Source organism: Streptomyces sp. NPDC048191 (assembly GCF_040652655.1).
Classification (GTDB): Bacteria; Actinomycetota; Actinomycetes; order Streptomycetales; family Streptomycetaceae; genus Streptomyces.
This window is the reverse complement of the sequence record NZ_JBEZMO010000025.1, coordinates 57,672-115,342: the sequence shown is the minus strand read 5'-3', so window position 1 is coordinate 115,342 and position 57,671 is coordinate 57,672. Positions and strand designations below refer to the sequence as shown.

Annotated in this window: 30 protein-coding genes (2 of these 30 cut by a window edge); 20 read left to right on the top strand and 10 right to left on the bottom strand. The window is 71.4% G+C overall.

Going from position 1 to position 57,671, the window contains the following annotated elements:
- The 7 genes from AB0D93_RS31395 to fusA all read left to right on the top strand — a co-directional run.
- Positions 1–8,421: the 3' portion of a type I polyketide synthase gene (locus tag AB0D93_RS31395; protein WP_362126593.1), read on the top strand. Its footprint begins 7,896 nt before the window's first position; only the last 8,421 of its 16,317 coding nucleotides appear in the window; its start codon lies beyond the left edge, outside the window; its stop codon occupies positions 8,419–8,421.
- 2 nt (positions 8,422–8,423) lie between these two features.
- Positions 8,424–13,910 (top strand): type I polyketide synthase, encoded by a 5,487-nt coding sequence (locus AB0D93_RS31390; RefSeq protein WP_362126590.1) that lies wholly within the window; start codon positions 8,424–8,426, stop codon positions 13,908–13,910.
- A complete protein-coding gene (locus AB0D93_RS31385) occupies positions 13,907–15,430 on the top strand; it encodes an FAD-dependent monooxygenase (RefSeq protein ID WP_362126587.1) in 1,524 nt (507 codons plus the stop codon). The genes AB0D93_RS31390 and AB0D93_RS31385 overlap by 4 nt, the downstream gene beginning before the upstream one ends.
- 11 nt (positions 15,431–15,441) lie before the next feature.
- Positions 15,442–16,686, top strand: coding sequence for a cytochrome P450 (locus AB0D93_RS31380; protein ID WP_362126584.1), 1,245 nt, complete (start codon positions 15,442–15,444; stop codon positions 16,684–16,686).
- 85 nt (positions 16,687–16,771) lie between these two features.
- The gene (locus AB0D93_RS31375) at positions 16,772–18,004 is read left to right on the top strand and encodes a cytochrome P450 (RefSeq protein ID WP_362126581.1); all 1,233 of its coding nucleotides are present in this window, start codon (positions 16,772–16,774) and stop codon (positions 18,002–18,004) included.
- Positions 18,005–18,107: 103 nt separating this feature from the next.
- Positions 18,108–19,115 carry a nucleotidyl transferase AbiEii/AbiGii toxin family protein gene (locus tag AB0D93_RS31370; protein WP_362126578.1) on the top strand — a complete coding sequence of 336 codons (1,008 nt, stop codon included), beginning with the start codon at positions 18,108–18,110 and terminating at the stop codon, positions 19,113–19,115.
- Between the two features lie 318 nt (positions 19,116–19,433).
- Positions 19,434–21,491 (top strand): elongation factor G, encoded by a 2,058-nt coding sequence (gene fusA, locus AB0D93_RS31365; protein ID WP_362126575.1) that lies wholly within the window; start codon positions 19,434–19,436, stop codon positions 21,489–21,491.
- 689 nt (positions 21,492–22,180) lie between these two features.
- Here fusA and AB0D93_RS31360 read toward each other — a convergent pair.
- Positions 22,181–23,476, bottom strand: a complete 1,296-nt coding sequence (locus tag AB0D93_RS31360; RefSeq protein WP_362126572.1) for an ROK family transcriptional regulator — start codon at positions 23,474–23,476, stop codon at positions 22,181–22,183.
- A gap of 190 nt (positions 23,477–23,666) precedes the next feature.
- Here AB0D93_RS31360 and AB0D93_RS31355 point away from each other — a divergent pair, with 190 nt between their 5' ends.
- The 6 genes from AB0D93_RS31355 (at position 23,667) to AB0D93_RS31330 (ending at position 32,076) form a co-directional block, all read left to right on the top strand.
- Entirely contained in the window at positions 23,667–24,983 is a 1,317-nt protein-coding gene (locus AB0D93_RS31355; protein WP_362126569.1) for a sugar ABC transporter substrate-binding protein, read from the top strand.
- 8 nt (positions 24,984–24,991) lie between these two features.
- The gene (locus AB0D93_RS31350) at positions 24,992–25,981 is read left to right on the top strand and encodes a sugar ABC transporter permease (RefSeq protein ID WP_362126605.1); all 990 of its coding nucleotides are present in this window, start codon (positions 24,992–24,994) and stop codon (positions 25,979–25,981) included.
- Positions 25,982–26,015: 34 nt separating this feature from the next.
- Positions 26,016–26,855 (top strand): carbohydrate ABC transporter permease, encoded by an 840-nt coding sequence (locus tag AB0D93_RS31345; RefSeq protein WP_362126602.1) that lies wholly within the window; start codon positions 26,016–26,018, stop codon positions 26,853–26,855.
- Positions 26,856–26,884: 29 nt separating this feature from the next.
- Positions 26,885–28,249, top strand: coding sequence for a GH1 family beta-glucosidase (locus AB0D93_RS31340; RefSeq protein WP_362126566.1), 1,365 nt, complete (start codon positions 26,885–26,887; stop codon positions 28,247–28,249).
- Positions 28,250–28,374: 125 nt separating this feature from the next.
- Positions 28,375–30,264 (top strand): discoidin domain-containing protein, encoded by a 1,890-nt coding sequence (locus AB0D93_RS31335; protein ID WP_362126564.1) that lies wholly within the window; start codon positions 28,375–28,377, stop codon positions 30,262–30,264.
- 153 nt (positions 30,265–30,417) lie between these two features.
- Complete coding sequence (locus tag AB0D93_RS31330) at positions 30,418–32,076, top strand: N-6 DNA methylase (protein WP_362126561.1); 1,659 nt, start codon at positions 30,418–30,420, stop codon at positions 32,074–32,076.
- A 30-nt stretch (positions 32,077–32,106) separates the two neighbouring features.
- On the opposite strand, the gene AB0D93_RS31325 is transcribed toward AB0D93_RS31330, so the two are convergent.
- The 3 genes from AB0D93_RS31325 to AB0D93_RS31315 are packed head-to-tail and all read right to left on the bottom strand — an operon-like array spanning position 32,107 to position 37,308.
- Complete coding sequence (locus AB0D93_RS31325; protein WP_362126558.1) at positions 32,107–34,242, bottom strand: UvrD-helicase domain-containing protein; 2,136 nt, start codon at positions 34,240–34,242, stop codon at positions 32,107–32,109.
- Positions 34,243–34,282: 40 nt separating this feature from the next.
- Positions 34,283–35,494, bottom strand: a complete 1,212-nt coding sequence (locus AB0D93_RS31320; protein WP_362126555.1) for a restriction endonuclease — start codon at positions 35,492–35,494, stop codon at positions 34,283–34,285.
- Positions 35,491–37,308 carry a DUF4357 domain-containing protein gene (locus AB0D93_RS31315; RefSeq protein WP_362126552.1) on the bottom strand — a complete coding sequence of 606 codons (1,818 nt, stop codon included), beginning with the start codon at positions 37,306–37,308 and terminating at the stop codon, positions 35,491–35,493. The genes AB0D93_RS31320 and AB0D93_RS31315 overlap by 4 nt, the downstream gene beginning before the upstream one ends.
- A 238-nt stretch (positions 37,309–37,546) precedes the next feature.
- Here AB0D93_RS31315 and AB0D93_RS31310 point away from each other — a divergent pair, with 238 nt between their 5' ends.
- A complete protein-coding gene (locus tag AB0D93_RS31310) occupies positions 37,547–37,945 on the top strand; it encodes an EVE domain-containing protein (protein ID WP_362126549.1) in 399 nt (132 codons plus the stop codon).
- Between the two features lie 89 nt (positions 37,946–38,034).
- Positions 38,035–38,538, top strand: a complete 504-nt coding sequence (locus tag AB0D93_RS31305) for a hypothetical protein (RefSeq protein ID WP_362126546.1) — start codon at positions 38,035–38,037, stop codon at positions 38,536–38,538.
- A 65-nt stretch (positions 38,539–38,603) separates the two neighbouring features.
- On the opposite strand, the gene AB0D93_RS31300 is transcribed toward AB0D93_RS31305, so the two are convergent.
- The gene (locus tag AB0D93_RS31300) at positions 38,604–39,509 is read right to left on the bottom strand and encodes a YceI family protein (protein ID WP_362126543.1); all 906 of its coding nucleotides are present in this window, start codon (positions 39,507–39,509) and stop codon (positions 38,604–38,606) included.
- Between the two features lie 290 nt (positions 39,510–39,799).
- Positions 39,800–40,180, bottom strand: coding sequence for an ATP-binding protein (locus AB0D93_RS31295; protein ID WP_362126540.1), 381 nt, complete (start codon positions 40,178–40,180; stop codon positions 39,800–39,802).
- A gap of 640 nt (positions 40,181–40,820) precedes the next feature.
- On the opposite strand from AB0D93_RS31295, the gene AB0D93_RS31290 reads away from it, so the two are divergent.
- From AB0D93_RS31290 to AB0D93_RS31270, 5 genes are all read left to right on the top strand, one after another.
- Positions 40,821–41,120: a hypothetical protein gene (locus AB0D93_RS31290; RefSeq protein WP_362126537.1), complete on the top strand. Its 300-nt coding sequence runs from the start codon at positions 40,821–40,823 to the stop codon at positions 41,118–41,120.
- 881 nt (positions 41,121–42,001) lie between these two features.
- Positions 42,002–42,307 (top strand): DUF3293 domain-containing protein, encoded by a 306-nt coding sequence (locus AB0D93_RS31285; RefSeq protein WP_362126534.1) that lies wholly within the window; start codon positions 42,002–42,004, stop codon positions 42,305–42,307.
- 4 nt (positions 42,308–42,311) lie between these two features.
- On the top strand, positions 42,312–42,521 hold the full coding sequence (locus AB0D93_RS31280; RefSeq protein WP_362126531.1) for a hypothetical protein: 210 nt from the start codon (positions 42,312–42,314) through the stop codon (positions 42,519–42,521).
- Positions 42,522–42,647: 126 nt separating this feature from the next.
- Positions 42,648–43,511 carry a helix-turn-helix transcriptional regulator gene (locus tag AB0D93_RS31275; RefSeq protein ID WP_362126528.1) on the top strand — a complete coding sequence of 288 codons (864 nt, stop codon included), beginning with the start codon at positions 42,648–42,650 and terminating at the stop codon, positions 43,509–43,511.
- Entirely contained in the window at positions 43,508–43,693 is a 186-nt protein-coding gene (locus AB0D93_RS31270) for a DUF397 domain-containing protein (protein WP_362126526.1), read from the top strand. Before AB0D93_RS31275 ends, AB0D93_RS31270 begins: the two co-directional genes overlap by 4 nt.
- A 113-nt stretch (positions 43,694–43,806) precedes the next feature.
- On the opposite strand, the gene AB0D93_RS31265 is transcribed toward AB0D93_RS31270, so the two are convergent.
- The 4 genes from AB0D93_RS31265 to AB0D93_RS31250 form a co-directional block, all read right to left on the bottom strand.
- Positions 43,807–45,057 carry a hypothetical protein gene (locus tag AB0D93_RS31265; RefSeq protein WP_362126523.1) on the bottom strand — a complete coding sequence of 417 codons (1,251 nt, stop codon included), beginning with the start codon at positions 45,055–45,057 and terminating at the stop codon, positions 43,807–43,809.
- Between the two features lie 67 nt (positions 45,058–45,124).
- Positions 45,125–49,162 carry an N-6 DNA methylase gene (locus AB0D93_RS31260; RefSeq protein ID WP_362126520.1) on the bottom strand — a complete coding sequence of 1,346 codons (4,038 nt, stop codon included), beginning with the start codon at positions 49,160–49,162 and terminating at the stop codon, positions 45,125–45,127.
- On the bottom strand, positions 49,162–52,125 hold the full coding sequence (locus AB0D93_RS31255) for a helicase-related protein (RefSeq protein WP_362126517.1): 2,964 nt from the start codon (positions 52,123–52,125) through the stop codon (positions 49,162–49,164). The genes AB0D93_RS31260 and AB0D93_RS31255 overlap by 1 nt, the downstream gene beginning before the upstream one ends.
- Before the next feature lie 48 nt (positions 52,126–52,173).
- Positions 52,174–57,671 carry the 3' portion of a protein kinase gene (locus tag AB0D93_RS31250; RefSeq protein ID WP_362126514.1) on the bottom strand. It continues 796 nt past the right edge of the window, so only the last 5,498 of its 6,294 coding nucleotides appear in the window; its start codon lies beyond the right edge, outside the window; the stop codon is at positions 52,174–52,176.

Genomic DNA, 57,671 nt, shown 5'->3' with positions numbered 1-57,671 from the left:
CCTGCCGGACGGACCGACTCGACGGCCACGTCGGCCGACCCACCCGCCGGGCCGGTCGGTCTGCGGGGCGGGCTGGGCGCTCTCGCCGCGGGCGCGCCCGACGCCGGCGTGGTGACCGGCTTCGCCGCCGACGCCGGGAAACTGGCCTTCCTGTTCCCGGGCCAGGGCTCCCAGCGCCTCGGTGCCGGCCGGGCACTGGCCGCCGAGTTCCCCGCCTACGCCGCCGCGTTCGACGCGGTATGCGCGGAACTCGACCGCCACCTGCCCCGGCCGCTGCGTGCGGTGCTGTTCGCGGCCGAGGGCAGTCCCGAGGCCGAACTGCTCGACCGCACCGACTTCACCCAGGCCGCGCTGTTCGCCGTAGAGGTCGCGCTGGTCCGGCTCGCGGAGAGCTGGGGCCTGCGACCGGACCTGGTGGCCGGCCACTCGGTCGGTGAGATCGTCGCCGCGCACGTCGCCGGTGCGCTGACCCTGCCCGACGCCGCCACGCTGGTCACCGCACGCGGCAGGCTGATGGCGCGGGCCACCGCCGGCGGTGCGATGGTCGCCGTCCAGGCCACCGAGGCCGAACTGGCCCCGGCACTGGCCGAGTACGCCGGGCGGGTACGGCTGGCCGCCGTCAACGGCCCGAACTCGGTGGTGGTGTCCGGCGACGCCGACGCGGTCGCGGAGATCGGCGCACACTGGCGCGGACGGGGCCGCCGTACCCGGCAGTTGCGGGTCACCATGGCCCCGCACTCCCCGCACGTGGACGGCATCCTGGACGCCTACCGGGAGGTCGTCACCGGCATCCCCTTCACCGCACCGCGGTTGCCGGTCGTGTCCACGGTGACCGGGGCACCGCTGTCGGAGCGGGAGATCACCGACCCGGAGCACTGGGTGGCCAACGTCCGGGACGGCGTGCGGTTCCTGCCCGCCGTGCGCGCCCTCGCCGAGGCCGGGGCCACCGCGTTCGTCGAGATCGGCCCGGCCGCCGCGCTGACCGCGATGGCCCGTGACTGCCTGCCCGGCACCGAAGCCGCCGCCTCACCGACCGTCCTGCCGACCCTGCGCGACGGCCGGGACGAGGTCCCGGCCCTGCTGGACACGCTGACCCGGCTGCACGTGCACGGCATCTCGCCGGACTGGGCCGCGGTCACCGAAGGCCGCGCACCGGTACCGGTTCCGCTGCCCACCTACCCGTTCCAGCACCGGCGGTTCTGGATGACCGGCGAGACGGCCGCCGACGCCGGAGCGGCCGGCCTCGGCCTGGTCGGGCACCCGCTGCTCGGCGCGGCCGTCACGCTGGCCGACGGCGCCGGGGTGCTGTTCACCGGGCGGCTGTCCGCCACCAGCCAGCCCTGGCTGGCCGACCACGTGGTGGCCGGTCGGATCGTGCTGCCCGGCACCGCGTTCGTCGAGCTCGTCGCCCGCGCCGGGGACGAAGTGGGCTGCGGCCGGATCGCCGAACTGACCCTGCACGCACCGTTGGTGCAGACCGAACGGGGCAGCACCGCACTGCAACTGGTGCTCGGCGCGCCCGACCCGCAGGGCCGCCGCGCGGTGACCCTGTACTCCCGCGCCGACGCCGGCACCACCGACGAGCCGTGGACCCGGCACGCCACCGGCACCGTCGAACCTCCGGTCGACGCCGCGCCGCCGCCGCTGGGCGACTGGCCCCCGGCCGAGGCGGACGAGAGCGAACTGGACGACCTGTACGAGCTGTTGGCCGACCGCGGCCTGGCCTACGGACCGGTGTTCCGCGGGCTGCGCGCGGCCTGGCGGCGGGACACCCCCACCGGCACCGAGGTGTTCGCCGAGGTGGAACTGCCCGCCCCGGCCGAACCCGGCGGGTTCGGGGTGCACCCGGCGCTGCTGGACGCCGCGTTGCACGCGCTGGCCACCGACCCGGGGACGAGCACGGCCACCCTGCCGTTCGCCTGGACCGGGGTGACCGTACGGCAGCCCGCCGCCGAGACCCTGCGGGTGCGGCTCACCCCGGTCGACGGCGGCTTCGCGATCGCCGCGTACGACGGCTACGGCACCCCGGTACTCACCGTGGACGGCCTGGCCCTGCGCCCGGTCCCCGACGGACTGCGCGCGGCGCAGGCCGGCACGGACGCGCTGTACACGGTCGACTGGACGCCGGTACGTACCGGCACGGAGGGGCCCACGCCCGCTGCACCGCGTACCGGGGCGGAGGAATCCACCCCCGCCGAGCCGCGCACCGGCGCCGAGGGACCCGCCCCCGCAGAACTCGGCGCGGACCTCGACCTCGCCGCGGTGACCGACCCGGGGGAGTGGCTGCTGGCCGCCTTGCCCGCCGCCGAGGACGAACCGGCCGGGATCGCCAACGTCACCCACCGGGTGCTGGCCCTGCTGCGCGGGTTCCTCGCCGAGGAACGGTTCGCCGCCACCACCCTGGTGCTTCGTACCTCCGGCGCCACCGACGGCACCGTTCTGGCCGCCTCCGCCGTCTGGGGCCTGGCCCGCTCGGCCCAGTCGGAGAACCCGGACCGGATCGTGCTGCTGGACACCGACGGCAGCGTGCCCGACCCGGTCGCCCTGGCCACGGGTGAACCCCAACTGGCCGTCCGTGACGGCTCGGTGCTCGTGCCCCGGCTGGTCCGCGGCACCGCCGGTGAGCCCGCGGTCTGGCACCCCGGGGGCACCGTGCTGATCACCGGCGGCACCGGTGCGCTCGGCTCGGTGCTGTCCCGGCACCTGGCCGCCGAGCACGGCGTACGGAACCTGCTGCTCGCCGGCCGCCGGGGTCCCGACACACCGGGTGCCGCCGAACTGGTCGCCGACCTCGCGGAACTCGGCGCCACCGCCGAGGTGGTGGCCTGCGACGTGGCCGACCGGGACGCACTGGCCGTATTGCTGGCCGGCATCCCCGAGGAGTGCCCGCTGACCGCCGTCGTACACGCCGCCGGGGTGCTGGACGACGGGATGCTCGCCGCGCAGACCCCGGAGCGTGTCGACCGGGTGCTGCGGCCCAAGGCGGACGCCGCGCTGCACCTGGACGAGCTGACCCGTGGACAGGACCTCGCCGCGTTCGTGCTGTTCTCCTCGGCCGCCGGCATCCTGGGCAGCCCCGGGCAGAGCAACTACGCCGCCGCCAACGCGGTGCTGGACGGCCTGGCCGCCCGACGCCGCGCGGCGGGCCTGCCCGCCGTGTCGCTGGCCTGGGGCCTGTGGGCCGCGGGCATGGGGGACACCGCGGACGGCGCCGCCCGGCAGCGCGTCGAACGACTCGGCGTGCTGCCGCTGGAACCGGCCGAGGGCATGCGGCTGTTCGACGCCGCCGTCGCGGGCGGGACCGCACTGGCCGTCCCGGTCCGGCTCAACCTCGCCGCGCTGCGCGAACAGGCCCGCACCGTACCGCCCGCCCCGGTCCTGCGTGGCCTGGTCCGCGTCCCGGCGCGTCGCGCCACCGGCACCGGTGCGCTGCGGGCCGCGTTCGCCGGGCTCGACGAGGCCGCCCGCGGCAGGCTGGTGCGCGACACGGTGCGTACGGCGGTGGCCGCCACCCTCGGCCACGGCAACGCGGCCGACCTGGGCGACCGGCGCGCCTTCACCGACCTCGGCTTCGACTCGCTGACCTCGGTGGAACTGCGCAACCGGCTGGCGGCCGGCACCGGACTGGCGTTGCCCGCCACGCTGGCCTTCGACCACCCGAGCATCGCCGCCACCGCCGAGTACCTGCTGAGCAGGCTCACCGCGGCCGCCGCCCCGGCGCGCACCGCACCCCGCCGTACCGGCCCGGCCGACGAGCCGATCGCCATCGTCGGCATGGCCTGCCGCTACCCGGGCGGGGTGCGCTCCCCGGAGGACCTTTGGCGGCTGGTGGCCGGCGACGGCGACGGCATCTCGCCCTTCCCCACCGACCGGGGCTGGGACACCGAACGGCTCTACGACCCCGACCCCGACCGCGCCGGGCGCACCTACCTGACCAAGGGCGGCTTCCTGCACGACGCGGCCGAGTTCGACGCCGGCCTGTTCGGCATCTCCCCGCGCGAGGCGCTGGCCATGGACCCGCAGCAGCGGCTGCTGCTGGAGACCTCCTGGGAGGCACTGGAACGCACCGGCATCGACCCGCTGTCCCTGCGGGACACCGACACCGGCGTGTTCGTCGGCGTGATGTACCACGACTACGCCACCCGGCTGCCCAGCACCCCGCAGGACGTGGAGGGCTACCTCGGCGCGGGCACCGCGGGCAGCGTCGCCTCCGGCCGGGTCGCCTACACCTTCGGCCTGCAGGGCCCGGCGGTCACCGTGGACACCGCCTGTTCCTCCTCCCTGGTCACCCTGCACCTGGCGGCACAGGCGCTGCGCGCGGGGGAGTGCTCGCTGGCGCTGGCCGGCGGCGCCACCGTGATGTCCACCCCCGGCACCTTCGTCGAGTTCTCCCGGCAGCGCGGCCTGGCCGCCGACGGCCGGGTGAAGGCGTTCGCCGCGGACGCGGACGGCACCGTCTGGTCCGAGGGCGTCGGCCTGCTGGTGGTGGAGCGGCTGTCCGACGCGCGCCGCAACGGCCACCGGATCCTCGGCGTGCTGCGCGGCTCGGCGGTGAACCAGGACGGCGCCTCCAACGGGCTCACCGCGCCCAACGGCCCCTCGCAGGAACGGGTGATCCGCAGCGCGCTGGCCGCCGCCCACCTGTCCCCGTCGGACGTGGACCTGGTGGAGGCGCACGGCACCGGCACCGCTCTGGGCGACCCGATCGAGGCGCAGGCGCTGCTGGAGACCTACGGCGCCGACCGCGACCGGCCGTTGTGGCTCGGATCGGTCAAGTCGAACATCGGGCACACCCAGGCGGCCGCCGGGGTCGCCGGGGTGATCAAGGTCGTACAGGCGATGCGGTACGGCCTGCTGCCGCGCACCCTGCACGTCGACGAACCGACCCCGCACGTGGACTGGTCGGCCGGGGAGGTACGGCTGCTGACCGAGGCACGGCCCTGGCCGGAGCGCGACCGGCCGCGCCGGGCCGCGGTGTCCTCGTTCGGCATCAGCGGCACCAACGCCCACGTCATCATCGAACAGGCCCCGCAGACCCCGGTCCCGCGACCGGCGCCCCGGCGGGTGGTGCCGGTGCCGCTGTCCGGCGACACCGAGGCCGCGCTGCGCGCCCAGGCGGGCCGGCTGCGCACCTGGCTGACCGCCGAGCCGGACGCCCGGCCGGTCGAGGTGGCCGCCGCCCTGGCCACCGGGCGTTCCGCGCTGACCCACCGCGCCGTGGTGGTCGCGGCCGACCGCGAGGACGTGCTCTCCGGGCTGGCCGCGCTGGCCGTCGGCGAGGAGGCGGCCGGTCTGGTGCGTGGGGTCGCCGACGTGGAGGGTCGCACGGTGTTCGTGTTTCCCGGTCAGGGTGCGCAGTGGGCGGGGATGGGGGTGGAGCTGCTGGAGTCCTCGCCGGTGTTCGCGGCGTGGATGGCGGAGTGTGCTTCGGTGTTGGGTGAGTTCGTGGACTGGTCGTTGTCGGGTGTGTTGCGGGGGGAGGGTGGTCAGCCGTCGTTGGACCGGGTGGATGTGGTGCAGCCGGTGTCCTTCGCGGTGATGGTGTCGTTGGCGGCGTTGTGGCGGTCGTTCGGGGTGGAGCCCGATGCGGTGGTGGGTCACTCGCAGGGGGAGATCGCGGCGGCCTGCGTGGCGGGAGCGCTCTCCCTGCGCGACGCCGCGAAGGTGGTCTGCGTACGCAGCAGGCTGATCGCCGAGGAACTGACCGGACACGGCGGGATGGCGTCCCTGGCGCTGCCCGCCGACGAGGTGACCGCCCTGCTGCCCGCCGGTGGCGAGGTGACCGTCGCCGCGGTCAACGGCTCCGCCTCCACCGTCGTCTCCGGCGACCCGGCGGCCCTCGACCGGCTGCTGGCCGACTGCGACGGGCGCGGGGTACGGGCCCGCCGGATCGCGGTGGACTACGCCTCGCACTCCCCGCAGGTGGAACGCATCGAGACACGGCTGGTCGAGGCCCTCGCCGGGGTGCGGGCGCGGGCGGCGAACGTGCCCGTGTTCTCCACGGTCACCGCCGACTGGGCCGGCCCAGCCGAACTGGACGCCGGGTACTGGTACCGCAACGTGCGCCGGACGGTTCGCTTCGAGGACGCGGTGCGCGCCCTGGCCGAGCAGGGCCACCGCGGGTTCGTCGAGGTCAGCCCGCACCCCGTGCTGACGCCCGGCATCGACGAGACGCTGGACGGGGTGAGCGTCGTGGGCTCGCTGCGCCGTGGCGAGGGCGGCCTCGACCGCTTCCTGCTGTCCGTCGCCGAGGCGCAGGTCGCCGGGCTGCCGGTGCGGCTGACCGCCGCCTTCGACGATGTGCGGCCCGCCCCGGTGGACCTGCCCACGTACGCGTTCCAGCGGCAGCGCTACTGGCTGTCCGCCCCGGAGCACACCGGCACCGATGCGGCGGACGGCGCCTTCTGGGCGGCCGTGGACCCGGGTGACCCCAAGGCGCTGGCCGACCTGCTCGGCGTCCCGGCCGAACCGCTCGCCGAGGTGCTGCCCGCACTGGCCGCCTGGCGGGCCGCGCAGGACGCGGCCACCGCCGCCGACGGCCGGCGCTACACGATCGGCTGGCGACCGGTCGAGGCGACCGAGGCGGTGCTCGGCGGCACCTGGCTGGTGGTCGGCCCGGACGGGCAGGCCCTGACCGAGGACTGCGCCGCAGCGCTCACCCGCGCCGGTGCCGAGGTCCGCGTGCTCGGCCCGGACGCCGTACCGGCGGAGGCGGGCACGGCGTCCGGGGTCGTCTCCCTGCTCGGCCTGGCCGAGGGCCCGCACCCCGAGCACCCCGCCGTACCCGCCGGACTGGCCGCCACCCTGGACCTGGTGCGCGCCCTGGCCGGCATCGGCACCCCGCTGTGGCTGGTCACCACCGGGGCGGTCGCCGCCACCCCGGCCGACCGGGTGCCGCACCCCGAACAGGCCATGCTGTGGGGCCTGGGCCGCACCCTCGCGCTGGAACACCCGAAACTCCTCGGCGGCATCGTCGACCTGCCCGAGGACCCGGGCCGCGCGCTCGACCGGCTGGCCGCACTGCTGGCCGGCACCGAGGACCAGGCCGCCGTACGCGACACCGGGGTACTCGTGCCGCGCCTCGCGCGCGCCCCGCTGAGCGGGCGCACCCCGGCCCGGCCGTGGCAGCCCACCGGCACCGTGCTGGTCACCGACGGCCTCGGCCCGATGGGCCTGCCGGTGGCCCGCTGGCTGGCCGGCAACGGCGCGCAGGCGCTGCTGCTGACCACCGACGACCCGACCGCCACCGCACCGGACGACCTCGGCGTCCCGGTCACCGTCAGCACCTGCGACCCGGCCGACGAGACCGCGCTCGCCGAACTCCTCGCCGCCGTCCCGGCGAGGACGCCGCTGACCGCGGTCGTACACACCGCGGGCACACTGCGCTCCGGTCCGCTGGCCGGCACCGACCTCGCCGAGGTCGCCGCCACCCTCGACACCAAGGTGCGCGGCGCGGCCAACCTGGACCGGCTCACCGGCGGGCTCGACGCGTTCGTGGTGTTCTCCTCCGTCGCGGCCACCTGGGGCGGCAGCGAACAGGGCGCGTTCGCTTCGGCCAACGCCTACCTCGACGCGCTCGCGCAGCAGCGGCACGCCCGCGGGCTGCCCGCCACCGCCATCGCCTGGGGCCCGTGGGAGGGCGCCGGGCTCGGCGCGGCGGACGCCGGCACCGAGGCCCGGCGCCGCGAACAGCTGCGCCGCCGCGGCGTGCTGGCCCTGCCCCCGCAGGAGGCGCTCGCGGCGCTGGCCGACGCGGTGCGGCACGCCGACACCACCGTGACCGTGGCCGACGTGGACTGGGCCGGCTTCGCGCCCGCGTTCACCGCCGCCCGGCCCAGTCCGCTGCTGGGCGAACTGCCCGAGGTACGCGACGGTCTCGCCACCGTCACCGGTCAACCGGCGGCGGCCGTACCGGAGTTGGCCGCCCGCCTCGGCTCGCTGCCCGAGGCCGACCAGCAGCGTGAACTCGTCGAGCTGGTGCGCCGGGAGGTCGCCGTCGTGCTGGGCCACGACGACCCGGACGCGCTGCCCACCGGGCGGCCGTTCACCGACCTCGGATTCGACTCGCTGTCCGCGGTCAACCTGCGCAACCGGCTCGGCGCGGCCACCGGTGTACGGCTCTCGGCCGGCGCGGTGTTCGACCATCCCACCCCCGCCGGACTCGCCGATCACCTGCGCAAGCAGCTGGTGGTATCGACGGCGGCCGCCGTCGGCTCGCTGGACGAGGAACTCGACCGGCTGGCCGGGGTCTTGGCGGAGGTGTCCGGCGAGGACGACCGGCGGCGGGCGCTCGCCCGGCTGCGGGGACTGGTCAGCCGGCTCGGCCCGCGCCCGGACGGTGACCGCGCGTCGGTCACCGAGCAGCTCGGGGCCGCCAGCGACGAAGAGATCTTCCGGTTCATCGACTCGGAGTTGAGCTGATCATGAGTGACGTCGACCGTCTCCGCGACTACCTGCGCAAGGTCACCGTCGACCTGCACGAGACCCGGCAGCGGTTGCGCGCGTACGAGCAGCGCGACGCCGAGCCGGTGGCCGTCGTCGGCATGGCCTGCCGCTTCCCCGGCGGCATCGCCTCGCCCGAGGACCTGTGGGAGGTGGTGGCCGCCGGGCGCGACGTGATGTCCGCCTTCCCCACCAACCGGGGCTGGCCCCTGGACCGCATCCACGACCCCGATCCCGACCGGCCCGGCACCACCTACGTCAAGGAGGGCGGGTTCCTGCACGACGTGGCCGACTTCGACGCCCCGTTCTTCGGCATCTCGCCGCGCGAGGCGCTGGCCATGGACCCCCAGCAGCGGCTGCTGCTGGAGACCTCCTGGGAGGCGCTGGAGCACGCCGGCATCGACCCGCTGTCGCTGCGCGGCAGCCGGACCGGCGTGTTCGTCGGCAGCGGCGCGCAGGACTACGGGATGCTCGCCGCGCAGGCCGCCGAGGACCTGGAGGGCTACCTGCTGACCGGCAACGCGATCAGCGTGCTGTCCGGGCGGCTGTCCTACACCCTGGGCCTGGAGGGCCCCGCGCTGTCCGTGGACACCGCCTGCTCGGCCTCGCTGGTCGCCCTGCACCTGGCCCGCCAGTCGCTGGCGCGCGGCGAGTGCTCGCTGGCGCTGGCCGGAGGGGCGTCCGTGCTGTCCACCCCGGCCGGCTTCGTGGAGCTGTCCCGGCAGCGCGGACTCGCCCCCGACGGCCGCGCCAAGGCGTTCGCCGAGGCCGCCGACGGCACCGCCTGGTCCGAGGGCGCCGGGGTGCTGGTCGTGGAGCGGCTGTCCGACGCGCGCCGCAACGGCCACCGCGTGCTGGCCGTGGTGCGCGGCTCCGCCGTCAACCAGGACGGCGCGTCCAACGGGCTCACCGCGCCCAACGGGCCCGCGCAGGAACGGGTCATCCGCGCCGCGCTGGCCGACGCGGGCCTCGCCGCCGCCGATGTCGACGCGGTCGAGGCACACGGCACCGGCACGGCGCTGGGCGACCCGATCGAGGCCAACGCACTGCTGGCCACGTACGGCCGCAACCGGCCGCCCGGCCGTCCGCTGTGGCTCGGTTCACTGAAGTCCAACCTGGGCCACGCCGGCGCGGCCGCCGGGGTCGCCGGCGTGATCAAGACGGTGATGGCGCTGCGCGGCGACCATCTGCCGCGCACCCTGCACGTGGACGCGCCCACCTCCGAGGCGGACTTCTCCTCCGGCACGGTGGCGCTCCTGACAGAGCCGCAACCGTGGCCGCAGACCGGCCGCCCGCGCCGCGCCGGGGTGTCGGCGTTCGGCATCAGCGGCACCAACGCCCACGTACTGCTGGAGCAGGCCGACGAGTTCGCCCCGTCCGAGCCGGACCAGGACGCCGACGCCGACGCCCGGTCCCCCTCACCCGGTGCGACGGCCGCAGCGGGTACGGCCGCCCCGGCCGGTGCGGCCGCCACGGCTGCCTCGGCGGGTGCGAGGGGCGCGGCGGCCGCGGGTGCCGCGACCGGCCCGGTGCCCCTGGCGCTGTCCGGTCGTACCCGTGAAGCGCTCCACGCCCAGGCCGAGCGGCTGCTGCCCCTGGTACGGCGTGGTACCCCGCTGCCCGACCTCGCCGCGGCCCTGCTGCGCTCCCGCTCGGCCTTCGAACACCGCGCCGTGGTCGTCGCCGGCGACACGGACACCGCCGTCGAGGGTCTGCGCGCCCTGGCCGAGGGCCGGCCGCACGACGCCGTTTCCAGCGCCACCGCCGCGCCGACCGACCGGGTGGTGTTCGTGTTCCCGGGCCAGGGCTCGCAGTGGGCGGGCATGGCCGCCGAACTACTGGACTCCGCCCCGGTGTTCGCCACGCACCTGGCCGCGTGCGACACCGCGGCCCGCGCCTTCGTGGACTGGTCCATCACCGACGTGCTGCGCGGTGCGCCCGGCGCGCCCGACATGGAGCGCATCGAGATCCTGCAACCGGTGCTGTTCGCCGTGATGGTGTCGCTCGCCGAACTGTGGCGCTCCTACGGCCTCACCCCGGCCGCGGTGGTCGGCAGCAGCCAGGGCGAGATCGCCGCCGCCTGCGCCGCGGGCGCGTTGTCCCTGCACGACGCGCTGAAGATCGTGGTGCTGCGCAGCCAGTTGTTCGCCGACGAACTGCGCGGCAACGGCGCGGTGGTGTCGGTGGCCGCCTCCGAGCAGCAGGTGCGCGCCCGGCTGGCCGCCCAGGGCGACGCGCTGCACATCGGCGGCGTCAACGGCCCGGGCGCGGTCACCGTGGTGGGCGCCCTGGACGGACTGGAGCGGTTCGTCGCCGAGGCGACCGCCGACGGGGTGCGCGCCCGTCTGGTCGGCTCCACCGTCGCCTCGCACTGCGACCAGGTCGACCCGCTGCGCGAGCGCATCCTGGACATGTTCGCCGACGTACGGCCCACCGCCACCGAGGTGCCGTTCTGTTCCACCGTCACCGGCGCCTTCACCGACACCGCCACCCTGGGCGCGCGGTACTGGTTCGACAACGCCCGCCGCCCGGTGGCCTTCGACCCGGCCGTGCGCACCCTGCTGGCCGCCGGGTTCCGGTTCTTCGTCGAGGTCAGCCCGCACCCGGTGCTGGTCACCGCGGTGCAGGAGATCGCCGAGGACGCCGGGACCGACGCCGCCGTGGTCGGTTCGCTGCGCCGCGACCAGGGCGGCCCGGACCGGTTCCTGCGCTCGGTGGCCGACGCGCACACCCGCGGCGCCCCGGTCGGCCTCGGCGCCGCCCTGGCCGGCCGGGACACCGCCTGGGTGGACCTGCCCACCTACCCCTTCCAGCGGCAGCGCTACTGGCCCGAGCCCGACCCCACCGCCCGGCCCGCGACGGCGGATCCGGTGGAGTCCGCCTTCTGGGACGCCGTGGAGAACGCCGACCTGGCCGGCCTCACCGGCACCCTGGAGCTGGACGCCGAACCCCTGGCCGCCGTGCTGCCCGCGCTGTCGGCCTGGCGGCGGCGCCGTCGCGAGCAGTCCGTCGTGGACTCCTGGCGCTACGCCCTGGACTGGCGCGCGGTGTCCGACCCGGCGAGCGCCCGTCTGTCCGGCGACTGGCTGGTCGCCGTGCCACCCGGGTACACCGGCCCGGAACCCGAGGCGCTGGCCCGGCACGGCGCCCGGGTGGTCCGGGTCGAGGTCACCGCCGACCCGCCGGACCCGGAGACCCTCGGGACCGCGCTGGCCGGAGTGCGACCCACCGGTGTGCTCGCCCTGCTGGGCCGGCCGGCCGCCGTCCTCCTCGTCCGCGCCCTGGTCGAACTGGGCGTGGCGGCCCCGCTCTGGTTCACCACCACGGAAACGGTGGCACTGGACGCCGATCCGGCCGGTGACCCGGACCAGGCGGCGCTGTGGGGGCTGGCCCCGACCGTGTCCCTGGAACACCCCGCCCTCACCGGCGGCATCGTCGACCTGCCCGCCCGGCCCGACGAACGGGCGCTGACCCGCTGGTGCGCGGCACTGTCCGGGCGTACCGGCGAGGAACAGCTCGCCGTCCGCCCCGCCGGGCTGTTCGCCCGCCGCCTGGTGCGCAGCCCCCTGACCGCGCCCGCCGGCGCCGCCTGGCGGCCCACCGGCACCACCCTGGTCACCGGCGCGGACACCGCCGTGGGCGCGGCCGTGGCCCGCTTCCTGGCCGCCGCCGGTGCCCCCGCGCTGCTGCTGACCGTCGACCCGGGTGGCACCGTGGCCGAGGACACCACCGCCGGGCTGCGCGAGCCGGGCACCGAGGTGCGCACCGCCGCCTGCGACCTGACGAACCGTGAGGACGTGGCCGCGCTGCTCGCCGGGCAGCCGCTCACCGCCGTGGTGCACACCGCCGTACCGCTGACCGAGGCACCACTGACCAGCCTCGACGCCGCCGAGCCGAACCCCGGTGTCACCGCCGCGTGGCATCTGCACGAACTGACCCGGGACACCCCGCTCACCGCGTTCGTGCTGTTCTCCTCCGTGTCCGGCACCTTCGGCGGCGTCGGCCAGGCCGGCTACGCCGCGGCCACCGCCGCGCTGGACGCGCTGGCCGAACACCGGGCCGCGGCCGGGCTGCCCGCCCTGTCGGTCGCCTGGGCGCCCTGGGCCGACCCGGCCGACACCACCGGCGTGGCGGCCACCCGCCGGGAACGGCTGGCGAGCCGTGGCATCGCGGTGCTGGACGAGCAGCGCGCCCTCGCCGCGCTGGGCGACGCGCTCACCGCCGGGGACACCCGCCTGCTGCTGGCCGACGTGGACTGGCCGCGGTTCCGCGCCGCGTACACCTTCACCGGCCCGCGCCCGCTGATCGCCGAGTTCACCCCCGACCGCGGCCGCCGCGAGGCCGGCGGCCCGGCCGGCCCGGACGCCGGCGAACTGGCCGCGCTGCCCGCCGCCGAACGGTTCGGCGCGCTGCTGGCCGCGGTCACCGGGCAGGCCGCGGCCGTCCTCGGTTTCCCGGACGGCTCCGCGATCGAGCCGGCCCGCCGGTTCCTGGAACACGGTTTCGACTCGCTGACCACCCTCGAACTGCGCAACCGGCTCTCCGCGGCCACCGGAGTACGGCTGACCGCGGCCACCCTGTTCGAGCACGACACCCCCGAGGCGCTGGCCCGGCACCTCGAGGCCGAACTCGGTCCCGGCCCCGCCGCCACCGGCGCGGCCGGACCCGGTTCCCTGGCCGGCCTGTGCCAACAGGCGGTCGAAGCGGGGAAGACCGCGGAGTTCGTCGAACTGCTCGGTGTCGCCGCCAAGTTGCGCACCACCTTCGGCTCCGCCGAGGAGGCGGGTGCGCTGCCCGAACCGGTGGAACTGACCGCGCACGACGAGGGCCCGGTACTGGTCTGCCTGCCCACCGTGCTGGCCACCTCCGGCCCGCACCAGTACGCCCGGTTCGCCGCCGCACTGCGTGACCGGCGCGCGGTCTCGGCCCTCGCCCTGCCCGGCTACCTCGACGGCGAGCCGCTGCCCGCCGACCGGTCCGCCGCGATCGAGGCCGTCACCCGCCAGGTGCGGGCGGCGGCGGGGGAGCGGCCGGTGGTGCTGGTCGGCTACTCCTCGGGCGGTCTGCTGGCCGACGGCGTCGCCGCCCGGCTGGCCGCGCAGGGCCGCCCGGCCGCCGGACTGGTGCTCATCGACACCTTCGTCTTCGGCCCCGAACTGGCCACCTCCGGCACCGCGTTGTTCGAGCAGATGCTCGCGCGGCTCGTCGGCGGCGGCGCGGTCACCGACGCCCGGCTCACCGCGATGGGCGGCTATCTGCGGCTGCTCACCGACTGGGAACCCCTCGACTCCGCGACGCCGGTGCTGGTGGCCCGTACCACCGAGCCACTCGCCGGGTTCGGCCGCCCGCCGGCCGGCTGGGCGTACCCGCACGACGAGGTGGAGGTGGCCGGCGACCACTTCACCGTCCTCGAAGAGCACGCCGGGCGTACGGCCCAGGCGGTGCACGAGTGGTTGGAGAAGCGATGACGCAACGACGTACCACCGTCCTGGTCGTCGGCGCGGGCCCGTGCGGCCTGGCCATGGCCGCGCAGCTGAGCCGGCTCGGCGTCCAGGTCGCCGTGGTGGACGCGGCGGACCAGCCTCACACCGGCTCCCGGGCGATCCTGCTGTGGCCGCCGGTGCGGGAGGTGCTCGGCGAACTCGGCCTGGCCGAGCGCGCCGCCCGGGACAGCGTCCGTCCCGCGGCCCTCCACTACCACCTGGGCTCCGGCCGCAGCGTGCGGGTGCCGCTGGCCGACGTCAACGCCCCGCTGGTGCTGCCCCAGGAGCGCACCGGGCGGCTGCTGGCCGAGGCGCTGGCCGACCGCGGCGTCGAAGTCGAGTGGGGGACCCGGGTCACCGGGGTCGTCCAGGGCGAACACACGGTGACCGTCACCGCGAGCCGTGCGGACGGCGGTACCACCGAGATCACGGCCGACTGGGTGGTGGGCGCGGACGGCCTGCACAGCCGGGTGCGCGCCCAGCTGGGCATCGACTTCTCCGGGGCCCGGTTCCCGGCCACCTTCCTGCTCGCCGAGGGACGCATCGCCGGGGGGCACGGCACCGGCGGGATCAGCACCGACGAGATCCACTACTTCCTCGCCGGCACCGGCGTGGCGCTGATCGCCCCGCTGCCCGGCGGCGAGTTCCGCCTCTCCGGCGCGGTCCCGGAGGGCACCGAGGCCACCGCCGAGCACGCCCAGGCCCTGCTGGACGAGCGCGGCCCCGGCGGGCTCCGGTTCACCGAGGTGCGCACCGTGACGCTGTTCTCCAGCGACGAACGGGTGGCCGGCGCGCTGCGCTCCGGCCGCTGCTTCCTCGTCGGCGACGCCGCGCACGTGCACAGCCCGATCGGCGGCCAGGGACTCAACCTGGGGATCCCGGACACCCGCAACCTGGCCTGGAAGCTCGCCGGCGTGGTGCGGGGCCGGCTGCACGAGTCGGTCCTGGACACCTACGACCCGGAGCGGCGCGCCGCGATCGCACAGACCCTCGAGGCCACCGGCCGGATGGCCCGGCAGGCCGTGGTCGGCCCGGTGGGCCGCCGGGTCCGCGACCTCACCTGGCGGTTGCTGGACGCCTCCGGCGTGCTCGCCCGCGGCTACGCGCCGATGCTGGCCGGCTGGCGCAGCCGCTACCCGGACGTCCTGTTCGGCGCCCCGGCCGACGGCACCCCTCGCTCCCGGCCGCGCCCCGGAACCCGGGACCCCCGGTGGACCCCGAGGCCGTCCGACGAGCCGGCCGGCCGGTTCCAGCTGATCACCTACGGCGGCCCGGGCACCCAACTGTCACTCGCGGCCGCCGACTTGGCCGAACGGCTGCCCGAACTGGTCGCGCACTTCCCGCTGGACGGCCGCAGACAGCGGTTCGTGCTGCTGCGCCCGGACGGCTACGTGGCCGCCTCCGGTGCCGCCGACCGGTTCCCCGGCGTCGCCGCGAGGCTCACCGCGCTGGCCCCGACCACGTCTGGCCACGACCGCTCGGTGACGGCCGGGCACCAACGATGAGAGGACACGACATGCCGAACCCCGACGCCGAAGTGGCCACCGGCTGTCCCGTGCACGCCGACGCCGCGCCGGGCCCCCGCCCGTGGACGCCCGGGCTGCCCGAGCCCCGCCCGGTGGAGCAACTGCTGCTGCCCGACGGCAACCCGGTCTGGATGGTCACCCGGTACGAGGACGCGCTCGCCGCGCTGAACAACCGCAAGCTGAGCAAGAACCTCGACAACGCGCTGCCCGAACTGTGGCCCTCACTGGGCTACGACGGGCGCAAGTCCATCCTCAACCAGCACATGAACCTCGCCGACCCGCCCGAGCACACCCGGCTGCGCAGGCTGGTGTCCAAGGCGTTCACCCCGCGCCGGGTGGCCGACCTCGGCGAGCGGATCCAGCAGATCACCGACGAACTGCTCGACGCGGTCGCCGAGGCGGGCACCGCCGACCTGAAGGACTCGTTCATCTCGCCGCTGATCTCGACGGTGCTCTACGAGATGCTCGGCGTGCCGCTGGCCGACCGCGACGAGTTCGAGCGCAACACGTACATTTTCGTCGGCCTGGGCAACTCCTCCAGCCCACAGGAGGTCGTCGCCTCGGTCGGCTGGTTCGAGGAGTACCTGACCAACCTCACCGCGCGGCGCCGCGCCGACCCCGGCCCGGACCTCATCTCCGGTCTGGTGCAGGCCAACGAGGACGGCGACGCCCTCGCCGACCTGGAGATCCGCTCCACGGTCATGCTGCTACTCCTCGCCGGCGCGGAGACCACCATCAACCTGCTCTCCAACGGCATCCTGGCGTTGCTGCGCAACCCCGGGCAGCTGGCCGAGGTCAAGCGCGACCCCGAGGCGCTCGGCCCGGCCATCGAGGAACTGCTGCGGCTCACCAGCCCGGTGTTCACCGTGGTGTACCGCTTCGCCACCGAGGACATGGTGCTGGGCGGCGCGCGGATCCGGGCGGGCGAGCACGTGATGATCTCGCTCGCCGCGGCCAACCACGACGCCGGCCAGTTCGGCGACCCCGAGGCCCTGGACATCCACCGCGACGCCTCCAAGCACCTGGCGCTGGGCCACGGCACGCACTTCTGCATCGGCGCCCCGCTGGCCAGGCTCAAGGCCCGTATCGCGCTGCGCACCCTGTTCGACCGGTTCGACGACCTCCGACTGGCGGTCCCCGCCGAGAAGTTGACCTGGACGCCCAGTCTGGTGGCCAACAGCCTGGACCACCTGCCGGTGACCTTCACCGCGACCACGCCGGTCACGGCGGGCTGACACCCCGCACCCCCGCCCCCCTGCACCGAGACGAGACTCTTCCGCGCGGCGACCGCCGTCCCGCGCGGGGTTGGGAACGGACGCCATGACCGAAGCACCCCTGCTCGACCCGGGCTTCATCGCCCAGCTGCTGCCCTTCGACCCGTTCGACCCGGCCTTCCTGGCCGACCCGTACCCGATCTACGCGCAGGTCCGCGAGAAGGGCCCGGTGACCCGTACCCCGCTGGGGCTGTGGGCGGTGACCGGGCACGAGGCCTGCTCGGCCGTGCTGCGCGACCAGCGCTTCGGCTGGGGCGACGGCGCCACCGTCGCCGACCACTTCCGCACCGACGCCGACGGCTCGGTGGTCCGGCCGTTCATCTTCGCCGACCCGCCCGAGCACACCCGGATCCGTGCCCTGGTCGGCAAGGCGTTCGCCGCGCGCCAGGTGGACCGGATGCGCGCCGTCGCGGAGCAGGTCGTGCGCGAGCTGATCGAGACCGCCCGCGCCGAGGCAGGCGACGGCCCCGTGGACCTGATGCGGGCGGTGGCGCACCCGCTGCCCGGCCGGATGCAGAACGCGCTGCTGGACGTCCCGGCCGAACACGCCGCCCGGTTCGACGAGTTGTCCGCCGACATCGCCCGCGGCCTGGACCCGAGCTTCCTGCTCACTCCCGAGGAGGTCGCCAAGCGGGACCACGCCCGCGCCGAGCTGTACCGGTACATCGGCGAACTGGCCGAGCGGCGCCGGGCCGAGCCGGGCACCGACCTGATCAGCGAGCTGGTCGCCGCCGAGGAGGGCGGCCGGACGCTGACCCCGCAGGAGCTGGAGGTCACCTGCACGCTGCTGCTCTCGGCCGGGTACGCCACCACGGTCAACCTGATCGGCAACGGCATGTTCGCGTTGCTCAACCACCCCGCCCAGCGCGACTGGCTGCGCGCCCACCCGGACCAGGTGCCCGCCGCGGTGGAGGAGATGCTGCGCTTCGACGCGCCGGTGCAGATGATCTCCCGGGTCGCCCTGGCCGAGGCCGAGATCGCCGGGCACACCGTCCAGCCGGGCGAGCAGGTCATGCTGATGATCGGCGCGGCCAGCCACGACCCGGCGGTCTACGACGACCCCGACGAGCTCAGGCTGGACCGGCCGGCCGGCCGCAACCTGGGCTTCGGCCTGGGCATCCACTTCTGTGTCGGCGCGCCGCTGGCCCGGCTCACCGCACAGGCCGCGGTGTCCGCCCTGGCCGCGCTGGACCTGGAGCCGGTGACCTCGGCCCCGGCCCGGGTGCCCAACATCATCATGCGCGGCCTGGCCGAACTGCCCGTCCGTATCACTGGCTGAGGCACACCGTGACCCCATGGCCTCGGCCATGGGGTTCTTCCCGCCCCGCAGCCGGCTTCCGCGCCACGCACCGTTGTCAGCGGCGGCCGCTACGGTCTGCCCCGTGAACGCAGACCGACCCGCCGGCGGATCCGGCGCACCGGCGCGCCGCCGGCGCGCCGCGCTGGACCACGTCCTCCGACTGGTCGCCGACGCCCCGTGGAGCGGCACCCTGGTCCTGCGCGGCAGCATGGTCATGCCGGCCTGGGTGGGGACCGCCGCGCGCGAACCCGCCGACCTCGACTGGGTCGTGCTGGAGGACACCGTCACCGTCGACCCCCGGGACCCGTATCCGTACGTCGACCGGATCGACCTCGTACAGCAGTGGCCGGAGGCCGCGGACGGCGCGGCACGGTACGAGATGTGGACGTACGAGGAGTTCGACACGGGCGGCCGGCGCCCGCTGCTCGCGCCCGAGGGGCTGCACTGGCTGCCCGAGGAGGACGCGGCGCAGGAGAGCGCGCCCCCGTACCTCGACCTGCTCGACCGCCTGGCCCGGCACCCGCAGGCCGCCCCCGGGCTGTTCCTCGACGCGGAGAAGGCACGCGTCGACGGCACCTGGAGCTACGCCGAGTACGACACGCCGGGGGTACGTCTGCTCATCCCCTGGCACGCGGAGGGCGCGCCGTCCGGCGAGGTGGGCCTGGACTTCGCCCGCGACGAGCGGCTGCCCGAACCCCCGGTGTGGACCCTGGTACCGCGCGGCGACGGCGGACCGCCCACACCGGTGCGCACCGCGAGCCGGGAGCTCTCCCTGGCCTGGAAACTGCTGTGGCTGCACACCGACAGCCGGGACGCCGGCCGCGCCCGGGGCAAGGACCTGTACGACGCGGTCCTCCTCGCCGAGGCCGAGGGCACCCGGCTCCCGGCGCGCCTGCTGCGGAAGGTCTTCGACCGGGCGGCTGCCGCCGGACACCCGCATGCCGCCCTCGATCCGGCCGCGGTGCTCCGCTGGGACGTGGACTGGGCCGCGTTCCAGGAACAGTACCCGGCCGTCCGGGGAAGGGCGCAGGACTGGCTGTGCCGGCTAGCCGGGGCGCTGGCAGCGCTCGCCGAAGGGCACCCCGCCTGACGGCGTGGCGGAAAATGACGTGCCCCGGCCGCCTCCCTCTCGTACCGTCGTCCCGTACCGAGCGCCGCCACGACCGTACGGCGGCGCCCGTCGTCCGACACAGAGGGGAGCCCGGCCGTGCGCGCACGCACCGCTGTCGTCGCTCCCCGCTCCCGGTACGAGGTGATCCTCGTGTCCCGGTGGTGCCGGTGCCCGCTGCGCGGCCGGCACCGGACGCCCGTGACATCCCGCTGACCTGGGACGCACGGGAAATCGCGCTGCCCATTTCCCCGATACAGGCCTCGACGTCAGGCCTGTTCCCCAGAAAGGCCCCGGGCCGTGCGCACCGACCTCACCACCCTCGCCGCCGTCCGCAACCTCGGCATCCTCGCCCACGTCGACGCGGGCAAGACCACCGTCACCGAGCGGATCCTGTACGCGACGGGCACCACCCACAAGCGGGGCGAAGTCCACGACGGCACCACCGTCACCGACTTCGACCCACAGGAACGCGACCGCGGCATCACCATCTTCGCCGCCGCCGTCAGCTGCGCCTGGGACGGTCACCGCATCAACCTCATCGACACCCCCGGCCATGTCGACTTCGCCGACGAGGTCGAGCGCTCGCTGCGCGTCCTCGACGGGGCGGTCGCCGTGTTCGACGCCGTCGCCGGGGTCGAGCCGCAGAGCGAGTCGGTGTGGCGGCAGGCGGACCGGCACGGGGTGCCCAGGATCGCCTTCGTCAACAAGATGGACCGCGCGGGCGCCGACCTCGACCGGGCCGTCGACTCGATCCGCGACCGGCTCCATCCGGCCCCGCTCGTCGTCCAGATGCCGATCGGCGCCGAGGACGGCTTCACCGGCGTGCTGGACCTGGTCCGGATGCACGCCCTGACCTGGGCCGACGGCGAGGACACCGCGGTTCGGGGGCCGGTGCCCGAGGAGTTGGTGGCCGAGGCGGTACGACGGCGCCGGGCGCTGGAGGAGACGGTGGCGGAGCTGCACCCGGCCGCCCTGGAGGAGTTCTGCGACCGGGAGTCCCTGTCCGCCGACACCCTCGCCGCGAGCCTGCGCGACCTCACCCGCACCGGGGACGGCGTGGTCGTCCTGTGCGGCTCCGCCTACCGCAACCGCGGTCTCGAACCGCTGCTGGACGCGGTCGTGGCCTATCTGCCCTCGCCACTGGACGTCCCCGCCGTGCGCGGCGTCCACGAGGGCACCGGGCAGGAGCGGGCCGCCGACCCCGAAGTGCCGTTCGCGGGGCTCGTGTTCAAGGTGAGCGCGAGCGCCACCGGGCGGCTGGCCTTCGTGCGCGTGTACGCGGGCACCGTCGAGAAGGGAGACACCGTGTGGGACCCGGGAACCGGGCGCGCCGAACGCGTGGCGCGCATCCTGCGGGTCATGGCGGACCGGCACGTCCGGCTCGACCGGGCGGTCGCCGGTGACATCGTCGCACTCGCCGGCGTGAAGTCGGCACGGCCCGGCTCCACCCTGTGCGACCCCGGCGCGCCGCTTCTGCTGGAGCCGCCCGTGGCCGCCGAGCCCGTGGTGTCCGTGGCGGTCGAGGCCCGGCGCGCCACGGACACCGGCCGGCTGGCGACGGCGCTGGCCCGGCTGGCCGAGGAGGACCCCTCGCTGGTGGTGCGCACGGACGCCGAGACCGGGCAGACCGTGCTGTCCGGGATGGGCGAACTGCACCTGGAGGTCGCGGTGGAGAAGATCCGCCGGGGGGGCGGACCGGAGGTCGCCGTGGGCCGGCCACGGGTCGCCCACCGTGAGACGGTCGTCGACGGCGTGACCGGGTTCGTCCACCGGCACGTCAAACAGGACGGCGGGGCCGGGCGGTTCGCCCATGTCGTGCTCGACGTGGAACCGCTCGGACCCGAAACCGGCGCCACCGGCTTCGAGTTCCGCTCCGCCGTGGTCGGCGGGCGGGTGCCGCAGGAGTACGTGCGCGCGGTGGAGGCCGGGTGCCGGGACGCGCTCGCCGAGGGCCCGCTGGACGGGCACCCGGTGACCGGCCTGCGGGTCACGCTCACCGACGGCTCCACCCACGTGAAGGACTCCTCCGACACGGCCTTCCGCACCGCCGGCCGGCTCGGGCTCCGCGCGGCCCTGCGCGCCTGCACGCTCGCCGTGCTGGAGCCGGTCGCCGAGGTCACGGTCACCGTGCCGGAGGACGCCGTCGGGTCGGTCCTCGGCGACCTGGCCGCCCGCCGCGGCCGCGTCACCGGCTCCGAGACCCGGGCCGGCGCGGCCGCGCTGACCGCGACCGTGCCGCTGGCCGAGCTGTTCGGCTACGCGACCCGGTTGCGCGGCCGCACCCAGGGCCGAGGCACCTTCACGACCCGCCCCGCCGGCTACGCCCCGGCGCCGCGACCGGTGACGGTCCGGTAGCGAGCGGATCCCGCACCGCCCGGCCGACGCGCCGGGCGGTGCGGGCCCGCAGCCCACGCCGCGGCAGGATCCGGTGCCCCGGCGTTCGCGCCGAGTCCGCCAGGAACGGACGGTGTACGGGCGGGACATGAAGACACCGGACGGCGTGACGGCTGCAGCCGAGCCGCGCACCCCAGTGCAGCCCGGCCGTATCCACCGGCCGTGCGGGCCGTATTCGCCTGCGGTGAGGGTGTGTCCGTGGGGGGTGGTACCGCTTGCGGGCCGGGTGTGTCCGTGGGGCCGTATCACCTGTGGGCCCGGGTGTGTACGCGGGGCCGTATCACCTGTGGGCCCGGGTGTGTACGCGGGGCCGTATCACCTGCGGGGCGGGGTGTGTTGGCGATGGGGCTGGATCCGCCTGTGGCGCGGCCCCGTCTGCCGGCCGTGGGGCCGGCTCCGCCCGCCGTGCGGTCGGCTTCGCCCGCCGTGCGGTCGGCTCTGCCCGCCGTGCGGTCGGCTCTGCCCGTCGTGGGGACCGTGGCTGCCGGACACGGCTGTATTCGCTGGCCATGGGGCGGTATTCGCTCGCCAAGCCGCCCTGTCCACCCGCCAAGGGTCGTACTTGCTCACAACGCGGCCGTACCCGCTCACCGCGCGGGCATTATGACCCTCCCCACCGGACCTTCCGCGGCCACCCGAGCGGCAGGTCCTCACCCTCGGAGCAGCCTCCCCTCCACCGCCGCGTGCCAGGCCGGTGTCGGTGGCTCCTGCGGTGCCGGGCGCGGGCGGTGGCCGCCGGCGGCGAAGAACGCGGCGAGGGGAAGGATCGCCGCGCCCACGGTCACCGCGTCCGGGCCGAGCCGGCCCAGTTCGATGCGGACCCGGCCCGCGGGATGGCGCAGGGCCCGGGCCAGGGTGTGGGCGCGCACCTCGTCCCAGAAGGCGCCGCCCAGTTGGAGACCGGCCCAGCCGCCGACCAGGACCCGCTCCGGCTGGAAGAGGTTGATCAGGTCGGACAGGCCCGCACCGAGGTACTCGGCGGTCTCGGCGAGCACGGCCGCGGCCACCGCGTCCGGTGCCCGGCCGTCGCCGGGGCCGGCCGCGGCCAGCAACTCGCTCAGCGCCGCCTCCTCACCCGCCCCGGCCGACGGCCGCCCGCCCGCCTCCCGCCACCGCGCCACCAGTGCCTCCGCTCCGGCGTACGCCTCCAGGCAGCCGAGGGCACCGCACCGGCACCGACGCCCTGCGACCCGTACCGTCAGGTGCCCCCACTCCACCGCCCGGCCCTGCGCCGCTTCCTCGGTGACCACGCAGGCGCCGACTCCCGACCCGAACAGCACCACCACGGCGTTGCGCGCCCCGCGCCCCGCGCCGAACCACATCTCCGCCTGGCCGAGCGCCTTGGCGCCGTTGTCGATGAAGTACGGGACGTACGGGGGGAGCTGACCGGTCCGCCGCAGCAGCCACTCCAGCGGCACGGCGTCCCAGCCGATCGTCTGCCCGTGGACGACGGCGCCCGCCCGCCCGGCGTCCTCGATGATGCCGGGAACGCCGACACCGACGCCGAGCAGGTCGCCCGGGGAGCGGCCCGCTGTGCGCAGCACCGCGCCGACCCCGTCCGCCACATGGCCGACGACGGCATCGACGTCGTACCCGCGCGGACCCAACGGCCGCTCGACGCGGGCGAGTTCGGTGAACGCGAGGTCGAACAGCTCCACCCGCACCCGGGTCTCGCCGATGTCGACGCCGACGAGGTACCCGCTGTCCGGGCGCACCTGCAGCAGCCGGCGGGGCCGCCCCGCGTCCGAGCCGACGCTCCCCGCCTCCTCGACCAGGCCGTCGGCCAGCAGTTCGCCCACCACGTTGCTGACGGACCCAGAACTCAGCCCGGTCGCCGGGCCCAGCGCGTGCCGGCTCATCGGCCCATCGACATACAACCGTTGCAGAACGGCGCCCCGGCTCTCCCGTCGCAGGTCACGCACCGTACGGCCGCCCAGCGCTGCCACCTGGCCTCCCCATTCATCCCGAATTTGCCGCCCACCGGACCGTTTGCCGCTGCCGGATCCCTTGACGAGCGTTTCTCTTGAGGTTTAACTCACGTCCTAAATTAAGCCATGAGGGGCTTCGAGGAGCGAAGGGGTGCCGGCCCCCCGAGCCGCCTCGGGTCTCGACTCCCGGAAAGGGACACCAGGAGCCATGCGCAGCATCCGAGCCGCGGCCACAGGCGCCGTCACCCTGTCTCTCGTCCTCGCGGCCACGGCCTGCGGAGGCGGCTCGTCCAGCGGCGGGGGGTCCAACGACTCGCCGAAGACGCTGACGTACTGGGCCTCCAACCAGGGCGCCAGCATCGCCGTCGACAAGCAGGTCCTCCAGCCCGAACTCGACAAGTTCCAGAAGCAGACCGGGATCAAGGTGAAGCTGGAGGTCGTGCCCTGGTCCGACCTGCTCAACCGGATCCTCACCGCGACCACCTCCGGTCAGGGCCCGGACGTGCTGAACATCGGCAACACCTGGAGCGCCTCCCTGCAGGCGACCGGCGCGCTGCTGCCGTGGGACGCCAAGAACTTCGCCAAGATCGGCGGCAAGGAACGGTTCGTCGACTCCGCGCTCGGCTCGACCGGCACGCCGGGCAAGGACCCGGCCGCGGTCCCGCTGTACTCGATGGCGTACGCCCTCTACTACAACAAGAAGATCTTCGCCGACGCCGGGATATCCAAGCCCCCGGCCACCTGGGACGAGCTGGTCGCCGACGGCAAGAAGATCCAGGCCAAGGGCAAGTCCGCGCTCGGCGCCGAGGGCTCGAACCTGTCGGAGAACATCCACCACGTCTTCGTCTTCGCCAAGCAGCACGGCGCCGACTTCTTCACCGCCGACGGCAAGCCCGACTTCACCAGCCCCAAGGTGGTCGACGCGGTGAAGAGCTACGTCGACCTGATGGCCAAGGACAAGGTCATCCCCACCGGCGACGCCGAGTACGCGCAGAACCAGTCCGTCAGCGACTTCGCCAAGGGCAAGCAGGCGATGCTGCTGTGGCAGTCCGCCGCCGCCAACCTCAAGTCCCAGGGCATGAGCGACGACGCCTACGGCATCGCGCCCGTCCCGGTCGTCTCCGGCACTCCCGGCACCGGCACGCAGGTCGACTCGATGGTCGCCGGCATCAACCTCGCCGTCTTCAAGAACACCCACAACCTCGACGGCGCCACGAAGTTCGTGAAGTTCATGACCTCCGACGACGAGCAGAAGGTCCTCAACAAGGCCTACAGCTCCATCCCGCCGGTCAAGGCCGCGCAGCAGGACGCCGCGTTCAGCGCCCCCGCCACCGCGGTACTCAAGAACACCCTCGCCACCAGCGCGGCCGCCCTGCCGCAGGTCGCGTCCGAGTCGCAGTTCGAGACGGCGGTCGGTACGGCCGTCAAGAACCTGTTCGCCGACGCGGCCGCCGGGCGCGCCGTGACCGCCGACTCGGTCAAGGCCGCGCTGCAGAAGGCCCAGCAGCAGATGCCGGCGGCGTGAGCGCGAAGATGACCACCACCGCCTTCAAGGAGCCGGTGGCGCAGGAGTCGTCCGGTGCGGCAGCGCGCGAACCCCGCCGCCGCACCGGGCGGCTGCGCCGCGTCTCCCTGCCCTACCTGCTGCTCCTGCCCGCCCTGCTCCTCGAACTCCTCGTCCACCTGGTGCCGATGGTCATCGGCATCGTGATGAGCTTCAAGGAGCTCACCCAGTTCTACATCCGCGACTGGTCCACCGCCCCCTGGTCCGGCCTCGGCAACTACAAGGTGTCGGTGGACTTCAACGCGCCCGTCGGGGACGCACTGCTGCACTCCTTCTTCGTCACCGTCGGCTTCACCCTGCTGTCGGTCGCCCTGTGCTGGCTGATCGGCACCGCCGCCGCGATCTTCATGCAGGACACCTTCCGCGGCCGCGGCCTGCTCCGGGCACTGTTCCTGGTCCCGTACGCGCTGCCCGTCTACGCGGCCGTGATCACCTGGGTGTTCATGTTCCAGCACGACAACGGCCTGGTGAACCACGTCCTGCACGACCAGCTGCACTTCACCGACAAGCCGTCCTTCTGGCTGATCGGCGACAACAGCTTCTACGCGCTGCTCACCGTGTCGGTGTGGAAGGGCTGGCCGTTCGCCTTCCTCATCGTGATGGCCGGACTCCAGAACATCCCGCGGGAACTGTACGAGGCCGCCGCGCTCGACGGAGCCGGGATGTGGCAGCAGATCCGGCGCATCACCCTGCCCTCGCTGCGCCCGGTCAACCAGGTCCTGGTCCTGGTGCTGTTCCTGTGGACGTTCAACGACTTCAACACGCCGTACGTGCTGTTCGGCAGGTCCGCCCCCGAGGCCGCCGACCTCATCTCGGTCCACATCTATCAGGCGTCCTTCGTCACCTGGAACTTCGGAACCGGTTCCGCCATGTCGGTCCTGCTGCTGCTCTTCCTGCTCGTCGTCACGAGCGTGTACCTCCTGTTCACCTCGCGCGGACGGAGGGCCGCCGATGTCTAGCCCGCCCCTCACCCCGCCGGCCCGCAACTCGCCGATGGCACCCCCGCGTTCGTTCCTGTGGTCGAGGCGTGTCTTCCTCACCCTGCTCACCGGCTTCGTGCTGATCCCGGTGTACGTCATGGTCTCCAGCTCGCTGAAACCGCTTGCGGACGTCACCGGCAAGTTCCGCTGGCTGCCCAGCGGCCTCACCGTCCGCCCGTACATCGACATCTGGTCCACCGTCCCGCTCGCGAAGTACTTCATGAACTCGCTGATCGTGGCGGGCGCGGCGACGGTCTGCTCGGTGGTCATCGCGGTGTTCGCCGCCTACGCCGTAAGCCGTTACGAGTTCCGCGGCAAACGGGTCTTCACGGTGACCGTGCTGTCGACACAGATGCTCCCGGGCATCCTCTTCCTCCTCCCGCTGTTCCTGATCTACGTCAACATCGGCAACGCCACCGGCATCGCCCTGTTCGGCTCCCGCGGCGGCCTGATCCTCACCTACCTGACCTTCTCCCTCCCCTTCTCGATCTGGATGCTGATCGGTTACTTCGACTCGGTGCCGCGCGACCTGGACGAGGCGGCCCTGGTCGACGGCTGCGGCCCGCTCGGGGCGCTGCTCAGGATCGTCGTACCGGCCGCGATCCCCGGCATCGTCGCCGTCGCCGTCTACGCCTTCATGACCGCGTGGGGAGAGGTGCTCTTCGCCTCGGTCATGACCAACGACACCACCCGCACCCTCGCCGTCGGCCTCCAGGGCTACTCCACCCTCAACGACGTCTACTGGAACCAGATCATGGCCGCCTCGCTGGTCGTCAGCGTGCCCGTTGTGGCCGGCTTCCTGCTGCTGCAGCGCTATCTCGTCGCCGGTCTGACGGCAGGTGCCGTCAAGTGACCGGCTCCTCCCATCCCGAAGGGACTTCCGTGTCCGAACGCATCGACCTGGCCGCACTCCCGCACGACTTCCTGTGGGGCACGGCCACCGCGGCGTACCAGATCGAGGGGGCCGTCGCGGAGGACGGCCGTACGCCCTCGATCTGGGACACCTTCTCGCACACCCCGGGGAAGGTCGCGAACGGCGACACCGGCGACGTCGCCTGCGACCACTACCACCGCTGGCGCGAGGACATCGCCCTGATGCGGCAACTCGGCGTCAACGCCTACCGGTTGTCGGTCGCCTGGCCGCGTGTGCTGCCCGGCGGCACCGGACCGGTGAACCCCGGTGGCCTCGCCTTCTACGACGAGCTGGTGGACGCCCTGCTGGAGGCCGGGATCACCCCCTCCGTCACCCTCTACCACTGGGACCTGCCGCAGGTGCTCCAGGACCGCGGCGGCTGGCCCGAGCGGGACACCGCCTTCGCGCTCGCCGAGTACGCCTCGGCCGTGGCCGCCCGCCTCGGCGACCGCGTCAAGCACTGGGCGACCCTGAACGAGCCGAGCTGCTCGGCCTGGATCGGCCACCTGGAGGGCAAGATGGCCCCGGGCTGGACGGACCTGACCGCCGCCGTACGCGCATCCTGCCACCTCCTCCTCGGCCACGGCCTGGCCACCCAGGCGATCCGCGCCGCAGCGCCCGACGCCCGGGTCGGCATCGTCAACAACCTCTCCACCGTGCACGCGGCCACCGACCGCCCCGAGGACATCGCCGCCGCCCACCGCCACGACGGCCATGTCAACCGCTGGTGGCTCGACCCGGTGCACGGCCGCGGCTTCCCGGCCGACATGGTCGAGACCTACGGCGTCGAACTCCCGCTTCGAACAGGCGACTTGGAGACAATCGCCACTCCGCTGGACTGGCTCGGCCTGAACTACTACTTCCCCGCGTACGTCGCCGACGCCCCCGACGCCCCGGCGCCGTACGTCCGCGCGGTGCGCCGCGAGGGCGTTCCCCGTACCGGCATGGACTGGGAGGTCGACGCGAGCGGCATCGAGACCCTGCTGCTGCGGCTCGCCGAGGAGTACGGCGCCCGGAAGATCTACGTCACCGAAAACGGTTCCGCCTTCCCCGACGTGGTCCGCCCCGACGGCAGCATCGACGACCCCGAGCGCCAGGACTACCTCGAAGCCCACCTCGCCGCATGCGCCTCGGCCGCCCGCAAGGGAGCCCCGCTGGCCGGCTACTTCGCCTGGTCCCTGCTGGACAACTTCGAGTGGGCGTACGGCTACGACAAGCGCTTCGGCCTGGTCCACGTCGACTACCGCACCCAGGTGCGCACGATCAAGGGCAGCGGACACCGGTACGCGGACATCGTCCGCGGCCACCGCGGCCAGGCACGCCGGGCCGCCTGAGCCGGGCCCGGCCGGCCGGTGGGCACGGGATGGGAGCCCGCGCCCACCGGCCTCCACCACCTGCGCGTCCGTCATGTACGTGACAGCGATCAGCGCGTGCACCTCCACCCCACAAGGAGATTCACATGCAATCCCGTCGCGTCCCCCGCACCCTGCCGGCCGCCCTGGCCGCCACGGCCCTGCTGTGCAGCGGCCTGTGCAGCGGCCCCCTCCGGGCCACCCCCGCCACGGCGGCCTCCGCCGCCGTCGGCTGGGACACCGACCGCGCGGCCACCGCCTACGCCGCGAACCCGGCCGCGGTAACCGCTTCCGGCAGCGAGAACGCCGGCACCGTCCCCGGCCTCGCCTTCGACGCAAACGGTTCCACCCGCTGGTCCAGCAACTTCGCCGACGACGCCTGGATCGAGACCGACCTCGGCGCCACGATCCGCATCGACCGCGTCGTCCTGGACTGGGAGGCCGCCTACGGCAAGCGCTACGTCCTGGAGGTATCGGACAACGGCACCGACTGGACGCCGTTCTACACCGAGACGGCGGGCACCGGCGGCTCGGTCACCGCGCACACGTACCCGCAGGAGGTGGTGGGCCGCTACGTCCGGATGCGTGGCATCCAGCGCGCCACGCCGTACGGCTACTCGCTCTACTCGTTCAAGGTCTACGGCGGCGAACCGGCGCCCGCGTCCACCACCCGGACGAACCTCGCCCTGAACCACCCGGCCTACTCCAACCACTACCAGGACGCTGGCACTTCACCCTCCTACGTCACCGATGGCGGCTGGCCCGCCGACCTCAAGGACGACGCCACCCGCTGGGCCAGTGACTGGAACGCCGACCGCTGGGTCACCGTGGACCTCGGTGCGAAGTCCACGATCGACACGGTCGACCTGTACTGGCAGGCGGCGTACGCCGTCGACTACCAGCTCCAGGTCTCCGACGACAACCGCACCTGGCGCACCGTCCACGAACCCTCAGCCGCCGACATCGCCGCCCGCCGCGCCGACGTCCAGTCCCCGTCCGACGCCACCGGCCTGCACGACAGCATCACCCTGCCCACGCCCGTGACCGGCCGCTACGTCCGCATGCTGGGCCAGGAACGCCGCTCCTTCTACAACCCGGCGCCGTACACCGCCCAGTTTGGCTACTCCCTCTACGAGTTCCAGGTCTGGGGCACCGGCGGCAGCGCCTCCGCCGCCTACCCGGCCCTGCCCGCCGACCAGACCGGCACCTACCGCACCACGTTCTTCGACGACTTCACCGGCAGCGCGCTCGACCGCTCGAAATGGCGGGTGGTCCGCACCGGCACGGACATGGGCCCGGTCAACGGCGAATCCCAGGCGTACGACGACTCGCCGGACAACATCCGCGTCGCGAGCGGCGAGTTGCTCCTGCACGCGAAGTACTGCAAGGGCTGCACCCAGGCCGGCGGCGGAACCTACGACTTCACCTCGGGCCGCATCGACACCCACACCCACGTCGACTTCACCTACGGCAGGGTCAGCGCCCGCATGAAACTGCCGCTGGGAGACGGTTTCTGGCCGGCGTTCTGGCTGCTGGGCAGCAATGTCGACGACCCTTCCGTCTCCTGGCCCGCCTCCGGCGAGACCGACATCATGGAGAACATCGGCTACCCCGACTGGACCAGCACCCCCCTGCACGGCCCCGGCTACTCGGCGGACGGCAACATCGGCGAACGCCAGGCGTACGCGGCCGGCGGCACGGCGGACCAGTGGCACACCTACGCCGTCGAATGGACCCCGACGGCGATGCGCTTCTACGTGGACGACCGCCTGGTCCAGGAGACCACCCGCAACGTCCTGGAGTCCACCCGAGGCCAATGGGTCTACGACCACGACCAGTACGTGATCCTCAACCTGGCCCTGGGCGGCGCCTACCCGGCGGGCTGGAACAAGGTCACCAGTCCTTACTGGGGCCTGCCGCAGTCGAGCGTGGACAAGATCGCCGGTGGGGGAGTGCAGGCGGAGGCGGACTGGGTGAAGGTGGAGCAGAAGGGCTGACGGTGGCTTGTGAGGCGGGTGTGCCTCGATGGGCAGGTCGGCTCCCTCCGTCACACTTCGTAAATCGATTCTGCTACGGTGTGTCTCGTTGACCTTGTCAACAACAGCATCCGTCGTTGTCTCCCAGGCAATGGGCTGTGTACGGTTGCGGCCATGGCAGACACACCCGCGGCACCGGCAGGGTCCCTGGTCACCGGCTCCGAGATCGCCCGGATCGCAGGCGTCACCCGTGCCGCGGTCTCCAACTGGAGACGGCGGTACGACGACTTTCCCGTGCCTGTCGGCGGAGGAGTGAACAGCCCGCTCTTCGACCTCGCCGAGGTGCAGGCCTGGCTGGACCGGCAGCGCAAGGGGCAGCACGTCTCACAGGAGGTCCAGCTGTGGCAGACGCTGCGGGGAGCCTACGGCGACGACATGATCGGCGGTGTCGCCGATGTGGCTCGGCTGCTCGCCGACGCCGCGGGGAAGGTGCCTGATGCGTTGCCGGCAGATGCCGTGCGCCTGGCGCGAGCCCTGGCCGAAGGCGGAACCGAGGGCGAGGTCGTGAACGCCCTCGCAGAGCGCTTCACCGATTCCGTGCGCCGGGCCGGATCGGATCAGGTCACCTCGCCGCGCATCGTCCGGGCCGTGCGGCACTTCGCCGGTGAGGTGGCGCCCGATGCCACCCTCTTCGACCCGGCCTGCGGTATCGGCACCCTACTGCTCGGTGTCGGACCTCAGCACGGGCCGAGGCGATGCGGCCAGGAATCGGAGGAGCGCAGCGCGCGCTTCGCTCAATTGCGGGCCGAACTCACGGATCGTGCCGGGGTCGACATCGTCGTCGGGGACTCCCTGCGGAGCGACCAGTGGACGGGGCTGGAAGCCGATCTCGTGGTGAGCGATCCGCCGGTGGGTGACTCCGACTGGGGCCGTGAGGACCTGCTGCTGGACTCGCGCTGGGAGTTCGGCACGCCTTCCCGGGCCGAGAGCGAGCTTGCGTGGCTCCAGCACGCCTATGCGCACACAGCGCCCGGCGGCCGGGTTCTCATGGTCATGCCCGCCTCGGTCGCCTACCGCAAAGCAGGCCGCCGCATCCGCGCCGAACTCGTACGGCGAGGGATCCTGACCCAGATCACCGCCCTCCCGCCGGGTGTCGCGGCATCGCACGCACTCCCCGTGCACCTGTGGCACTTGCGCAGGCCGCGCTCCCTGGGCGACGCGGCCACCAGTGTCCGTATGGTCGACCTGACGGCGAACGATCCGGACGGCTCACTGGAGGCGCAACCCGACCAGGTGGCGGAGGTGTCTCTGATCGAGTTGCTCGACGACGCCGTCGACCTCACCCCAGGGCGCCGCGTCGCCGAGTCGCACCGCGACTACGTGGCGGAATACCAAGCCCTGAAAGAGGAGCTGACCCGACAGCTGGGTCTGCTGGCCGAGCTGCTGCCCGCGTTGACCTCGGGCGCCGGCGCCAGTGCTCTGGACGGGCCGTCCGTCAGCGTCGCCGACCTCGCGCGCGCCGGACTGGTCAGGTACGGCGATCTTGAACCCGTCTCGGTCAGCGACCAGCTCGACACCGACTTCCTCCAGGGGTTCCTGCGCAGTTCGGCGAACACCCGCCGATCCACGAGTACCAGCGGCACGTTCCGACTCGACGGCAAGGGCGCCCGGATCCCGCAGATGGACATCGCCGAACAACGCCGGTACGGGGCCGCGTTCCGTGCACTGCAGGAATTCGAGGAACTCGCCAAGCGGGTGGCGGAGTTGAGCAAGCAGGCGTCCGCTCTGGCGCGGGACGGTCTGGGAAGCGGGGCGTTGGGCCCCACGGACTAGCGGCTGAAACGTTCGCTCCCAGGCCCCAGGTCAGCTTTTTTGCGGCACGAACGGACTGGCCGCCCCGCTCCATGACACCGCCAGCGCCTCCCGCGCCCGCGTGCACGCCACGAAGAGCAGGCACCGTTCGCGCAGCAGGTCCGAGTCGTGCTGCAGCGCGTCCACCGAGGCCGGTGTGACCTCGCGTGCGAAGGGCACCGCACTCGCCGTCACGCCGAGGACGGCCGCGCAGCGGAATTCCAGCCCCTTCATGGCGTGCATGGTGGCCAGCCGCACACCGTCCACATCCGGTCTCGGATGGTCCTTGACCCTGACCACCGGCACGCCGGCCGCGACCAGTTTGTCGTAGGCCTTGTCGAGCAGCACGTTGAAGCGTGCGCATACGCCGATCTCGGAAGGCCGGATGCCCTGACTGATCCAGCCCTGGACGCGTTCGACGAGCGAGGCCACCTCTGCATGCTCCGAGCCGTAGCCGTCCACATGCGGCCTGCGGCCGTGCAGGAGCGACCGGTAGCCCGCCAGGGTCTCGCTGCCCTCACCGCCCAGATCGTCCACCGACACCGGGGTGAGGATCTGTGTCGACCAGGCCAGGATCTCCTCCGTGCTGCGGTAGTTGATCCGCAGCCGATGGGTTCGGCCGGTCACCGATATGCCCAGGGAACCGAGCGAGACCTTGGAGTCGTAGATCCGCTGGTGCGGGTCGCCCGTGATGAACAGGTCGTCACTGCCGGATGCCACCGCGCGGCGCAGTACCCGCCACTGGGCAGGGTGCAGGTCCTGCGCCTCGTCGACCACGACGTGGTCGTACGTCGGCGCCGAGGCGGCCAGCAGATCGGCCGCACGCGCGCACACCTTGAGGTGTGTGGTGGCCTTCCGCTCACGGAGCAGGGACTCGAACAGCTCGACCCCCGACCACAGTTGCTCCCGCCGCGCCGGCGACAGCGCACTGCCACGACCACGCCGTGAGGCGGCGCGGTAGGCGTCGATCGTGCGCAGATCCTGGGCGAGGACCACGTGCCGGTACTCCTGGGCCAGGAACTGCTCCGTCCAGGGCAGCCCGAGCTGCCTCACCACCTTCTGCCACAACTGCCGTTCGTCCCGGTCGTTGACAGGGGCGAGGACCTTGCCGTCGTGGCGCGTCACCACGCCGTGCGCGTAAGCGTTGACCGTGGTCACGTCCACCCGGTCGAGCAGCGACGGGTCCCCGTCCAGCAGTACGGCCAGGTTCTCGCGCAGCGCGGCGGCGAGGGCATTGGTGTAGGTGGTCAGCAGCACCCGGGTGTCGGCCGAGCGTGTGAGGAGATGCTTGACGCGGTGCAGGGCCGCGACCGTCTTGCCCGTTCCCGGGCCACCGGTCACCTGTACCGGACCGCCGTACGACACACGGTAGGCGACCCGCCGCTGCGAGGGGTGCAGGAAGACGCGCCAGGCCGCGAACGGCTTCTCCAGGATGTCCGCGAGTTCCTGCGGGCCGGTGACCAACGTGATGCGGCTCGTCGTGTTGGCGATGGCGACGGCCAGGCTCTCATCAGGGTCCGGTCCCGCGTCGACGGGCCTGCGTACGGCGACCACGTCCCGGTACACCTCGTCGGGACTGAACCCTTCGGCGAGATACTGGAGCACCTCGCACTGGTCCTCCGGCAGGAGCGTCTCGAAGGCCTGGAGCTGGGGCTTGTCGACGATGGTCCGCACCGCGCGCAGCACTTGGTCGTCGATGCCGAGTTCGCCCAGCACCTTGTCCGAGTACTTGGCGAACAGCAGCGAGTCGGCGCCGGCAGCCGCCTTCTCCAGGGCCGGTGTCAGCTGCTCGATGGCGACGACGTTGCGCACTTCGAGGCCGCGGGTGGCGGAGTTGGTGGTGTACAGCCGTTTGGCCGCCCAGACATAGGCGTCGTCGTGCGGCACGACGTTGACCAGCAGAAACACATCGCTGCCGTCGTCGGGAGCCAGCACGACGCCCCGCCAGAAGTCATTGACGCGGATGGTGCGCATCCGTGGATCGCGCGCCTTGTCGACGGACTCCAGGTGCAGCCCCTTGTCCGCGTACAGCTCGGCCACGGTCAGCCGCTGGAACTTCTCCATGGCCTTGCGCACGCCGGCTTTGACGGGCTTCTCCAGGACGTCGTAGCTCTCCCAGAAACTGCTGGCGAACGCGAGCTGTGGCACGTGCTGCTCTCCCACCCCTGAACGGACCCCTCCGCGTCGATCATACGCGCAGGTCGGGAAGCATCCGCAGGGCCACGGCGGCGATGTCCGCGAGCAGTCGGGCGGGCTGCTGGTCCAGGTCGAGTGCGTGTTGGTGAATGAGAATGCCGGCGTGCCGCACCCGGTGCGCGGCGTGGGAGGCGTTGCCCTTCGCGTACACCAGGTGGCCCTCCCGCAGCCCCAGGGCCGTGCAGTAGGCCAGCATCTGGTACAGGTCGGCATCGGGGAAGCCGCCGCGCTGCTCCGCCTTGTACTTGGCGTCCACCACGGCGGCCGGAACCCCGTCAGCGCCGTACAGCACGAAGTCGGGACGCATACGGACCGCGGCGGCCTCGTCGAGGTGGTGAACGTCCTGAAGACGCGAGGTGAGTCCCGCGCCGTGCAGGGCCTCCCGCAGTGCGACCGTCACGAAGTCCTCGAAGAGTTTGTTCATGTCGAACAGGAACCCGTCGATGCGGAGCCCGCCGGGGGCGTGTTCCGCGGACGCGTTCTCCAGGACGACACGCGCGAGGCGCAGGGCCGTGTGGTAGCGGGCGTTGAGCCGCGTGGGCCGCCAGACGGGGAGAGGCTGTCCACGCACGACCACGGTCACGTCGGCCAGCCGCCCCCGCTGGTGCAGCAGCCTGCGGCGCACGTCGCCCGGTACGCCGGGCAGCCGCAGCAGGCGTTCGACCGCCGCCCGCAGCAGACGGTTCTCCGCGATGTCGGCGGTGAACTCGTCGTACGTCACCTCCACCGGCAAGGTGGCGCCGAAGCGACGCCGGATTTGCTCGGCCTCACGGATCCGGCCGCGGACGACGAGGGCGGACTCCTCCGTGGTCCGGTATCCCTGCAACAGACCCTGGCGCAGGGCCCGGTCCACCTGCCGCTCCACGGTGTGTGCCAGCGCGGGCAGCAGATCCCGGTGCTCGGCCACCTCGACTTCGCCCTCCCGCCAGGCACCCTGCGGATCGAGGCTGTAGCCGAGTAGGAAGAAGAGCCGGGCGACGGGGACCTTGGGGACGACCCTCACGGTGAACGCCTCGTCCGTGCCCGGCACCCCGACTGCCACCGAGCCCACCTTGCTTCCGGCCCGCAACGACCAACGCCCCGGAGCGTATGGATCGGGCGCCGCCGCAAGGATGCCCCCGGCGGCCAGTGCGCGGCCGACCGCGTCCGGCAGGGCGAGGCTGACCGCCGGCGCGTGCTCGACGATCTCGACGACCGGCGTCACCCGAGCGACTCCCGCAGTGCGGCCAGTCCGTACCGCCTCTCGACGTCCACACCCTCGCCGTAGTGATGCTCCTCCAGAAGAGGCAGGATCTTGGTCCGCCAGGTCCGCTCCAGACCGCCGTCCCGGTATACGCCCTTCTTCATCAGGTACGAGGGCCCGATCCGGAAGTCCGGATCGTCGATACGCGAGTTGAGCGCGTCGAGGAGATCAGCGGGCTGGGCGTCCTTGTCCTCTCTGGTCAGCCACCGGCGCAGCAACCCGCTCGTGGGCTCGATGCGCGGTGACAGCTCCACGAACGCGAACCGCCGCCGCATGGCCGCGTCGACGAGCGCGATGGACCGGTCCGCCGTGTTCATCGTGCCGATCACGAACAGGTTCGGCGGCAGCGCGAAGTCATCGCCCGAGTAGGTGAGCCGGACCGACTTGTTCCTGTACTCCAGCAGGAAGTACAGCTCGCCGAACACCTTGGCCAGGTTGGCGCGGTTGATCTCGTCGATGATCAGGAAGTGTGGGATGTGCCGGTTGCCCTCGCGGGAGGCGAGGTCGGCGAGTTCCCGCAGCGGGCCGGCAGTGAGCCGGAACGCCACCTCCCTGCTCTGCGGATCCTCCTGGGGCCGGAAGCCCTCGAAGAAGTCCTCATAGGCGTAGGAGGGATGGAACTGCACGAGCTTGACCTGCTCGGGGCCGCCGCCGAAGAACTCGGCGAGTTTCAGGGCGAGGTAGGTCTTTCCGGTGCCGGGAGGGCCGTAGAACACCAACTGGCGTTCGTCCCACAGCAGCTCGTGCACCTCTTGCAGCCATGCCACGTCGTGCACAAGGAGGTCGGCGGCCAGTGCCTCGGCCGGCCGGGGCAGTTCCAGCTCGCGGCGTGCAGTGAGGGCGGGTATCTCCAGGCTCGGGTCCCGTACCGTCGCCTCCGCCTCCTCGGCCAGTTCCTGATCCGTGAGACCGAGACCCTCGATGTGTGCCTGGACAGAGGTGAGGTCGACGACGTCGTGTTGGACGGACAGCTTCTGCTGCAGTTCCTCGGGCAGGTCGTCGTAGGGGAAGCCGGTCGGCTGCCAATCGACAGGCCGACGCAGGTTGGATCGCCGGTCCTCGGACTCTGTCTGCTGGACTTCACCGGTGATCTCGCCGATGTACAGCTGCCCGCCGGAGATGGTGCACACGGTGTCGCCGGGCTTCATACGTGAGAGGAAGGCGTGCAGTTCCTCGACCAGCTGCTGTTTCTGGCTGTACGTGGCTGTGGACTCGTAGTCCTCCTGCACCATGGCACGCAGGCCCTCCTTGCTGGTGCCACCCGCCACGCCCTGACGAAGTCGGGCGGCGGCGAGGGAAATGCAGCCTTCGGGCAGCCACAGGCGCTGAACCAAGTCCAAACCGGTGACGTTGGACCCGCGGATGAGCCAGGGGCGGTTGGGTCCGGTCGTGCTCTCAGTGACATAGTCCAGCAAGGAAACGCCCTCGTTGGTCTTCCACACCCCCCAACCGTTGGCGCTGCATCCCATCAAGACTTCGGCGGCGGCCGAGGGCGAGGTGAACTCAATGTCTCGGGCTGTCTCCAGCCACCCTGGACGGCTGTCAGACTGCCGGATGGACCCAGCCGCGATCAGTTCCTGCCGCGTGCGGTACGAAGGTGGCTTGCGCTCGGCGAAGGACGGCACAACCTTGGCCCGCACTGGAGACCCCGCCCTCACAACGAGCTTTCGGCTCCCCCTCGCGCCCTTTTCGGCGAGTAGACGCCCCCGGGCCACCGGCCCGCCGTTCGGCAGCCGCAACTGGAACTCCGGGTACTGCCTGCCATTGGCGGTCATAGCCGCCCCCCCAACCTCTCAGAAGATCCTTCGAGAACCATAGGGGTTGGCACCGACAAGCTGCCTTGGGGTTCATGACGCGGAGGGTGCGCCGGTCGTAGTCGCCTGTTGGGGACGGATGATGACCGCGGGTTGGGCGTGGGCGTTCCTGTGCGGTCGGCTCTGTCGGCTGACACGATGGACGGCAGGGGCAGATCCGTGCTCGCGGGGCACGGCGACGGCGGCAGTTGGGGGAAGCGTGCAGGACTGGATCTACATCCTCAACCCGAACAAGGACACGCTGGACGGAGAACCTTCGGACAAGGAGACCATCCGTAGACTCGCACGAGAAGAACCCGAACTCGACCTGTGGCTCAACCGGCGTAACCGCATGAGCAAGGGCGACCGCCTGTGGTTCTTCTTCAGCGCGCCGGAGTCTGCCGTCGCGGCGGTGGCCGAGGTCGACGGGGAGCCGTACGACGATCCGGAGGACCCGGAGTTCTCGCACCGAGTCGAGGTGACCCTGCTGCCGGAGGCGACGGACGCGTTGTACGGCAGCCCGGTCAGCCGGGAGGAACTGGGCCTCGGACAGGTGAGGTCGGTGCAGAAGGTGAAGCCCGAGGCACTGCCGGTGTTGCTGGCGAGGGCTGGGCTGTAGAACGACCTTGACGGTGGCGGAAACGGGTCCTCTGGCCCGTGAGCCGCCGCCCGTCGAGTGACCCACCCCCGCCAGCTATCGTGATCGGCATGCCGTCGTCGCACCTGCTGATCATCGGAGACCGGGCCGCCCTGAGCTGGGTGGTGACCGAGCAGCGGATGGCGTTCCCCGCGGGCCGGGCGAAGGCGGCCCGGGCGCTGGAGGAAGGCGATGAGATCTTCCTCTACACCACGCGGGGCTGCTTCCGGAACCCGACGCGGGACCTTGGACGGGTCGTCGGCCGGGCCACGATCGCCAGTCCGGTGCGGGCCCTGGATGAGCCGGTCGCCTTCGGCGAGCGGACCTTTCCCGAGGGCTGCCGCCTGAAGGTGTCCGGCCTGGCCCGCTTCCGCGAGGGGCTGGTCCTGCGCGACCTGGTTCCGCGACTGTCGGTGTTCCCCGACCCAGCCACGTGGAGCGTCCGCATGCGGCGCGCGTCCCTGACGCTGCCCGCGACCGACGCCGACCTGGTGAGCGCGGAGTTGGAGCCGTTGCTCCGCCCCTACGACGAGACGGCCGAGGGCTACCGCTGGAAGGAACCCGTGTCGGGTTAGTCCAGGAGTCTCGAAGACCGGCCTCCCCAGGTCGGCTGAGCCACGGGGCGGCGCCGGCGCGTCGCCTACTCCGGGGGCGTGGGGGTCTCGGGGGTGCGGTACATCGCCTGGACGTCCAGCTCCAGCTGCACGGTCGGCCCGACGACCGAGATGCCACGGGCGAGCATCGAGCGCCAGTTGAGGGTGAAGTCCTCCCGGTGCAGCTCCGTCTTCGCCAGTGCCGCGCAGCGTAGTTCCTGCTCGTAACCGCCGTTCACCGTGCCGAGGTACGTCGTGTCCAGGCCCACGGAACGGCTGGTGCCGTGCATGGTGAGCGTGCCGTGCAGCGTCCACTTGGAGCCGCCGCGGTAGACGAACCGGGTGCTGGCGAAATCGATGTACGGATAACGCTCGACGTCGAGGAAGTCCGCGGAACGCAGGTGGCTGTCACGGGTCTTGTTGCCCGTGGTGATGCTGGAGGCGTCGATGCGTACCGACACTTGAGAGTCGGACATGTCCGATGCGATGCGGATACCACCGTCGAAGCGGGTGAAGCGGCCGTGGACGTGCGCCATGCCCACGTGCTTGGCGATGAATCGGATCGCGGTGTGCGGAGGGTCGAACAACCAGGTGCCGGGCGACGGGAGTTCCAGCTGACGGGCAGGCAGCAGCGCGATGCGGGCCGGGGAGACGACGACTCCGGCGGCTATGTCGACACTCTCGCGGGCCGGTGCGAGCCCCTCCGCCGTGGCCATCACGCTGTAGGAGGCGGCCGGCAGCATCGCCACGAACAGGCCGTACGGATCGGTGGTGCCGCGGGCGACGACGCGGTGGCTGTCCAACGCGGTCACGGTGACCTCGGCGCCCGCCAGAGGCTGTCCCAAGGGATCGACGACCTCGCAGCCGTATGCGCCCGCACCGGCCGGCAGGGGTACCGAGAAGTCCGACGCGGCGGTGCGGGAACGCCGGCGCCGCAGCAGTCCGAAGGCCATGCTCTTCACCTTTCTTCACCCGCATCACGACCGCGAGCCTCGCAAAGGTGCCGACGTCCACGGGCGGCCAGACCTTCCGGAGACTGGTTGCAGGCGCGATGAGGTCAAACTTTCAACGATCATAGGGTAGGTGGTGCGGGCCAGTTCCTCACTGATATCGACGTGCGACAAGGTGTTCCAACGCGTCCGGCCCCCGTCAGCGGCCGTAGTCCTGGGCCCATATGGCGACTCCTTACTCCTTGCGCTTTGCATCACTGCTGTGGCGAACGGCACCCAGAATTCCGCGAGGTTTACGTAGGGCTCGCCGTTCCCTCACGCGGTCCACACATCCTGTGCACGGTGGGACGGCTAGAGCCGGTGCCGGAACCGGTGGAGGTGTCGATTTCCGCCCAGACGGTCTTGCCACCCGGCGGATACGGTTCCGAGGCCCAGCGGTCGGCCAGGGCGGTGACGATGAGGAGGCCACGGCCTGTCTCGCTGTCGGACCGGGTCTCGAAGTCCGTGACGGCTGATGGCATGAGGTCACCCCGAGCATCGGTGACCGCGATCCGCAGGAGTCCGGCCGTGGGGTCGAGGCGGAGCGCCAGGCGGAAGTCGCGGCCCTGAACCCGGCCGTGCAGCGCCGCGTTGGCCGCCAGCTCCGCCACGATCTGCTCCGCCCGCTCGACCACGGACGGTGATACCTGCCAGACCCGCAGCTTCGCAGCTGTAAGCAACCGGGCGAGCCTTGCGCCGCGACGGGTGGAGGACAGCTGCTGAGTGAAATCCCTGACGGAGGTGGATGCGTGGGGAGTGGTCACGTTCATGAGAGCCACCGTGAGGGGCACGCGGGGGCACACGCCAGGGGAGAGGCCCGTACGCTGCGTGAGGGTACGAGCGCATCCCCTGGACGGTACGGGAGCCTCGTGCGTTGCGGGCATCGACTCCGTCACCTGATCCGTGGCCACGCTGAAAGACCTCAGTGTCTCGCGGCGCTGCACGAGCCCTGCCCCGGCGTCTACGGCAGGACCGAAAACAACAGGGTCGGCATGTTCACCTCAAGATCTGCTCAATTTTGCCCACGGCATACCAGCTGCTCCCTAGGCTCCGCCGTCGACCAACCAATCGTTTTGTTTCTGGAAAACAGGGGGAAGAAGTGCGTCTGCTTGCAGGGTCGGTAGTTTTCGCTAGCGCCATGGTCCTGGGGGCATCAACCCCGGCACTGGCGGCGGACCCGACGCCCACTGCGACCACTACCGTCGCGGTGCCTCAGGCCGGTGACGAAGTTAGTGACGGCCTGCTCCATACCGCGCCGCCGGCTACTCCGGAGGTGTGTCCGGGACTGTCGGCGTCAGCTTCTCCGGTGAAATCACCACGAAGGTCAGCAACGTGGTGTCCGAAGTAAATACGAAGTTCGGTGCCTCGATATCGACGTCCATAACGGCCAAACTCGGCAACGTGGTGCACGTGCGAGACGCTCCTTCCCACAGGACGGTGCATGCCCAGTACGGCGTGTGGCGCAGGAAGTTCACCGGCACTGCCTACTGGGAGCATCACACCTGCTACCTGACGAAGAACAACGTGACCGGCTACGGCCCCCTGCATGTCGGGTGGTACACGTGGGACGACTGAACACCGTCATCCCGGTGAATCGACTGGGGATGGTCAGTGCGATGGCCATCCTGGCGCTGACCGGATGCACCAGCACGACGCCGGACGGACACCGAGCGGCTACCAGTGGGCCGCCGGCCAAGTCAGCTTCACCTGGCACACCTGCCGCCAGCCCCTCGGCAACCGCGGATCCCGGAACTCCACCTCAACTTCCCGGCGCGGAGCAAGCCTTCATCCGGGCAGGTGGTAGGACCGGGCCTCACACGTTCCCCAAGATCCCGCAAATCAAGCACGGCACCCTGGAAGTTGGGGTGATCTGTTCAGGTTCCGGCACCATCGACGTCAATGTCGGCTCGATCGTGAGCTACACCGTCGTCTGTGCAGACGGCGACCCCGGACAGTTGAACGAAGTAGGCCTCAGGCACGTCCACAAGAACGTTGCGGTATCGGTTACAACCAAGACAAGCGGAACCTGGGCACTCTCAGTGGGATGGACGAAAAGCATCCCTTCTGCCAGTTAACCTCGATCATTCATGAGGGCTTGTCAGCTTGCTGACGCCCTTTGTGGTGAGTGGTGGTGGGGATTTACGGATTCTGGGCAGGTTGAGTGCCCGGCTGTCGCGTCGGGTGTGCGCCGGGTTCCACGGCTCCGGTGGGCTGGCGATGCTCGCAGGCGCGGGAAGGTGCCGGTCAGCCGGGGTTCGGGAGGGCGTGGGGAGCCGGTCCAGGGCGTCGGTGATCACATGGGTCCAGGGCCAGTGAGGTCTTTCAGCGTGGCCACTGATCAGGTGACGGAGCCGATGCCCGCAACGCACGAGGCTCCCGTGCCGTTGGGGGAGGTGTTCGAAGTCCGCCCGCGCCCAGGGCCGCTTGGTCAACGAGATCCGTAGCCGGAATCTGATGTGGGGTCCGCCGCAGGGGGCGACGCGTGCGGGACGCACCGTGAGGAGAGCGTCGCCGTCATCGGCCTCAGCGATGCAGCGGCGCGTGAACTGGGGCGCCTCTTCGGCCAGGACGCGATCTTCGCTTGGACTCAGACGCCTGGCGTGTTCTGGCGCGCTACAGCGAGGCTGTGGCTGCAAGCGGATGGGCCGCGTGCGAGAGCGGCCGGCTTTCATCGCTTTCCTCAAGGGGTGACGCCGAGCGCGACCGCTCGGAGGCCTCGTCGGAGCGGCACCTCGGCGGAAGCTGACATACGCAGGAGATGAACCAATGGGCATGTTCCCCATGCGCACGCCGGACCACTGCCCCCGCTGCGGCAGGACGCTGGCCGGTCCGCCTGCCCAGCGGATCAAGGCCGACGGCTTCCCGGCGGAGGTGACCTACGAGGCCGACCCGGTGTGCGGCGCGCGCTGGCACGTGTGGGACAAGACGTCCCCGCTGCGCCGCTTGGCCCGTCCCTATGTGGAGGGCGCAGGCTGACGCGGCCTGACCTCCGTACGGTGGGTCAGCGTACGGACACGTTCGGTGGACAGTACGAATTCCGGTTGGCCACGCTGGGTTTCGATGGCGGGGGTTGGCACGTGTGCACCTGGAGGTGGGCCTCGAATGACGACGACCGACAACGTCGACCCGGTGGCGGCCGGCGCCGAGTACGAGCGGGAGCCGGACCCGTCCGACAGCCTGCGGACCTTCGGGGCGGTCGTACAGGCGCTGCGCGAGCACGCGGGGCTGAGCCGGACGGAGTTCGCGGAGTTGGTGCGCTTCTCCAAGCACACGGTTGAGTCGGTCGAGCTGGGCCGGCGAATGCCAGATGCATCCTTCGTCGAGCGGGCGGAGGACGCGCTGGGCAATACGGGGGCGTTGCGGCAGGCGGCGCGGTTCCTGACTCGGGGGGAGGCGGGGCTGGCGGCTTGGTTTCGGCAATGGGCTCGGCTGGAGCGGGTGGCGGTGAGTCTGTGTACGTATGAGTGCCGGTTGGTGCCGGGGTTGTTGCAGTCGGAGGGGTATGCGCGGGCGGTGTTCGAGGGGACCGTGCCCGTGGCGCCGGACGACCAGCTTGAGAGCTTCATGGAGCGGCGGATGGAGCGCCAGCGGATGCTGTCCGAGCGGCCGACGACTCCGTTCAGCTTCATCGTCGAGGAAAGTGTGTTTCGCCGCCGGTTCGGGGAGGCGGGGAAGATGCGGGAGTTGTTCGACCATGTGCTGGAGTCGAGCGCACCTCGCAACGTGACCCTTCAGGTCGTTCCGGTGGAAGCGGGATTACACGCTTGCCTCGATGGTCCTCTCCAACTGTTGGAGACCCCGAAGGGGCAGCGCCTTGCCTACTCCGAGGGGCAGCAGAACGGCCGGCTGATCTCCGACCCGAAAGAGGTGAGCCTCCTCCAACAGCGCTATGACACACTGCGCTCGCAGGCCCTGAACGCCCAGGACTCGCGGGGTCTGCTGGAGCGACTCCGAGGAGAGCTATGAGCACGACGGAACTGGCCTGGTTCAAGTCCAGCTACAGCGGTAGCCAGGGTGACAGCTGTGTAGAGATCGCCGTCACCGAACAGGCCGTCCGTGTACGGGACTCCAAGGACGTGACCCGTCCGGCCTTTGCTGTGGGCCGGGACGGCTGGTCGCGATTCCTGGACTTTCTGGCGGAGGACTGAAGGTGACGCGTCACGATGGCAGGCCGGCAGACGCATGCCACCGTGACGCTAAACCGGCTCTTCGGAGTGAGGGTGTAGCCGGGCTGCGCACGTGGCTGACGGTCGGCGCTCTCTCAGCCGTCCGCGTCGCGTTCCTCCTCGTCCCCGAGCAGACGGCGCGCTCGGTCGGCGATCTCGCTGGAGAGTTTGCCCGTTACCGAGCTGGCCCGGTCGAGGGTCTCGTTGCCGAAGCTTATGGCGGCGTCGACGCTTTTCGCTCCTGTCTCGAGCGCCTTGTCCCTCGCCTCCGTGGCCGCGTCCACCCATCGTCTCGCCTCCGATGACAGGCGACCGGACTCGATCCCGAGCCGCCCGTTGAAGTCATGGACGCTGGTTGCGACATGGTTGCTCGACTGGACTAGGGCCGGGGACTTGAACGGGTTCAGCAGCACTTTCGCGTTGGCCGTGCCGGCAGCCACATCCATCCGGGCCACCAGACGCTCGGTGCTCCGCGCGATGAGATCCAGGCGGTTCTGTCGGGCAGCCCGAAGCCCGATGCGATGCTGGTCCAGCTCATGCGGGGTCGCGTCCAGCACTCGGTCGAGTTCGAGCACCGCGATCGCGTCCTGAAGTTGGAAGCAGCGAGCCAGAACAGCAAGCCACTCCCGAACCGTGGACTCGGCTTCCTTGGCCGTCGTGGCGAGGTCACCGATCGTGGTCTTGCGCTCCATCTTCTCCGTGAGTGCGTCGAGCTGACGCAGCGCGTACGCCTGGGTGTCTGCGATCGTCGCCGGCGCGGCCTGCACCTTCGACCAGGTGACCTCGGAGACCCGGCCCACCTGCTGTCGGATGGTCATGGTCTCCTCGATCATGAGATCCACTCCGATCATTCGGGCCACCACAGCGTCCTTCTGAGCGCGCAGCACGTCGTCGACCTTCTCGTCGATCGTGGCGAGATAGTCGGTGATCTCGTCCATGGCCTGCTGCATCGCGAGCTGGGCCATGATCCCCGCGGCACCAGACAGAAGCGCCGGGTTGGTCAGGAACGAGCCGGCCCCCTTCTCGATCTGGAGCCATGACTTGATAGAGCCAGGCTTCCCCGCCATTGCGTGGCTGATGCCTGGCGTTTTGGTTTCCGTGAGACCGAACTTCTTGACACGCTGCGCAGACTCCTTGGTCAGCTTCACCCAGCGACCGGAACTGGCGGCAATCTCCGAACCTGCCTGAGCGGCTGCGGCCCCGGTACCGAAGACGGACTTGAGGCGTTGCACGCCGAGGTCCTTCGACGGCAGTCCCTCCGAGAGGAGGAAGCGTTCGACATCCGTCGCATTGCCGATGACCGCCAGCCCATCACCGTCACTGATCAGCTGAATCTCGTTGTCCATTGCCCGCTCCTGAAGTGGCATCTCGCAGTTGAGGGTGGTCGTGGTGCGCGCGGCGATCGCCGGGCAGTCAGGCGGGGTGCCGGGGGCCGTGGCCCGGGGGCGGGGTGAGAGTGGAGGTGTAGTTCTCGCCGTCCACCAAGGGATTTTCGAGGCTGACGCCAGCTGCGGCCATGCGGTCGTACTCGGCGAGGATTAGTTCCTTGGTGCGGTAGGTGCCGTACTTGGCCTCGTCTTTGCGGCGGACGATGGGGAAGGTTTCGAGGATGTAATCCACGTTATGGCGAGAGACTCCATAGAGGTGGAAGAACATGGCATCGAGTTCCGTCAGGATGACCCGGCGGCGGTGATCGTCCCAGCAGAATGGGGTTCCAGTATCGCCGAGGTCTGCGGCGAACTTCTTCATATCGCTTGCAGTGTAGGAGAGCTCGATGAGGCGAGGGACTACCCAATGTCGGTGCGTAGCCATGATTTCAGGGGTCGGTACGGGAAGCTGTTTGACGATGAAGAAGCTCATCGAGTTGCCGCCGATGCTCTGACGGGCTGCGTAGTCGTATACGAAGGATGACCAGGCGGCGATGAGCAGTTCTGCCCTCCGTGCAAGAGCGATGAGAAACTTATGACCGACCCCTACGTCCGGAAGAAATGAGGTCACCATGGTGCGTTCGTTGGTGGAGCTGGTCACGTCTCGCCACCCGGCATACCAAGAGTGATCCCATGCCTTTTCTTCCAGCCTGGCGCGAACGTCACTCTCCTCTACCCAGCTGTTTGGGAGTGCTAGCCTTCCAGGGTCTTGCAGGTCTGTTGCACTCAGTGGGCTAGGTTGATTTTGGCGCTTCATTGCTGTAGCACTTTTCACGACATCTGCGGCGCGATGGTTGTAAAAGTCGGTCATTTTCGCTTCGTACAAGGGCAGCATTCGCTTCGCACCCTTAGAAAATATGTTGCCCTCAAGCTTCCAACCGGAAGACTCCAGTTCTGCGCGAGGATGGAGAAGTGCGGAGTCGTGTCCCATGTCGAACATGCGCAGGAAAGAAATGTTCCATCGGTTGCCGTCAGGCTTTCCTTCCTCCCAGAGGACAGGAAACCGCTGGTGCATCTCCAATGTGATTTCTGCGTCTCGACGAGACCTGAAGATCGGCAGCGTTCCAGTGTTGGGGTTGAGAAGCTTGATTTCCTCCGGCGTTAGGGTGAACGTCTTGTCCGCTTCGTTCAGTTCCGCGGGGTCGTGTAGGAAGAACGCAAATCGAGCCGCCGGCTCGCGCATGGCGCGACCGACCATAGACAGGACGCTGAATTTCATCCGAGAGTCCACAGCCGGGAAGAGGTTGGCGCGGTTTTCGAAGTCGTACAGCGCCGCAATAGCCGCGCTCCGTACCAGGTCACCGGAGAAGTGTTGCGTGCGCGCGTCCGTTACGATTCCTGTAGGGACGAGGACGCCTGCTCGCCCTTTCGGGCCGAGCAGGGTGCGGGCGGTCTCGGCGAAGACTGCGTACGTGTTGAGGTTGCCCTGCCCCGTCAGCGGAACCCGCCCCGACTGCCGCAGGAAGTGGCTCTCGGCGTACACCTTCCGCTTGCCTGCCTCGAACTCCTGATGCAGAGGCAGCGTATCCGGCGAGTCCTTGAGCGCTTCGATCATGTTCTTCCGAACGGCGGTACTGGACGCCTCTGCGATCTCCGGTGCGCGCTGCGCGAAGAACTCCTGCTCGCGGAAGTCCACACTGTCCCACGGCGGGTTCCCCACGACGCAGTCGAAGCCGCCCGCCCAGCCGGTCGCTGGCGACACGCCCTTGCCGTCCTCCGAAACGGAGAACACGTCGGAGAACTCTAGGTGCCAATGAAAGAACTTGTACTGCTGCGCAAGCCGGATGATCTCGTCGTTCGTGCTCACCGGGATGCCCGCGCCCGCGCTCTGGAGGTCCCGGAAGACCCCCTCCGTCACCGGGGTCGGGGCGCCCTGGACCTTGGGCCAGACGAATGCTGCGCACCAGGCGTCGCCGATGTGTAGGGCCCGAAGGTAGTCCGCCGACTGCTCCAGCTTGCGGAAGCGGCTCGACTGGAGTCGGACATCGCTCAAGGTGTCGGACGGGGCGGCAGTGATGTCGCGCAGGCTGGCCGCGAAAGCCGCGTTCGACACCCAGATGCGCTCCTCCGTGTGGAAGCTCAACTGGCCGCCGCACTCGGCCGCGTTCCGCTTCCTGATGGCTGCCGCGATCTTCTTGTCGTCCCCCTCGATCGGCTTGAACGCGTCGTCAAGGATGCCGTTGGCCAGCAGTGCAGGCGTAGCCCCGATCAGCGCGTTGCCGTGCTTGATGTGGGCATCCAGGAAGCCCAGCGGCTTGCCCGGTTCCAGGGCCTCCAGCCACAGGGACACCTTTGCCAGCTCGACGGCCATCGGGTTGAGGTCCACGCCGTAGATGCAGCGCGCGACCACCTCGTGCAGCGCGTGCCGCACCGCGTCGATCGTCGGCTCAGGGTTCTGCTCCCGTACCGCCGCCACCCGCTTGGCGATTCGGCGAGCTGCGGCCACCAGGAAGTGCCCCGAACCGCAGGCCGGGTCGCAGACCGTCAGGTTCAGCAGTTCCTCGACGATCGCCTCACTCACGTCCGGCTGGGCCGAGCGCGTCGCCCGGATCTCGCCGCGCTTCACCGCGTCGTCGACCACCGGGTCCAGCGCCGAATCCAGCAGGCACTCAATGAGGGAGGACGGCGTGTAGTACGAACCCGTCGTCTTCCTCGCGTTGCCCGCCAGCTCGACCAGCTCGAAAGTGCGGTCGGTCGCGTTGTGCTTGGGAACCAGCTCAAGCAGGGACTCGTAGATCGAGCCCAGCTCCTCCGCGTCCAGGTGCCGGTAGTCCACCACCCGGTTGCGCTTGCTGCTGGTGTCCCGCACGATCGACAGCGCCCGTACCGCCTCCAGCAGCGGCTCGTTCGACAAGGACAGGCCGTGAAGGACCTTGTCCGCCTCCGTGTCGTCGAAGATGCCGCCGAGACCGGGCAGGCCCAGCTCTGGCAGGCCGTCGTCGTTGCCCAGACCCGACAGGACCAAGCGCAGCGCCTGGTACAGGTCGCCGTGGGCAGTGCCCCGGCGGCGCTGGGCGTGCCGGCGAAGGCGGGCCGAGGAGAAGTACGCCGCGTACCGCTCCCTCGCCGTCTCGTCCGCCGACGGGGACAGCAGGACCTCCCGGTCTTCGGCCACAAACAGGAACAGGAGCCGGTAGACCATGCGCAGCAGCGCGTAGTGGAAGGTCTTGACCTCCAGGGTTTCCCGCAAGTCCCGGTTGCCCGGGTGCTTCAGGAAGCCCGTGCCCAGGGTCGTGAGGGCCCGCTGGACGCCCTTCCTGAGCTGGTCCAGGGCGCGTGTGCCTTGTGCGATCGCCTCCGTGCGCCACTTCTCCAGCCAACACGTCGACGGTGCCGCGTCCTCCGCCACCTCGAACCGCGACACGTGCAGCAGCCGGTACAGCAGCACGAACTCGCTGAACAGCTCGCCGTCGAAGATCGCCTCAAGGTCGAACTCGACGTACGACGCCGTGGCCAGCGCGCTGGAGTCGCGCAGCAGGCGGACCTGACGGCCGTTCGTCAGGACGCCCCACAGGTGGGCCTCGGTCCGGTTCAGGCACTCCTGGAGCATCGACTGCGGCGGCACCGTACCCGCGCCACCCGGACGCTTGTCCAAGTTGGCGTTCCACGGCACCTGGTGGATCAGAGCGTGCTGCCACCGGTGGGAGACCGAGAACCGCTTCTCCGTGTCCGAGTCGGCTGTGACCCCCTCTGCACCGATCGGCGTCAGGCGGCCGAAGCCCAGCTCCCGCCACAGCGGCGCCAGCCAGTCGGCGGATGCACGGCCGGTCGGGTCACTCGCCAGCAGCCCCGTCTCCCGCTCCTCGGGCAGGTGCTTGCGCAGCTCGCGCCAGAGTGGCTTCAGGTACTCCCAGCTGCGCTCCGCCTCGTCCCGTACCGAACGTGACGACGGCAGGCCGTAGTCGGCGGGCTTCGAACCCGGGACATCCTTGCCCTCGGAGATGCGCAGCAGCATGTCGGCCGGCAGCAGACCTCCGACCGTGTGGACGGCGGTGAACACCTGGTTGCGAGTCGTGGCGGACATCAGGCGGACGCTCCAGAGACAGCAGCAGGGGCGGGGGAGGAAGCAGAGGGGTTGGCGGGGAGATAGAGGTACGCGCCCAGGACATCGGCCGGCTTCTGCGCCGTCACCGACAGGCCACGGACGATCTCGCCGGAGGCCTGCCGCACCCGGCGGTGCGAGGCGTCCAGCTCGGCGGCCAGATCCTCGCCGTACGACTCCAGGTAGCCGTATGTCTGGGGGAGTTGGTCCAGGACCCGCTTCATCATGCGCTCGCCGAAGTGGGGGTCCGTGTTCTTGGACGCCGTCGCGCCCAGCAGCGCCGCCGCACGCTCCTGCGACAGCCACACCGCGTTCTTGGGCGAGCCCTCGAAGGCCAGCAGTCGCGCGTCCTCCGCGACCAACTGCTTCTCGCCGCTCCGCGACGGCAAGGTCAGGTGGAACCGGTACCGGACCAGCAGCAGCGTCGTACCTGTCGTCACCGCGTCCGTCGTCACCACACCGCAGCGGCGCGCCGGGCGGGCGCCGTCTGCCTGGGCGTCCAGTGCCGCGTTCAGGACATGTGACGCCAGGGCGCCCACCACGGGGTCCGTACGAACCAGGGCAGCCTCGCCGCGCGACACCGCCGGATCGCTCCGGAACGGGATCGGGCGGTCGTGCTCGATCACCTCCCCGCCCACAACAGTGGCCAGGGCGTCCCGCAGGCCCGCCGGTGTGCCACCCACCTGCGCCGTGAAGTCGGCGGAGGCCACGTCTCGCAGAACCGCACCCAGCGCGCCCAGCGACTCCCGTACGAAGGTCTCCACCTCGCCTGTACTGCCCAGCGCCTCCCGAATCGCGGCGACCTCTCGCGCCACCTCCTCCGGGTGGATCGACCGCTGCGCGAACCGAGAACGCGAGGCCTTCTCCCGCTCTGCCGCCGAGTTCCAGTCGCTGTCCAGCTTGGCCGTGCTCACCCGGAACGCGTCCGCGCTGAACAGGGCGCCGTCGTCCTCGCGGCCGCGCATCAGCAGCCACTCGACGATCGCGTCCGTCACGCCCGTGGACAGCTCGTCCGGGACCGACACCGAGATGCCCAGGTCCTTCTTGATCTGGCGGTGCTTCTTGATGAGGACTTCGAGGACCTTGCCGTCGATGCCGTTGTCGTCGCCGTAGAGGGTGATGACCCGGACCTCGTCGCGACGCTGGCCGTAGCGGTCGACGCGGCCCTCGCGCTGGTCGTGGCGGGTGGGGTTCCACGCCAGGTCGTAGTGGACCACCGCGTCGAAGTAGTGCTGGAGGTTCACACCCTCCGACAGGCAGTCCGTGGCGATCAGTACCCGACGCGCGGCGGCGTCCTCGCCGGCCTCCGTCGCCAGCGCCTCGATGTTGTTGATGCGCTGCTGCGGGGACAGCTCACCCGTCACCGCCTTGACGACCGTCTTCGCACCCAGCGGACCGCGCTTCTTCGTCTCTGGATCGTTGGACAGCTGCTCGGCCAGGTACTTGGCCGTGGGGATGTAGCGGCAGAAGACGATCGGGTTGTAGCCGTCGGCCAGCAGCGACTTGAGGTGCTTGATCAGCGCCTTCAGTTTGAGGTCCTGGGTCGGGCCCTCCAACTCGGCTGCTCTGTCCGCCAGTTCGGCCAGGCGCGAGCGCGGGTCGTTCTCCTCGGTCTCCGCGCCCGGCGCTACGTCCATGCCCTCCATCGAGTCGCTGTCAGCCGCGTCGCTGTTCAGCGGAGCGCCCAGCTTGTCGGCCTCCTCCGCCGACGACGCGATGGCCGCTGCCGACCGCGTCCGCAGCGTCTGCGCCGCCGCGCGCGGCGAGGACACCAGGGAGCGCAGCAGCGCGATCGCCGACCACCAGGCGATACGAGCCTCCCGGCGGCCCCGGCCGTCAGCCTCCTCCACCCGCTCGCTCGCGTACGCGATCGCGTCGTCCAGCAGGGCCCGGTACTCGGGGGACAGCTTGTACGTCTCGTCCTTGAAATAGCGGTCCGAGGGGAACGCCGTGCGCTCGGCGAGCGAGTCGTCGGCCAGGCCGTCCTCCTTGGTGAGGTACTGGCGTACATCCGCGCGCTTGCGGGCCACGAAGTGCTGGGCGAGCAGCTTCCGACCCGCCTCCGACTCCAGGTTCACCTGGGCCAGTTCGGGCTTGACCAGGCCCAGCAGATTCCGGAACGCGGACTCCTTGCCGCTGTGCGGCGTCGCCGTCACCAGCAGCAGGTGCCGCTCCGCGTCCTCGGCGACCCGTCGCAGCAGCTCGTAGCGCAGCTGGTTCTGCGTGCCGGTCTTGGTGTCGTCGGCCGCCACGCAGGTGTGCGCCTCGTCGACGATCACCAGGTCGGGGCAGTGCCGTACGAAGTCGTCGCGGTGACGGGTGGACTTGATGAAGTCCGTGGAGACGATGACGTTCTGGTAGCGGTCGAAGAGGGACTGGCCCAGGTCCAGGCCCCGCTCCAGGCGCGTCACCGTCGACGACAGCACCAGCTCCGCGTCTATGCCGAACTTGCCACGCAGCTCCTGCTGCCACTGTTCCGCCAATGCGGGGGAGCACAGGACAGCCAGGCCCGAGGCCTCGCCCTGCGCGAGGAGTTCACTCGCGATCAGTCCCGCTTCGACGGTCTTGCCGATGCCGACGTCGTCGGAGATCAGCATGCGGACCGTCTTCTGGCGCAGGGCCATCAGCAGCGGCACGAGCTGGTAGGCGCGCGGCTCCACCGCCATGCCGGCCAGCGAGCGGAACGGGCCCGCGCCGGAGCGAAAGCCGATCCGCAGGGCCGTGCGCAGCAGGCCGGCCGCCCGCTGGTCCCCGAGGTCGCTTGCCTCCGGCGCGGCGAACCGGGCCTCCTCGACCGTCTCGAACGCCGGGAACACGGCGGCGACATCGTCGTCCGAACCACCGAGCGGACGAAGGACGAGCAGGTCGGGCTCGCTCTCGGGGAGCACCACCCATTCGCGGCCGCGGGCCTTCACCAGGGAACCGGCGGAGTACGTGAGTGCCATGTGTGTCTTCAAGTCCTCGAAGAGAGTGCGGGGAGGTGGTGGTAGTGCTCAGTTGGCGGAGGGGGCGCCGAAGTAGCGGGCGTTCGCTGCGGCGATCGCGTCCCAGTCCGCGCCGTGCGGGAAGCGGACCACATCCCAACTGGCGTTGAAGAGCCGGTCCTCGGCGTCCTCGTCCCGGAAGGTGTCCTGTTCCTTGCCGAGTGTGTCCACGAAGACGGCCACGTTCCCGCCGGGCAGCCGGTACACGAAGTCGGGCTGTGCGTTCGCCTCGGTGAGGAACGGCCCGGCCTCGTCCGGCAGGTTCAGTCCCCGTGCCTTCGCCCAGCCCAGGAAGTCACCGCGCGCGGCCAGTTCGGCGGCGGCCGTCGCCTCGACGGCAGTCGGTGCCGCCGGAACCTTCTCCACCAGCCGCCGGTACTGCTCCGACCGCGACTCACCCCGCGACTCGCGCTCGGCCGTTCCCGAGGCGAACCGCACCAGCAGATGCCGGGCCGCATGGCGGTTGATCAGCGCGTGGTCGAGCTGGTTGCCGTACGTCAGCAGGCACTCATAGCAGCCGAGCGCGCACGGCCGGTCCGGGTGCGGGCCGCCCAGATCGGTGCCGTCCTCATCGAAGTGGCAGATCGACAGCGCGTATCGGGCGGCCTTCGCCAGGGCGTCCGGCTCCGCCTGGAGGCGGCGCAGTACGCCCGCGCCGCCCTCCGCGGCCTCCATGAACAGGAACCGGTTCCGCGGTCCGCCGTCCGGTGGCAGCAGCTCGCTTGACAGCTCGGCGTCCTCCAGCTCGAACGCGGCTTCGATGCCCCGCTCCAGCGCGTACATGAGGGACAGCGCCTCGGGCTCGGGCAGGGCCTCGTCCAGGGTGACGACGAGGATGTTGCGGCGGTCCTCCACGTACGGGATGACCCGCTTCTTGCGGCGCCGTTCCTTGCCGTCCTCGTCGACCACCGGCAGCTCGCTGGAGTCGCCGGAGGCCTCGGCGGCGTCCTTGTCGTTCATCCAGCGGCCGTCGGCGAGGTCGAGCCAGTAGCCCGCCGGCTCGTCCTTCTTGGCGCGTACCCGGCCGAGGTTGGTGATGCGGACCGTCGCCGAGTCGCCGTACGCCAGGTCGGCCAGCGGCCCGCCCGAGGCGTCCGCCACGGAGGCGTTGAGGCGGCCCTTGCGGGCGCCATGGTCCTGGAAGCGGTACGACATCTCCAGCCGGAAGCCGGCCCGGCGGCGCTCCTCCTCGTCGGAGGAGATCCGTTCACGGCGCGTGGTGTAGACGGTGTGCAGCTGGAGCAGGCCGTAGGTCGCCGCGCCGAGCGGTTCGTCGCACATGTGGCAGCGGTCCTGGCGCTCGGCCGGGTCGTGGTGGTAGCCGCAGTGCGCGCAGCGGCGGGCCTCGCTGGTGGCCAGGTCGCCGGACGAGTCAGGCGGGAGCTGGATGCGGGTCACCTGGTAGCGGGCGCCCTCGTGGTAGATGAGCGCGCCGGGACCGAACTCGCGGATGGCGAGGAAGCGAGGACGCTGGAGGTAGTCGCCGTCACCCCGGCGGCGGCCGATCGTCGGGATGTACGCGGCCAGCGGCAGGCGCGGGAAGCTGTAGCCGGGCAGGAAGCCCTCGGAGGCGAGGTAGCGGTAGGGGTTGAAGTCGGAGAGGACCGACTTGCTGTCGACGCTCTCGTTCATCAGCAGGTTCAGCTGCGTCTCCGCCTCACGGCGGCGTGCGTTGGCCCGGTTGCGGTCGCTCTCCGTGAGGCTGTAGTCCAGGCGCCGCTTGTTCTGGATGTACTGGTCGTCGAGCGCGGCGCGGAACAGCTGCCGCCAGCGGTCGAAGGCTCGGTCGAAGCGCTCCGGCACCGTACGCACCCGGTCCTGGATCCAGTCGTCGTGCCACCACGTCGTGTCCGCGAAGTCCGGCAGCAGGGGGCCGAGCACCCGCAGGGCCGCGTCCACGGTGCGGTGCTGCGCGCTCTCGTCGAGGGAGGCGTCGAGGATGTCGGGCAGCAGCTCCAGCGCGGGGTTCGGGCGGTCGCCGGTGTCCGGGTACGACACGTCCAGGACCTCGGGTATCGCGCGGCCCAGCTTCAGGCCGGCCTCGGCGATCCATATACCCTGCAGATGCGAGAGGACCAGGTCCTCGTTGGCGAGGTCGAGACGCGGGGGCGCCACCGCGCCCGCCACCATCCGCTCCGAGCGGCGGAAGTAGTACTGGTCGTGGCTGTTGCCCGTCGCACAGTACGTCGTCACGAGGGCGGGCTGGCCGCTGCGGCCCGCGCGGCCGGAACGCTGGGCGTAGTTGGCGGGAGTGGGCGGCACGTTGCGCATCATCACCGCGTTGAGGGAGGAGATGTCGACGCCCAGCTCCATCGTGGGGGAGCAGTACAGCAGCTTCAACTCCGCCTTGCGGAACGCCTCCTCGCGCCGCTCCCGCTCCTCCGGGGCGACCTGGGCCGTGTGTTCCCGGGCGAACAGCCCGGACAGCGCGCTTGCCGCCTCCTGGTACAGGTCCCGGAAGAAGGTGTTCACCCGCGGGCCGTCGCCACTGGGGTAGGTGCGGGTCAGTGGGTCGTGGGCGCCCGTCTCGCCCTTGCCGGCGCGCCAGATGAGTGACTGGGCCGCCACCCGGTATCCGGTCGTGGTCGGAGTCGTCGGCCTGCGGTAGCGGCCGCCCGCCCGCTGAGGCGCCTCCGACACCTCCTTCACCAGGCCGTTGGCCGCCAGCACCGTCAGCAGTTCCGCGATCACGAGCTGCAGGTCGTCCGGGGGAAGGTCCTTGAACGAGGTGTCGGCACGCCTGAGGTACTTGCCGAACTTGCCACGTGCCGAGAGGAACAGGCCGGATCGGTCCAGTCCCCGGCCCGAGGACGGATGCGGGTAGGCGGTGCCGACACGCGGCCGGTCGGAGGCGGACAGCACCCACGGGTCCACCAGCCGTTCCTCGCTCGCTCGCTGCAATGCGTCGAAGTCGTCGCGGAAGTACGACACGTCGATGGCGAGCGAACGGCGCATCTCGTTGAGCAGCGCCTTCGTGATCTCCGCCCGCAGCGCCGGGTCGGCGTCCCGCAGCGCCGTGTGCGTGTGCGCCCAGCGGTCCTGCCGGTCGGCGACCCACTGCAGGTCCGCGTAGTCGATCTCCAGCAGACCGGTCTGTTCCAGGTTGGGCATGGTGATGCGCCAGCCGCGCTCCAGGTCGAGGTAGAGCCGGAAGGCGACCACGTCGCGCAGCGTCTTCGCCGCGGCGCGGGCGAGTGACGGCGGCTGGTCGGCGTCGCCGGTGTAGTCGACGGGGGCGATCGCGAGCGCGTTCGTCACCGCGGAGGCCAGCTCCTCATGGGCGAGGCCTGCCTCACCCGCGTCCAAGGCGGCCCGGTACAGCGCCCCGCGCAACTGGGTGATCTGCACGAAGTCGTTGAAGTGGCCCGCCTGGAGGGATGCGTCCTGCCGGTTGTCCACGAAGGTGAGGAGCTTGCGCGCTTCCTTGTCCAGCGCCTCTTCCGGCACGGACTTCAGGGAGCGCACCACCGACGCCGAGATCAGCGAGGTCGCCGACGACCGGCCCTCCTGGTCCAGCGTCGCCAGCTTCGCGAAGTCCCGGCCGCGCGTCTGCTCGTAGGCCACACCGCAGTGCAGACAGAAGAGGAACGGCGACGGGATGAACGCGGCCTGCAGTTCGCCTCGGCCCTCGTAGCCGAGCGGGTCCACGGTGACGGCGCGCGGCACCCGGTCGCGGAACGTCTTCCTGACCACCTCCTGGCCCCTGTCGTCCAGTTCGAGCCAGGACTCCGGCAGCCGGCGGTCGTCGACCGCGTACTGGACGCTGGACGGCCACGGCCGCTCCTGGTCGACGAAGAGGTAGCCGTCGCCCTGGCGCCCGCCCGTGGCGGAGGTGTCCCGTCGGGCCTCGTAGCGGACCTCGCCGTCCTTCTCGGTGCGCCAGACGGTCAGGTACTCCTGCCCACACTCCCGGCAGAACGCCAGCGGCATCAGCAGCTTGCCGCCGCTTCCCGGCTGTTCCAGCTGGTAGGAGCGGGTCAGATGACGCGAGAGCTTGTCCTCCAGGGTGACGTACACGGTGTCGCCCTTGGACAGGAACTGGTGCAGCCGGAACGCGAACAGCGGGCGGTCGGTGACCGGGTGGCGGGCCTGAGAGCCGGCCTCCAGAGTGGCCTCGATGGCATTCGCGCAGTCGTCCTTGGACACCCCCGACCGCTCGGCCAGCTCGCCCGCCGCGACCTCGATCTTGGTGGGCCGGCGCCGCACCAGCCGGCCCGTCGCCTCGTCCGTGGCCAGGCCGAAGCGGGTCTCGATCCAGCGGGCCAACGGGTCACGCACGAGATCGTCGTACGCTCGCGGTGCGGCGGGCGAGGTCAGGCGCTCGGCGGGGACGGCGGCGGGCGCCTCGTCGGTGGCACGTACGAGCGTCTCGCCGATGACGTCCTCGGGGCTGACCGTCGTGCCGAACAGCCTGCTCGCCACGTCGGCGACCACCTTCTTCTGGTCCTCGACGGTGCCTTCGGTCGACATGGTCGCCGAGGTGCCGATGCACTGCACGTGAGGGGCCTGGCAGGCCTCGCGGACCCGGCGGATCAGCAGGGCCACGTCGGCGCCCTGCCGGCCGCGGTAGGTGTGGAGTTCGTCGAAGACGAGGAACTCAAGGCCCTTGGCCATCTTGATGAGGCTGGCCCGGTCGGCGGGCCGGGTGAGCATCAGCTCCAGCATCACGTAGTTGGTGAGCAGGATGTCCGGCGGGTTGTCGCGGATCTCCTTGCGTTTCTCGTCGTCCTCCTGGCCGGTGTAGCGGGCGAAGGTGACCGGCTCGCGGCCCTGGCCGTAGCCGTCGCGGAGGTACTTCTCCAGTTCCTTCAGCTGACTGTTCGCCAGCGCGTTCATGGGGTACACGATGATGGCCCGAACTCGCTTGACCGCTCTCGGACCTTCGGAGTCCCGTTCATGAAGGACGCGGTTCACGATCGGCACGATGTACGACAGCGACTTGCCGGAACCGGTGCCGGTCGTCAGTACGTACGAGGCACCACGCGCGGCGGCGTCGATGGCCTCGCGCTGGTGGCGGTGCAGGGTGAGCGGCCGCCCGTCCGGGACGGTGCCGCCCTCCGTCTTCCCGGCCTGGAAGATGCGGGCGCATTCCTGGTGGAGGGCCTTCTCCCCGACGAGTTCGACGACCGTGCCGCCGCTCTGGAAGAACGGGTTGAGCGACAGCCACGGATCCGGCCACTGCGACTTGTCGTCGAGGTCCTTCTCCATGAACGCGGCGACGCGGTCGTCGCGGATGACGGTGCCGCCCTCGGTGAAGTCGCGGTAGTCCTTGATGAGAGCGCGGTGCACCCCGAAGACGTCCATCGCCGTGCCGGAGGTGGTGACCGGCGCCGGCCGCGGCGCGGGCGTGGACACGACGGCGCGGGCGGCGGTGGCGGCCAGGGACCGCGTCGGATCGAAGGCGCTCCAGTGGGGGAGCCGGGTCTCGTCCCCGTCGCGCACGGCCAGTGGGTACAGGGCGTCACGCACTTCGGCCGCGCTCGCGGGCCGGTCGGCCGGGTCCTTGG

Coding starts and splice junctions, on each gene's coding strand:
- AB0D93_RS31390 (WP_362126590.1), top strand. CDS start 8,424: ATGAGTGACGTCGACCGTCTCCGCGACTACCTGCGCAAGGTCACCGTC.
- AB0D93_RS31385 (WP_362126587.1), top strand. CDS start 13,907: ATGACGCAACGACGTACCACCGTCCTGGTCGTCGGCGCGGGCCCGTGC.
- AB0D93_RS31380 (WP_362126584.1), top strand. CDS start 15,442: ATGCCGAACCCCGACGCCGAAGTGGCCACCGGCTGTCCCGTGCACGCC.
- AB0D93_RS31375 (WP_362126581.1), top strand. CDS start 16,772: ATGACCGAAGCACCCCTGCTCGACCCGGGCTTCATCGCCCAGCTGCTG.
- AB0D93_RS31355 (WP_362126569.1), top strand. CDS start 23,667: ATGCGCAGCATCCGAGCCGCGGCCACAGGCGCCGTCACCCTGTCTCTC.
- AB0D93_RS31350 (WP_362126605.1), top strand. CDS start 24,992: ATGACCACCACCGCCTTCAAGGAGCCGGTGGCGCAGGAGTCGTCCGGT.
- AB0D93_RS31345 (WP_362126602.1), top strand. CDS start 26,016: ATGGCACCCCCGCGTTCGTTCCTGTGGTCGAGGCGTGTCTTCCTCACC.
- AB0D93_RS31335 (WP_362126564.1), top strand. CDS start 28,375: ATGCAATCCCGTCGCGTCCCCCGCACCCTGCCGGCCGCCCTGGCCGCC.
- AB0D93_RS31330 (WP_362126561.1), top strand. CDS start 30,418: ATGGCAGACACACCCGCGGCACCGGCAGGGTCCCTGGTCACCGGCTCC.
- AB0D93_RS31315 (WP_362126552.1), bottom strand. CDS start 37,308: ATGACCGCCAATGGCAGGCAGTACCCGGAGTTCCAGTTGCGGCTGCCG.
- AB0D93_RS31305 (WP_362126546.1), top strand. CDS start 38,035: ATGCCGTCGTCGCACCTGCTGATCATCGGAGACCGGGCCGCCCTGAGC.
- AB0D93_RS31300 (WP_362126543.1), bottom strand. CDS start 39,509: ATGGCCTTCGGACTGCTGCGGCGCCGGCGTTCCCGCACCGCCGCGTCG.
- AB0D93_RS31280 (WP_362126531.1), top strand. CDS start 42,312: ATGGGCATGTTCCCCATGCGCACGCCGGACCACTGCCCCCGCTGCGGC.
- AB0D93_RS31275 (WP_362126528.1), top strand. CDS start 42,648: ATGACGACGACCGACAACGTCGACCCGGTGGCGGCCGGCGCCGAGTAC.
- AB0D93_RS31270 (WP_362126526.1), top strand. CDS start 43,508: ATGAGCACGACGGAACTGGCCTGGTTCAAGTCCAGCTACAGCGGTAGC.
- AB0D93_RS31265 (WP_362126523.1), bottom strand. CDS start 45,057: ATGGACAACGAGATTCAGCTGATCAGTGACGGTGATGGGCTGGCGGTC.
- AB0D93_RS31260 (WP_362126520.1), bottom strand. CDS start 49,162: ATGTCCGCCACGACTCGCAACCAGGTGTTCACCGCCGTCCACACGGTC.
- AB0D93_RS31255 (WP_362126517.1), bottom strand. CDS start 52,125: ATGGCACTCACGTACTCCGCCGGTTCCCTGGTGAAGGCCCGCGGCCGC.